Genomic DNA, 57,671 nt, shown 5'->3' with positions numbered 1-57,671 from the left:
ACCGGTCCATTGCCCGCTCCACCACCCATGCCAACGGCACCGTCAGCAACAACATCGCCGCCAACGTCATCACTGCCGCCGGTATCCCGGTCGCGTCCCCCAACCGCCCGAACAACACCGGCGCCAGCGCGCCCGCGCCGATAGTGCCGGTGTAGAACAGTGCAAAGGCCTGTTCGCGCTTGCCGGCTCCGGCCAGCTCAGGCACGGCGCCGTACAGCACCGATGAAGTCCCGTTGAGCGCCAGCCCCAGCAACGGCAGCAGCGCCATCAGGGCGAACTGCGGCAGGAACACCGCGAGCACGATCAGCACCGCGGTAGTGGTCTCGGTGAGCCACACGGTCTTCATCATGCCGATGCGCGCGCCCAGGTAGCCACACAGCAGCTTGCCGAAGGCACCACCGATGAACAACAGCATCAGCGCTAGGCCAATGCCGGCGCTGCCAGCGCCCTTGCCTTGCAGCAGGAACGGCAGGAAGGTCAGGAAACCCATGCGCACGGCGCTGTCGAGGGTACCTGTCGCCAGCAACGCGCGCAGGCCAGTCACCGAACCTTCGCCAGCACCCGCCTTCGCGTTTTTTCCGGCGTGGAGCGCAGCCACGGCTTGCGAGGGAATCAGCCACCACAGCAGCACGGCGGCGCTGATACCCAGCAGGCCGATAAGGGTGGCGCTGGCGCGCCAGCTGATCACCGTCAGCAGCAGCCCTACCAGGCCGGGGATCAGGGTCTTGCCGATATCGCCGGCAAAGTTGTACTGCGACAGCGCCTGCTTCACGCCCCCGCCCGCTTCATGGCTGTCGGTCACCAGCGATGACGCCAGCGGGTGCTGGGCGCTGGCTCCCAGCCCACCGAGCATCAGCGCAACCAGCAACACCGCCAGGCCGCCGGCCTGGCCAACCAGCAGGTACGCCAGCCCGGCCAACGCCGTGCCGCCCACCAGCAACCGCTCCCGGCCCCAACGCCGGGCCGCGCGGCTGGCCAGCAGTTGCAGACCGGCCATGGTGCCCGAGTACGCGCCGCGCAAGAGCCCCACCTGGGCCAGGCTCAAGCCAAATTGCGCCTGCCAGATGGGCAGCAACACATAGATGAGATCGGTGAGACCGTCGTGCACGGCATGAGCGCCGCACGCGGCGAACAGCGAACGCCGGCGCAGGGTTTGATCAGTACCAATGGGGGAAGCGGCGGCAAGGGGATCATTGAGTGCAGTCATTGTTGGTCTTGGCGCTGGAGGATTGGTCGAGGGCTACGCATCTTTATAAGCCAATCCCGAATCTGCGCACAAATACCCATTCCATCTAGCCGACTTTCACTGGAGATCGGTGAAAAAACGTCCCTAGCGCCGCCTGCGGCAACAGCTACACTGCCATCAATGCAAAAAAATAGTCGGCAATGGATCCACCCACACATTAACAGAACGATTACACACGCCGCAGGTCGTACCGATAATGACCCCCAAGCTGCCCTATGGAACAAGGAGCTCGGCATGACGGACCAGCTGCTGCAACCCGTGCTGTTGGACAAGCTGTATGAAAACCAGTTGGCGATTGCCGCCGCAGTAGAGGAACTGGCCCTGTGGGTCGAGGTGCGCTGGGAGGCGGAAGATATCGCCGAGAACGTGCGCAGCGCCCTGGAAACCCTGGACCGCAACGCCGACTACATCAACCGCACCATCGCCACGTTGCGCAAGGACCGCCAGGATTTGTAGGCGCTGCCAGGCGGCGCTGGCCTCTGCAGCTCACTCATTCGCGGAGCGTTCCGTTGGCCAGCCACAGCGGCGACTTCTCGAAACTACAGGAATGACAACTCCGTTCTGCGGGGCGGTGAACTCTGGGGGCAATGTTCTTTTAGGTGCTAGGGTTGTCTGCGCGGGATCGGAAGGGTAATGTCCCCTCCGGCGCTTTATATCGGCGTCACAGGATTGGCGTCCTGGTACTCACAGGCGGACAGACATCCCCGTTTAGACGGCTAAGTCGTTCGCAGCATGGCTATGCTCTTTATGGGCAGGATCGTGCGTGGGTGCCCCTGGGCACGCCGGACTGTGGCCGGTACGCCAACCCGTACGGTTCTGCCCTCCTGATTGGCGTCAGGAAGCAGACATAGACCAACCACAGAGAAACCCTTATGAGCAATCCAGCTTTGTCCCAAGCCCTCCGGAGTATGGGCTATGTTCGTCTCAACGCTGACGAACGCACGCTGATCGAAAACCTGCGTTGGACCCGCCATCCAGGGCGTGAATACGTTTATCGACTAGCAAAAAAACAGCGTATCAAACGTCCTTGGGTATCGATAAAGGACTGATTTTCTGAGCTATACCGTCTGGGGCGCCAGGCCCCAGACTCTGGCTATTCACCTGAGAAAGCCTATCACTGGTAAAACCCCACGGTTTTTTTCAGCTGTTCCGAGTATTCGTAAATATCATCCACGCAAGATATTGGGTGACGGGTTTCAACCTTTGCCTCGTCGAAGATACCGATATATTTCTGGCTACGGTTGAAATGCAATCTGCAGATAGGTTTCCGGTTATTGTCGTCCAGCAGGATCCCGAAATAGCTTTGCGTATCACGCTGGACAATGCGCTTCGCATCCACCACCGACCGGACCAAGGCCCTCACGATGTGGTAACCCTCCAGCTCTTCGAGGGTAGTGATCACCTTATCGTCAGACTCGTCATCAACCGCACTGTTAGCCGCTTCGACAGCCGTCGCTACAGTTGCGAGGGCGGGCTGAACCACTCCACTCATCGCAGATTTCAGCCGGTCGTTGATCTGATCGTTTAGAAACTGAATGAGCGCCTTCCGGGTGAGTTCAGTGAACTGCTCTCTGACCTTTTGGGTGATGACACCGTCGTAGACACGCGTCGTGAACACCTTGACGAAGTCGTCCTCAGGCTTGGTGAATTGCGCAGCTATCAGCTTTTTTATTTGACTGACGTACTTCAGCTCGCCTGCAGCGCTAATAATCGAGTCGACATCAAAGGCACCCTTTGTCAGCTTGGTGAGCTCTGGGACCGAGTACTCATCGATATCGAGCAAATCGAGCTCTAGAAACGGTTTTTCATCCATTTTATTCGGTGCATCAAGGTCAGTGAAAAACTTATAAACCTGACCGTTCGTCAACACAGATATCCGCGCACTGGTGACATGAAAATAGCGAAACAGCTGCGAGGCGTGGTTGATCTGCAACGGTTCACCGATCTTTTTGCACTCGATCAGGATCTGGACTTCTCCGTCCTTCATGATTGCGTAGTCGATTTTCTCCCCTTTCTTGGTGCCCACATCGCAGACAAATTCAGGCGTCACTTCCTGCGGGTCAAACACGTCATAGCCCAGGACAGTGCTGATGAAAGGCATGACAAATGCGTTCTTGGTGGCTTCCTCCGTCTGGATCGCCGGTCCTTGTAGACGCACCTTCGCGGCCAGGCTGGCCAATTTCTCGAAAAACTCCATGTGCCGCCCCTTTTTGTGTTTTTTCAGTCCGTAGATAACGATGCTGGCTAACTGCCCATAAGCAAGCGTAGCCACAAAGCCATGCAAATAAAGCCTCGTTCGAGAGGAGGAAAAAAAGAGGAAATTTCCTACGCCCTTAGGACACCCTTGCTGCATCCCGTGGCTTCCAAAAACCCGTTGGCGCACGGTGCGATCAACATCGGTGGTCATACGTCTGAGGGGACACAGCGCCCGCCCGTAGCAGCGGCCGCAGGCCGCGTCCCGGCGCAACACAGGCCCGCCGCCGGACGCAGCCTTCGGCAGCTGCTACGCGAATGCGGAAACCCCATAGACCACGTCGCCTGCATCGCGGCCAAGGCCGGCTCCTACCACGCACGGCGTAGGAGCCGACTTTAGTCGCGATGCAGACGACGCCATTTCAAGACAGTTGCTGCTGCGTGCGATCGCTGGGTCAGGGTGAGTCAGTAGCCGTTCGCCTGGAGAATCGCCGGCACGCTGCGGCTTGCGGGGCGGTGGTAGAACTTGAGCAACTCGCTGCTGCGGTTGGTGAAGATGCCGTCCACGCCCGCGGCCATGACTTTCTGGTAATCCACCGAGTCATCCACGGTGTACACGTGCACCAGCATGCCCTTGGCGTGGGTGAGCTGGTTCATCCAGGGTTGCACCAGGTCCATGTAGCTCTGGTCGCCGCCCTGGGTCAGGGCCGCCGAGGGGCCGGTGCCGACTGCGCCGTTGGCCTTGGCGAAGTCCAGCCACTGTTCGAAGGCCGCGTGGTCGCGGGGTTGCTGGCGGGCGTAGTAGGCGGCCTTGGTTTCGCCACTGGCGGGGTTGTAGGCCGCTGGCGAGGCGGGGTCGATGCTGCCCTCGCCTACCCACAGCAGCAACACCTTCGGCACCTTGGGCATGAACTGGTTGAGCAGGGTCAGGCTGCCTTTCTCGAAGGTCTGCAGCACTACCCGGTGCCCCGGCGCCACCTCGCCGGCAGCGGTCAGCCAGCCGCGCTGGATCAGTTTGGCGGTGAGTTCCTTTTCGATGCCGGGGAACAGCAGCGGCGCCTTGGTCTCGATGTACAGCCCCGGGCGGTGTGCCGGGTCCTGGTCGGCCAGGTCGATGATCTCATCCAGGGTCAGGATTTTCAGGCCCGCGTAGGCCGGGCGGGCGCGATCGGGATAGGCCTTGTTGTACCAGCTGCCGGCATCCAGGGTTTTCAGCTGCGCCAGGGTGAACTGGTTGACGGGCTGGTCTTTCTGCTCGGGGAATTTCGTCGCGATGTCGGTGGTGCGCCCCAGGTTGGTGTCATGCAGGGCAATCAACTGGCCGTCGCGAGTGCGTTGCAGGTCCATTTCCAGGTAGTCGGCACCCAGCTCGCGAGCCAGCAGGTAGGAGGCGCGAGTGGACTCCGGCGCGTCATAGGAAGCGCCGCGATGGGCGATCACGGCCGGCCAGGGGATACCGGCAGCCTTGGCCAGTGCCTCGCCCGTGGGCACTTGGGCCTGGGCCACGGCAGCGGCGGTCATGAGTAAAGCGGTGGTCAACCAACGTAACGACATGGGTGCTTCCTGCAAGGGCAAAAGAGACCAGCATAGTCGGCGACGAACATGACAAGACGGTTTCCCCGCCCGCACCCCATGGTACAGTCGCGCCCTGTAACCGATCCCGAGCAAGACGCACGCCATGGAACTCGACGCTTTCGACGCCAGCCTGGGCCAATGGCCGCAGCTGCCCTTTCACTGCACCGGCCTGTTGCTGGGCAACGGCGCCAGCCGTGCCCTGTGGCGCAACTTTGCCTACGACTCGCTGTTCGAGCGCGCGCAGAAAGTGCGCAACAAGCCCCTGGGGCAGACCGACCTGGCGCTGTTCAAATCCATGGGCACCGAGAATTTCGAGCAGGTGCTCAGCGCCCTCAACACCACGGTGCGGGTCAACGCCGCGCTGGCCATCAGCGCCTCGGCACCGCTGAACCGCTATTACGCGATCAAGGAAGCGCTGATCCACGCCATGCGCAGCGCCCACATCCCGTTCCGCCTGCTACCGGGCGAACACTTGCAGGCGATGGCCCGCCACCTGCGTGAATACGCTACGGTTTACTCGAGCAACTACGACCTGCTGCTGACCTGGGCGGTGGAACAGGCGCCCGAGGGCTTCGACGAGCTGTTCGACGTGGACCAGGGCTTTGACGTGCGCCGCGTGCGCAGCGACGCCACCCGCGTGCTGCACCTGCACGGCGGCCTGCACCTGATTCGCCAGGTGGACGGCACCACGCGCAAGCGCAACGCGGTGGGCAGCGCCCTGCTGGACGGCTTCGCCATCAACCAGCCTGGCGAGGTGCCGCTGTTCGTCAACGAAGGTCGTCGCGAAGACAAGCTGCGCGCCATTCGCCAGTCCGACTACCTGAGCTGGTGCCACGCGCAACTGGCCCAGCACCAGGGCCCGTTGTGCCTGTTCGGCCACAGCCTGGGCGAGCAGGACCGCTACCTGCTGGAGGCCATCGAACAGGCCGGCGTGCAGCAGCTGGCGGTGTCGATCTTCCCGCTGAGCGATGCCTGGATTCTCAGCCAGAAACACTACTTCACCACCCTGTTCGCCGGCCGCGAGGTGCAGTTCTTCGACGCCACCAGCCACCCGCTGGGCGCGCCGGCGCTGAACGTGCCGGTGCCAAAGCCTGCGGTGAAGCGCAAACGCTAGGCTGGTGTAGCAGCGGCCGCCAGGCCGCGTCACTGGCAACTGGGACGCAGCCTTCGGCAGCTGCTACGGGGGTGGCAGGCCGGCTTGCAGCAGGTCTAGCGCCGGTGGTTCAGGCAGCAGTTGCCAGTCGCTGTCGCGCAGCTGTTCCGGCAGCACATGGCGCAGGCTCAGCACTTGGCCGTGGGGCAAGGTTACCAGGGTGTGCTCGCCACTGCGGCTGAAAGCCGGACGGGTGCCCTCGGCGAAGCCACTGAGCAGCAGGCGATCCTGCCCCGGCTCGAAGTCCAGCAGCGTATCGCCCTCCCCGGCCCGCGCATGAATCACAAAGCGATCGCGCCCCGGGCCGCCACTGAGCGTGTCGTGGCCAGGCCCGCCGTCCAGCCAGTCATCCCCGGCACCACCCCGCAGTTGATCATCGGCATGACCACCCAGCAGCGCATTGGCTGCCCCATTGCCGATCAGCAGGTCGGCGTAATCGCCACCGATCAGGTGCTCCAGCTCGCCAGGGTTCTCCAGGCGCACGGCCTGCCCGGCCAACCGCGCCTCGCCACTGTTCAGGTCAATCATCGAAGCACTGCTGATAGCGGCCGCGTTGAGGGTGTCGATGCCACCGTTCACGTCCCGCAGACTCTTGCGTGCAGGGGCCTGCAACGTGGCGAACTCGTTGGTGTACACGTAGTGATCATTGCCGTTGTCCTGGCGCCCGAACAGGTTCAGGCGCCAACTGTGCAGCACCCCGGTGCTGCCCTGGGCCAGGTCGGTGATGAGCAGCCGCCACTCGCCCGACGCCGGTTCGCCACGCAGGCGTGCCGTGCTGAAGATGAAGTCCAGGCTCTGCTTGCGGTGGAAGCGCAGGTCGCCGGCATGGGCGCCATCGGCGGGCGGCTTGCCAGGCCGGTCCATCAGCAGCGAACGGGTGCCCGACGGTGAGACCAGCACCAGTTGCAGATCCCCGGGCCGCTGGTGCGTCAGCTTGACCTCGACCAGCGCGTGCTCGACGCGCAGGCGCGCGTCCGCCAATGGCATGGCGTAGCTCAGGCCGCCAGGGTCGTTGTCGGGAATGGCGAACTCGCCGCGGCGGCTGGCCAGCGGCTGCTCCAGCAGCGCCTCGTTGGCGAACCGCTGCCGCGCCGGCCAGTCCTGGGCCAGGCGCACGGCGGCCTGGGCGTCGACCTCGCCGTAGCCGTAGTCGTGGCTGACATGCATGCCGCCGCCGTTCCACTGGCGGCTGGCGTTGTACTGCCAGTCGGTAGACGGGTCGCGCACCTGGCGGGCGGTGAGCGTGAGGATGTCCTGCACATCGCGGTAGCCCAGGCGCGGGTTGGCCTGCAGCATCAGCGCTACGATGCCGCTGACAATCGGCGCCGCCAGGCTGGTGCCGGCCTGGGGCACCCCCACCCGGGTAAACACGCCCACCCCCTGTGCGCTGACCAGCAGGTTGGCGCCGGGGCTGGAAAAGCCCGGCGCCGCGCACGGCTGGCTGCGCGGCGGCGGGCAGGTGGCGGCGACCATGATGTTGCCGCGCATATTGCTCAGGCTGGCGTAGTTGGTGTTGCCACCGGCCTGGCGGTCGTTACCGGCGCTCATCACGATCACCGTGCCCAGCCCGTCGCGGCCTTCGCTCAATGCCCGCCGGTACTGCACCGGCACCGCGCCAATGGCCGGCACCTGCAGCACCGGCTCGAAACGCCCGATGGCGCCCCAGCTGAGGTTGGCTACATCGTAGCGTTTCAGCTTGGCCAGGGTTTCCAGCTGCCCGCCCACCCAGTGGCCACCAATGGTTGCCTGGGGCGCCACGCCCACGGTGCCCTGACTGTTGCGCGCGGCCACCATCACCGCGGCCACGCTGCTGGCGTGCTGGGCATGGGGGTCGGGGCTGGCCTTGCTGCCCCACAGCCAGGGCACGCTGTTGGCCTGCCACTGGGGGTCGACGTTGGGCAGCAGGTCTTCATCGTGGTAGGCGAACGCCTTCTTGTGCGCCTTGCCGTGCGCCTCGAACTGGCCGATGCGCACGCCCTGGCCGCTATAGCGCGCCCACACCCCAGGTACATTGCTCTGGTGCAGGTAGGTTTGCAGTGGGTAGTCGGGGTCGCTGGGCGGCTCTTGCGCCCAGGCCTGGCCTGCGCCGCAGCAAAGCGCCGCCAGGAAGTAAATGCCATTGCCCATATGAGCACCTCGCCCGTGGAAAAAAGGCGAGTGTCACGGGGTACGGAGGGGCTGCCTATCCGACATCAAGCCTCGGACGGCAAAAAAGAACCGTCCTACGCTGGCGTCGGAAACGCGGGCTTCAGATCAGGCCGTCGGCCTTGAGCAGGGTTTCCAGGCAATGCTCCTGGATGGCATAGAACGCCTTCAGCGCCTCGATCTTTTCCAGCAGCGCACGCGGGTCCTGGGGTTCGGCGCGCTTCACCGCCAGGATCATCTTGTTCTTGTTGGTGTGCTCCAGCGAGATGAACTCGAACACCTTGGTGTCGTAGCCGCAGGCTTCCAGGTACAGGGCGCGCAGGCTGTCGGTGACCATCTCGGCCTGCTGGCCCAGGTGCAGGCCGTATTGCAGCATGGGCTTGAGCAGGCCAGGGCTCTGGATCTGCAGGCGGATCTGCTTGTGGCAGCACGGCGAGCACATGATGATGGCCGCGCCGGTGCGGATGCCGGTGTGAATGGCATAGTCGGTGGCGATGTCACAGGCGTGCAGGGCGATCATCACGTCGATGGCGCTGGGCACCACGGTGCGCACGTCGCCGTGCTCGAACACCAGGCCGGGGTGGTCCAGGCGCGCCGCGGCGGTGTTGCACAGGGTGACCATGTCTTCGCGCAGCTCCACGCCCGTCACCTGCCCCTCGCGGCCCAGGGTGTTGCGCAGGTAGTCGTGGATGGCGAAGGTCAGGTAGCCCTTGCCCGAGCCGAAGTCAGCCACGCGCACCGGCTGGTTTGCCGCGATCGGCGCGCCGGCGAAGGCGTGGGAGAACACCTCGATGAACTTGTTGATCTGCTTCCACTTGCGCGACATGGCTGGAATCAGCTCATGCTGCTTGTTGGTGACCCCCAGGTCCACCAGGAACGGCCGGCTCAGTTCCAGGTAGCGTTTCTTCTCGCGGTCATGCTCGGCCGAGGCCGCCTGGCGCGGCTGCTGCGCGGCGTTGCGGTGCAGCATGGGCTTGTTCTTCTTGCTGAACTCCAGCTGCACCTCGTCGGTGAGGGTCAGCAGGTGCGCGTTCTTGAAGCTGGCTGGCAGCAGGTCGGCGATCAGCGCCAGGGCTTCGTCCAGCGCCAGGTTCTTGGTGATGTCGCGGGTCTGGTAGCGGTAGACGAACGACAGGCAGGCCTGCTCCTTCACCGTCACCGGCTTGATGATGACCCGCTGCAACTGCGCCTCGGCGCCCACGTGCCGGGCCAGCACCAGCTTGACCAGGGCATTCTGCTCAAGGCTTGCGCCCAGCAGGTCGAGGAAGGTGGCGCGCGGGTCGGTCGCGGTCTTGGGGCTGGCAGCAGGGGCGGACATCGGAAAAGCCTGGGGAGAATGAAGATGTGCGCATTTTACGGGGCTTTGGCCCGCCAGGGCACGGACTTGTTCATATTCCGGACGTCGGCCCTGCTACCACGCCGCCGCAGCCAGGCCGCCCACGCCCATCAGCACGGCGGAATAGAACATCACCACCCTCTGCAGCAGCGCTTCCCTGCCCAATCGTGAACCTGCGCCTATGCGCAATACGCACAATCCCATCACGGCAATGGCCAGCATCAGCTCGCCTATCAATAACACCAGCATTTCAAATAGTCCCGGACTCGATCAGATAAACACCCCCGCAGGCCTGGCCGCGGCCACCACGGGGGCGGACGGCAGCGGCGACAGGGCCAGTTCCATGCGGTTGCGCGCGCGCCCCTTGCGCAGCAGCGCCGACACGTGATCACGCACGGTGTAGGCGCTGATACCCAGCAATTCGGCGATTTCCCGGTTGGTGGAGCCTGCCAGCAGAAGGCTCAGGACTTCCTTCTCCCGTGGGGTCAAATGCATGAAGGTTGCCTGCTCATCGACCAGCACAAGCGCGCACCTTAGTCAGGCGCAGGGAGAAAAACAATGCACGGAAATACGTACTTATAAAATCAGGAAGTGCCGCGCATTGACTTTCAAAAACAACAGAAGAAGGCCACAAAAAGATAAGGAAAAAGTTACACAGTCCTACAACTTCGTCTGTCAGAACACCCGCCGTTTCCTACTCACCGGCCAGCCGCCCGCCGCAGCCTGAATACGACACCGGGCAAAACAACTCTGGATTGCCGCCCCTCGATGGGCTAAAAGAAGCGCGCACATTACAAAAACATTCGTTCCACCTTCTTGGGCTCGCCTGTTTGCCTTCGCAAACCACTGCAAGCCATGACGAGAGCTATTCATGAAGAAGCTGTGCCTGCTGGGCATCCTTACAAGCCTGGCCTTTCCACCGGCCATGGCGGCCACCGCCCCCTCTCCTCTCAAGACCAAGGAAGCGTTCATCGCCGACTTGATGAAGCGCATGACCCTGGACGAGAAAATCGGCCAGCTGCGGCTGATTTCCATCGGCCCGGAAATGACCCATGAACAGATTCGCGACGAGATCGCCGCCGGCCACATCGGCGGCACGTTCAACTCGGTGACCCGCGCCGAGAACCGTCCCATGCAGGACGCGGCCATGCAGCGCAGCCGGCTGAAGATACCGATGTTCTTCGCCTATGACGTGATTCACGGCCAGCGCACCATTTTCCCCATCAGCCTCGCCCTGGCCTCCAGCTGGGACATGAGCGCCATTGGCCTGAGCGCGCGCACCGCCGCCCAGGAAGCGGCCGCCGACGGTATCGACATGACCTACGGGCCCATGGTGGACATCGCCCGCGACCCACGCTGGGGCCGCACCAGCGAAGGCTTCGGCGAGGACACCTACCTGGTGTCGCGCATCGCCAAGGTGATGGTCAAGGGTTACCAGGGCGACAACGTCGCCGCCGCCGACAGCGTCATGGCCGCGGTCAAGCACTTCGCCCTGTACGGCGGCGTGGAGGGCGGGCGCGACTACAACATCGTCGACATGAGCCCCACGCGCATGTACCAGGACTACCTGCCGCCGTACCGCGCGGCCATCGACGCCGGTGCCGGCGGGGTGATGGTGGCGCTGAACTCCATCAACGGGGTGCCCGCCACCGCCAACACCTGGCTGATGCAAGACCTGCTGCGCAAGGACTGGGGCTTCAAGGGCATCACCATCAGCGACCACGGCGCCATTCACGAGCTGATCAAGCACGGCGTGGCCCGCGACGACCGCGAGGCGGCGAAGCTGGCGATCAAGGCCGGCATCGACATGAGCATGAACGACCAGGTGTACGGCAAGGAGCTGCCGGGGCTGGTGAAGTCCGGTGAAGTGAGCCAGGCCGACGTCGACAACGCCGTGCGCGAGGTGCTGGGCGCCAAGTACGACCTGGGCCTGTTCCAGGACCCGTACCGCCGCATCGGCAAGGCCAGCGACGACCCGGCCGACACCTACGCCGACAGCCGCCTGCACCGCCAGGCCGCGCGGGAAGTGGCGCGTACCAGCATGGTCTTGCTGGAGAACCACGACCACACCCTGCCCTTGAAGAAGCAAGGCACCATCGCCCTGGTGGGGCCACTGGCCGATGCGCCGATCGACATGATGGGCAGCTGGTCGGCCGCCGGCAAACCCGACCAGTCGATCACCCTGCTGCATGGCCTGCAGAACGCCGTGGGCGACCGCGCCAAAGTGATCTACGCCAAGGGCGCCAACGTCACCGATAACCAGGACGCCATCGAGTTCCTCAACCGCATTATCTTCGACCGCGAGGAAGTGCACATCGACAAGCGCCCGGCCGAGCAGATGATCGCCGAGGCGGTGAAAGCCGCCGAGCAGGCCGACGTGGTGGTGGCTGCCGTGGGTGAGGCCCGGGGCATGTCCCACGAGTCGGCCAGCCGCACCACCCTGGCCCTGCCCAACACCCAGAAAGCCCTGATCAAGGCGCTGAAGGCCACCGGCAAGCCGCTGGTGCTGGTGTTGATGAATGGCCGGCCGCTGTCGCTGGTCGAGGAGCAGAAGCAGGCCGACGCCATGCTGGAGACCTGGTTCTCGGGCACCGAGGGCGGCAACGCCATCGCCGACGTGCTGTTCGGCGACTACAACCCGTCGGGCAAGCTGCCGATCAGCTTCCCACGTTCGGTGGGGCAGATTCCGGTGTACTACAGCCACCTCACCATCGGCCGGCCGTTCAACCCCGGCCAGCCGGGCAACTACACCTCGCAGTACTTCGACGAGGAAACCGGGCCGCTGTACAGCTTCGGCTATGGCCTGAGCTACACCGACTTCAGCCTGTCGGACGTGAGCCTGTCCAGCGCCACCCTCAAGCGTGGCGGCACCGTCACTGCCAGCGTGACCGTGAAGAACACCGGCAAGGTCGCCGGTGCCACGGTGGTGCAGCTGTACGTGCATGACGTGGTGGCGTCCATGGCCCGGCCGATCAAGGAGCTGAAGAACTTCGAGAAGGTCACCCTGCAGCCCGGCGAGGAAAAAACCGTGCGCTTCACCCTCACCGAGGACGACCTGAAGTTCTACAACCCGCAGCTCAAGTATGCGGCGGAGCCGGGTGAGTTCCAGGTGCAGATCGGCCTGGACTCGCAAAACGTCAAGCAGCAGAGCTTTACCTTGCTGTAGGCGACGCCGCCTGCGGCAGCTGCTACGGGTTCGTCGAAATCCCGTAGCAGCGGCCGGCAGGCCGCGTCCGAAAGCGCCGCGCATTTCCCGGAATATTGGGGAAAGCCAGGCCCCGGCGAAGCATTACCAATGATGTGCGACAAAGTTACACACCCGCCCATCGTGCTATGGTTTTGCCCCCCAACCGATTGGCAATGCCCATGCGCTTCCCATCTCGCGCCCTGCGCCTGCCCCTGATCACCCTGCTGATCATCGCCGGCACCCTGGCTTCGGCCCTGCTGGCCATACGTCACGCCCAACGCCTGGCCATGGCCGAGGAAGCGGGTCGTGCCCATCAGCAACTGGGGCTGTACGCCAACTCCCTGCACACCTTGATCGAGCGCTACCGCAGCCTGCCCGCCGTGCTGGCGCTGGACCCGCAACTGATCGCGGCGCTCAAGAGCCCCGTCGGCGCCGCGGCCCAGGACGCATTGAACCGCAAGCTGGAACAGATCAACCAGGCCGCGCAAAGCTCCACCCTGGAGCTGCTCGACCGTGACGGCCTGGCCGTGGCCGCCAGCAACTGGCAGCTGCCCACCAGCTACGTGGGCCAGAACTACGGTTTTCGCCCCTACTTCCTGCAGACCCGCAGCCAGGGCAGCGGCCGTTTCTACGCCGTGGGCGTGACCAGCGGGGTGCCGGGCTATTTCCTCTCCAGCGCGGTGAAGGACGAGCACGGCGCCTTCCTCGGCGCCATGGTGGTGAAGCTGGAGTTTCCGGAGCTGGAGCGCGAATGGCGCCAGGGCAGCGACACCCTGCTGGTCAGCGACGCCCGCGGCATCGTGTTCATCGCCAACCAGCCGGGCTGGCGCTACCGCCAGCTCAAGGCGTTGAGCGCTGCCGACCAGGCCGAGCTGGCCAGCACTCGCCAGTACGACCGCCAGCCGCTGAGCCCCCTGGCGGTGAAGCCGTTGGCGGCCTTCGACGGCGACAGCCAGTTGGCACGAGTCGACGGCCCGGATGGCAGCGCCGATTACCTGTGGGAGTCGCTACCACTGACCAGCGAAGGCTGGACCCTGCACCTGCTGCGCAAGCCGCAGCTGGCCGCCGAGGACGCCCGCAACGCCGCCCTGGCCGCCGCTGGTGCCTGGCTGACCCTGGTGTTCCTCGGCCTGTTCCTGTACCAGCGCTGGCGCCTGGGCCTGGTGCGCCAGCGCAGCCGGGAAGAGCTGGAAGCGCTGGTGCAGGCGCGCACCCGCGAGCTGCAAACCGCCCAGGACGGCCTGGTGCAGGCCGCCAAGCTGGCGGCCCTGGGGCAGATGTCGGCGGCCCTGGCCCACGAGATCAACCAGCCGCTGACCGCCCAGCGCATGCAGCTGGCCACCCTGCGCCTGCTGCTGGACCACGGCCGCGTCGACGACGCCTACCAGGCGCTGCTGCCGCTGGAGCAGATGCTCACGCGCATGGCCGCGCTCACCGGGCACCTGAAGACCTTCGCGCGCAAGAGCCCGGCGGGCCTGCGCGAGCGCGTGGACCTGGCCGAGGTGGTGGACCAGGCGCTGCAACTGCTGGAGCCGCGCATCCGCCAGGAACGGGTCAGCACCGTGCTGCACCTGACCCGCCCGGCCTGGGTGCGCGGTGACCCGATTCGCCTGGAACAGGTGCTGATCAACCTGCTGCGCAACGCCCTCGACGCCATGAGCCAGAAGCCCCAGCGCCGCCTGGAAGTGCGTATAGACCGCGATGCCGGGCAGTGGCGCGTGTCGGTGGCCGATAGCGGTGGTGGCATCGCCCCGGAACACCTGGCCACGGTGTTCGACCCCTTCTTCACCACCAAACCGGTGGGCGACGGCCTCGGCCTGGGGCTGGCGGTGTCCTACGCCATTGCCCACGAAAGCGGCGGCCACCTGAGCGCTGCCAATCAGGGCAACGGCGCCCTGCTCACCCTGGTCATGCCTGTAGAACCGGAGGCCCCATGAACCCGACTCCGCTACGCGACGTGATGCTGGTGGACGACGAAGCCAGCATCCGCGATGCCGTGACCCAATGGCTGGGCCTGTCCGGGTTTACCGTCACCAGCCATGACCGCGCCGAAGCCTGCCTGGCGGCGCTGGCCGCGGACTTTCCCGGGGTGGTCATCAGCGACGTACGCATGCCGGGCATGGACGGCCTGCAACTGCTGGAACAGCTGCAGGCCCGCGACCCGCAGCTGCCGCTGATCCTGCTCACCGGCCACGGCGACGTGCCCATGGCGGTGCAGGCGCTGCAAGGCGGCGCCTATGACTTCCTGGAAAAACCCTTCAGCCCCGACACGCTGCTGAGCAGCCTGCGCCGCGCCCTCGACAAGCGTGCACTGGTGCTTGAAAACCGCCGCCTGCAAGCCCGCGCCAGCCATCAAGACCGCCTGCAGGCCGACCTGCTGGGGCATTCGCCGGGCATGCAGCAGCTGCGCCGGCAAATCCTCGACCTGGCCAGCCTGCCGGTGAACGTGCTGATTCGCGGCGAGACGGGCAGCGGCAAGGAGCGCGTGGCTCGTTGCCTGCATGAGTGCGGGCCACGGGCGGCGAAACCCTTCGTGGCGCTCAATTGCGCGGCAATCCCCGAGGCGCTGTTCGAGGCCGAGCTGTTCGGCCATGAAAGCGGCGCCTTCACCGGCGCCCAGGGCAAGCGCATCGGCAAGCTGGAGCATGCCCATGGCGGCACACTGTTCCTCGACGAAATCGAAAGCCTGCCGCTGGCCCAGCAGGCCAAGCTGCTGCGGGTGATCCAGGAGCAGACGGTTGAGCGCCTGGGCTCCAACCAGAGCATCGCCATCGACGTGCGCATTGTCGCCGCCACCAAGCCGGACCTGCTGCAGGAGGCGCGCGCCGGGCGCTTCCGCGAAGACCTGGCCTACCGCCTGAACGTGGCCGAACTGCGCCTGGCACCGCTGCGCGACCGGCGCGAGGACATTCCCCTGCTGTTCGAGCATTTCGCCGCCCACAGCGCGGCCCGGGCTGGCCGCGAGCTGCCCCGCCTGAGTGCCCCACGCCTGGCGCAACTGCTCAGCCACGACTGGCCGGGCAACGTGCGCGAACTGGCCAATGCCGCCGAGCGCCATGCCCTGGGCCTTGAAGCGCCTGAAGCGACGCCAGCCGCCAGCCCCGGCACGTCGCTCGCCGCCCAGCAGGAAGCCTTCGAGGCCCAGTGCCTGCGCGCGGCCCTTAGCCGCCATCACGGCGATATCAAGGCGGTGCTGGCCGAACTGCAACTGCCGCGCCGCACCCTCAACGAGAAGATGCAGCGCCACGGCCTGCAACGCGAAGACTTCCTCGCCTGACAAAACCATGCGCCGCCTGCATCGCGACTAAAGTCGGCTCCTACGCTGCCCGTGGTAGGAGCCGACTTTAGTCGCGATGCAGGCGACGCGGTGTTCGGATCAGCGGAAATCCGCTTATAGGCGGGTGGTCAATCGGCGGAATTTTGCTTAAGACGCACGCTCAACCCCTCTAGACCAAGCCTCTGCAACCTGGCACGCCCCCTGCTATGTCCCTTCCCAAGGCACGCTGTTCGCTGCCATACAACAACAACGAGAAGGAACCAGCATGGAAATCTCCCCCAGCCTGCCCGCAGGCGCGCAGGCCGCCCCGAAAACCACCTCCAGCCGGCTGAAGTCGATCTTCAGCGGCTCGGTGGGCAATATGGTCGAGTGGTACGACTGGTACGTGTACGCCGCGTTTTCCCTGTACTTCGCCCAGGTGTTCTTCCCCAAGAACGACCTCACCGCGCAACTGCTCAACACCGCCGCGATCTTCGCCGTGGGCTTCCTGATGCGCCCCATCGGCGGCTGGCTGATGGGCCTGTACGCCGACCGCAAGGGCCGCAAGGCGGCGCTGATGGCCTCGGTGCTGTTGATGTGCTTCGGCTCGCTGATCATTGCCCTCACCCCCGGCTACGAAACCATCGGCGTCGGCGCGCCGATATTGCTGGTGTTCGCACGCCTGTTGCAGGGCCTGTCGGTGGGCGGCGAGTACGGCACCTCCGCCACCTACCTCAGCGAGATGGCCACCAAGGAGCGCCGCGGGTTCTTCTCCAGCTTCCAGTACGTGACCCTGATCTCGGGCCAGCTCATCGCCCTGGCCGTGCTGATCGTGCTGCAACAGACCCTCACCGAGGAGCAACTGCTGGCCTGGGGCTGGCGCGTGCCTTTCGTGATCGGCGCGCTGTGCGCGGTAGTCGCCCTGTGGCTGCGCCGGGGCATGGAAGAAACCGCCTCGTTCAGCCAGAAGAAGGAAGCGCCCAAGGAAAGCCTGATGCGCACGCTGATGCGTCATCCCAAGGAACTGCTGACCGTGGTCGGCCTGACCATGGGCGGCACCCTGGCGTTCTACACCTACACCACGTACATGCAGAAGTACCTGGTGAACACCGTGGGCATGAGCAAGACCGACTCGACGATGATCTCGGCCGCCACGCTGTTCCTGTTCATGTGCCTGCAACCGGTGATCGGCGCGCTGTCGGACAAGATCGGCCGCCGGCCCATCCTGATCGCCTTCGGTGTGCTGGGCACCCTGTGCACCGTGCCGATCCTCACCACCCTGCACGCCATTGAAACCTGGTGGGGCGCGTTCTTCCTGATCATGGCGGCGCTGATCATCGTCAGCGGCTACACCTCGATCAACGCGGTGGTGAAGGCCGAGCTGTTCCCCACCGAAATTCGCGCGCTGGGCGTGGGCCTGCCCTATGCGCTGACGGTCTCGATATTCGGCGGCACCGCCGAGTTCATCGCCCTGTGGTTCAAGAGCATCGGCATGGAAAGCGGCTACTACTGGTATGTGACGGCGTGCATCGCCTGTTCGCTGCTGGTGTACGTGTTCATGAAGGACACCCGCACCCATTCGCGCATCGAAACCGATTGACCTGTAGCCGCTGCCGCCAGGCTGCTCTGGCCCTGTGCCTCGCTGTAGATTCTCAGTGAACCGCAGGGCCAGCGCAGCCTGCGGCAGCGGCTACGGTTGCGTGGCGCGTCCTGTCGGCGGCACACTGACATCTTTGCCCACCAGGATCGTGCAATGCCCGACGATATCCACTACTACGAACCTTCCCAGGGCCACGGCCTGCCCCACGATCCGTTCAACGCCATCGTCGGGCCGCGGCCCATCGGCTGGATCTCGTCCCACGACGAGCAGGGGCGCCTGAACCTGGCGCCCTACAGCTTCTTCAACGCCTTCAACTACATCCCGCCGATCATCGGGTTCTCCAGCGTGGGCCGCAAGGACAGCCTCAACAACATCGAGAAGACCGGCGAGTTCGCCTGGAACCTGGCCACCCGGCCGCTGGCCGAGCAGATGAACCAGAGCTGCGCGGCGGTGGCGCCAGAAGTCGACGAGTTCAGCCTGAGCGGCCTGACGCCAGTGGCGTCGAAGGTGATCGCGGTGCCGCGGGTGCAGGAAAGCCCGGTATCGTTCGAGTGCAAGGTCACGCAGATCATCCAGCTGCAACGGGCCGACAAGCAGGTGGTGCCCAGCTGGCTGATCCTGGGTGAAGTGGTGGCCGTGCACATCGCCAAATGGCTGCTCAAGGACGGTATCTACGACACCGCCGCCGCCCAGCCGATCCTGCGTGGCGGCGGCCCCGCCGACTACTTCCAGCTGGGCCCCGAGGCCCTGTTCAAGATGTACCGGCCGCAGTAGGCCGTTACCAGACCAGCTCGCCGTCGGTGTCCACGTCGGCGAGTTTTTCCAGCTCGTCGCAGGCAGCCTGGTCAGCGGTCATGGCGGTAGCGAAGGTGCTGCCTGGCAAGATCTTGTGGAAGCGCGGCGCGCCACCGGCGCCCAGCGCCTTCACGGCAATGGCTGCGCTATAGCCACCCTCGCCCGGAACCACGGCCGAAACGGCCTCGAAGTGTTGAAACTCTTTGCGTGCCATTCTCAGTGCCCCGGCGTTTTATCGAAGCCGGGCATTCTAGGTCCTGTATGAAATGTATTCCAGCGAAGGCCAGGCAAGGCGAAAACAGGCGAGGAAGCGGAGTTTACGAGTTGTAAATGAGCATTCCGAGCCTGTTTTCAACGCAGCATGGCCGAGCTGGGATGCATTTCATACAGGGCCTGGCGCTTCAGCTGGCGAGTTTGTGCACTGCACAGGTGCTGCGGCTGTCGACGTCGCTGAAGGTATGGAAGTCCAGGCTGGTGACCAGCATGTCGTTCACCAGCGCATCGAACACCTGCATCACCGGCGAATCGAACCAGATGGCCATGGCCTGCTGGCTGGCCCAGAAACCGCTGATCAGCCACAGGTCTTCGTCGCACTGGGAGTGCTGCAGGGCAAAGTGCAGGCAGCCCGGGGTGTGGCGCGAGGGCGCCAGCAAGCGTTCCAGCCGCTGGCCCAGTTCGGCGGAACGCCCGGCGCGGGCCCGAATGAAAGCGCAATGGCTGACGGGGGTGGGTAATGACATGGGACGTTTCTCCGTAGTCGGCTGATACTGGTGGTACGGCAACAGAGATTAAGCGCTGCCGCCAGCCAGCGTTAGTCGATTCCTGCTCCAGCCTTGCCTGATCCTGCCGGGGTGCAACAACACCCAGGCAGCCGCCCGCTGCAACCGGACCAATGGCCGCCAGCAGCCAGGCCCATGGCCGCTGGCCCGTTCGGCAACATCGGCAGGATCAGGCAAGCATGGCGCAGGATTGGACTGGCCCCGGCGCTTGCACAAAACTATCCTCGACGCATTCGCCTACCGAGGCTTCGCCATGACCGATTTCGAGCGTCTCCACGCGCAGCTGGACCCTTTCATGGAAAGCCAGCGCGCCACCCTCGCCGACCTGATCGACCGCCACATCGCCGGCAACGGCAGCTTTGAATCCGCCATACCGGCGCTGTTCCTCAGCCGTTCGGAGCAGTGCAGCCAGTCGTTCCCGCAACTGATGCGCCCGGCCCTGTGCATCCTGGCCAATGGCAGCAAGCGCGTGCGCCTGGGCGATGAGGACTACCTGTATGACCCGCTGAATTACATGGTGGTGTCGGTGGCCATGCCGGTCAGCGGCGCGATCCTGGAAGCGTCGCCACAGAGCCCGTGCCTGTCGTTGCGGCTGGACATCGACCCCGGCGAAATCAACGCGCTGATTGCCGCCGCCGGCCCCACCGGCGTGCCGGCGCGGCCCACCGAGCGCGGCCTGTACGTGGAACAACTGGATGCGCCCCTGCTCGACGCCGTGGTCCGCCTGGTGCGACTGCTGGATACGCCGCGGGACATCGCCATGCTGGCGCCGCTGGTGCGTCGGGAAATTCTTTATCGCCTGCTGCGCAGCCCCCAGGGCCACCGGCTGTACGAGATTGCCGTGAGCAACAGCCAGATGCACCGGGTGACCCAGGCCATCGACTGGCTGAACAGCCATTTCGATCACCCGCTGCGCATGGAAGACCTGGCCCGCGAGGTGAACCTGAGCGTGTCCACCCTGCACCACCGCTTCAAGGCCATGACCTCCATGAGCCCGCTGCAGTACCAGAAACTGCTGCGCCTGCAGGAGGCCCGCCGGCTGATGCTCACCGACGGCCTCGACGCCTGCGCCGCCGGCTACCGCGTGGGCTACGAAAGCGCCTCGCAGTTCAGCCGCGAGTACAGCCGGCTGTTCGGCGCCCCGCCGGCGCGCGACCTGCAGCGCCTGCGCATGACGGTGTGAGCCGGGCCAGCTGGATCACATGGCGCGCACCACGTGCTTGATCTCCTGGAACGCCTGCAAGCCCCACGGCCCCAGCTCGCGGCCCAGGCTGCTCTGCTTGTAGCCGCCCCAGGCGGTCTGCGGGAAGATCACCTGCGGCGCGTTGACCCACACCAACCCGGCCTGCAGGGCGTTGGCCACCTGCTCGGCACGCGCCACGTCAGCGCTGACCACACTGGCCACCAGGCCGAAGTCGCTGTCGTTGGCCAGGGCAATGGCTTCGGCCTCGCTGTCGAACGCCCGCACGCACAGCACCGGGCCGAAGATTTCCTCGGTCCACAGGGCGCTGTCCAGCGGCACGTCGGTGAACACCGTGGGTGCCACGAAAAACCCGGTTGGCAGGTTGCCCGGCCGCGAGCCACCGGTAACCAGCGTGGCCCCCGCTTCGATGCCGGCCTCGATATGACCCAACACCCGCTGGTACTGCACGCGGTTCACCAGCGCGCCCATCTCGGTGCCCGGCTCGAAGGGGTCGCCCTGGACGATGGCTTCGGCGCGGGCCTGCAGGCGCTGCACGAACTCGGCGTACAGAGGCCGCGCTACCAACACGCGGCTGGTGGCCGAGCACATCTGCCCGGCGTTGAAATAGCCGCCACCGCTGGCCAGCTCCACGGCCAGTTGCAGGTCGGCGTCTTCCAGCACCAGCAAGGCTGACTTGCCGCCCAGTTCCAGGCTGACGCCCTTCACGGTCTCGGCGGCGCGTTGCATCACCTGCACGCCCACGGCGTTGCTGCCGGTGAAGGAGATCTTGGCGATACGCCGATGGGCCGCCATGGGCGCACCCACCGCCAGGCCGGTGCCGCACACCAGGTTGAACACCCCCTGGGGCAGGCCGCAAGCGGCGATGATGCGCGCCAGTTCCAGTTCGGCCAGCGGCGTGACCTCCGAGGGTTTCAGCACCACGCAGCAACCGGCGGCCAGGGCCGGCGCCAGCTTCCACGCAGTGGTGACCATGGGGAAGTTCCACGGCACGATCAGCCCGACCACGCCGCACGGCTCGCGGCGCACGCGGGCGCTGAATTCGTCGGTGGGCAGCGGCACGGGGCTGTCCAGCCGCGCGTCGAGGCCGTCGGCCAGTTCGGCGTAGTAGGTGAAGGTGGCGATCACGTCGTCCACGTCGATGCCAGCCTCGAACAGCGGCTTGCCGTTGTTGCAGGCTTGCAATTGCACCAGGCGTTCGCGCTGGGCGGTCACCCCGGCAGCGATGGCGCGCAGGTAGCCGGCGCGCTCGCTGCCCGAGGTCGTGGACCATTGGCGGAAGGCGCGGTGGGCGGCGGCCACCGCCAGGTCGACCGCGCCTTCATCGGCGCCGTCCACCTGGGCCAGTACGGCTTCGGTAGCCGGGTTGATGACGCTCAGGGCCTGGGGCCCGTGGCTCCACTGGCCGTCGATGTACAGGCCGGCCAGGTTCTGCGGGAAAGTCAGCATGGGTGGAATTCGCTCATCCAGGTAGTTTGGTCAATTTCGATCAGGGTCGGCACGTTGCGCTCCACGGCGCCATGCAGCGCCTCGCGCAGGGCCTGCACATTGCTGGCGGCCTGGGCGTGGCAGCCCATGGCGCGGGCGATGGCGATGAAGTCGGGGGTATGGATATCGACGCCCACCGGCTCGATGGCGCGGTTGACCATGTACTTCTTGATCTCCTCATAACCCTGGTTATTCCACAGCAGCACGATCACCGGGATGCGCGCTTCCACGGCGCTGGCCAGCTCCGGCAGGGTGAACTGCACGCCGCCGTCGCCGATCAGGCACACCACCGGCGGCCGCAGCTCGCGCTTGCCCGCGCCGCCCAGCCAGGCGCCCATGGCCGCCGGCAAGGCATAACCCAGGGTGCCGTAGCCGGTGGAGGCGTTGAACCAGCGGCGTGGGTGGTCCATGTCCAGGGTCAGGTTGCCGGTGTACACCGGCTGGGTGGAATCGCCGACCAGCACCGCATCGGGCAACACCTCCAGCAGGGTGTCGAGCATCAACGTCTGGGCGCGGGTAGGCGCGTCCCATTCCGCGGCCAGGGTGGCACGCAGCTGGCTGGCGCGGGCGGCGCCCCACTGCGGCTCGCGCGGTGGCAGGAAGCCAACGTCCAAGGCGGCCAGCAAGGCTTGGGCGGCGCTGCTGGCGTCGGCGACCAGGGCCACCTTGGGCAGGAAGTTGCGCACGGTCTGGTCGGGGTCGATGTCCACCCGCAGCAGGGTGCCGGGAATGCGGAAGGCGCCCTTGAAGGTGATGTCGTAGTCGGTCTCCGCCAGTTCGGTGCCGATGGCCAGCACCACGTCGGCCTCGTCGATCAGCGCACGGGTGGCGGGCAGCGACTGGGTGGAGCCGATCTGCAGCGGGTGCGCGGCGGGCAGCAGGCCCTTGGCGTTGATGGTCAGCGCCACGGGCGCCTGCAGGCGTTCGGCCAGCAATGTCAGCGCTGGCGCGGCATCGATGGCACCACCGCCGGCCAGAATCAATGGCCGCCGGGCCTGGCGCAGCCACTGCGCCATCTGGGCCACGGCTTGGGGCGCGGCACCGGCGCGCTGCACCCGCACCGGCTCGCTGGCCAGCAAGGCGTCGGCGTCTTCCACCAGCACATCCAAGGGGATTTCGATATGCACGGGGCGCGGCCGGGCGCCGTCGAACACGGCGAAGGCGCGCGCCAGCACGGCCGGTAGGTCGGCGGCCGCCATCAGCGTGTGCGAGAACGCGCAGACCCCGGCCACCAACGCGCTCTGGTTCGGCAGTTCGTGCAGCTTGCCGCGGCCGCCACCCAGCTGCCCGCGGGCCTGCACGCTGGAAATCACCAGCATGGGAATGGAGTCGGCATAGGCCTGGCCCATGGCCGTGGTGATATTGGTCATCCCCGGCCCGGTGATGATAAAGCACACGCCCGGCTTGCCGCGGGTGCGGGCGTAGCCGTCGGCCATGAAACCGGCGCCCTGCTCGTGGCGTGGCGTGACGTGCTCGATGGGCGAGCGCGCCAGCCCGCGGTACAGCTCCACGGTATGCACGCCCGGAATACCGAAGACCTGTTCCACGCCATAGCCTTCGAGGAGTTTGACCAACACTTCGCCGCACGTCGCCATTGTTTCACCGCCTGTTGATTGTTCTGCAAACAGGCGGCATTTCAGCGGTTGGCGGCTGGTATGCACAAGGCAAATATAGTCATACTAGCCATGTCCCCAGATCATGGCTGAAGCTGATGAAACGCCTGCCCCCGTTGCCCGCGCTGCACACCTTCCTGGTCACCGCCCAATGCTGCAACTTCACCCGCGCCGCCCAGCAGTTGCACATCACCCAGGGCGCGGTCAGCCGGCAGATTGCCGGGCTGGAAAGCCACCTGGGCTACCCGCTGTTCATGCGCCAGGCGCGCGGGTTAAGCCTGACCCAGCAGGGCCGCGAGCTGTTCCCGCGGATCCAGCAGGTGTTCGGCCTGATCGAGGAAGCTGTGCAGGCTGCCAGCGGCCAGCGCCAGGCCCTGCAACTCAAGGCGCCCACCTGCGTGATGCGCTGGCTGTGGCCACGGCTGATGCGCTGGCAGGCCGAACGCCCGGACATTCCCGTGGAGCTGACCACTACGGTGCAACATGGCGTGGATTTCCGCCACGAGAGCTTCGAGGCGGCCATCATCTACGGCCCGGAACCGGCGGCCGGGCAAAAACCGCGGCACCTGTTCGACGAACAGCTGACGCCCGTGTGCGCCCCCGCGCTGCTGGCCGGCCCGCTGCCGCTCAGCCAGCCCGAGGACCTGGCGCAGCACATGCTGCTGCACCCTACGCGTGACGAAGAAGACTGGGAGACCTGGCTGGCGGGTGCCGGCGTGAGCCTGCCCAACCTCAGCCAGGGCCAGCATTTCGAGACCCTGGACCTGGCGATGTCGGTGGCCACCCAGGGCACCGGCGTGGCCATCGGCGACTGGTCGCTGATTGCCGAGGACCTGGCCCAGCAGCGGCTGGCCATGCCCTTCGAGCTGAAAGTGCGCACCGGCTTGGCCTACTACCTGGTGCAGCCGCCGCGCAGCACCGCCAGCGAAGGCACGCTGGCGTTCATCGACTGGCTGGCGCGCCAGGCAAGCCTGCGCTGAGGCCCCCGCCTCCCCGTACCCCCGCGTTCTTTCAGGCTTACCGCGGCGGCCCCGGACGCCGCCTGCGGCAGCTGCTACGCGAAATCCTGTGCACACCGCACCTGTAGCAGCGGCCGCAGGCCGCGTCCCGGGCAACGCGATCTTTCACGCTTACCGCAGCGGGGCCGGACGCCGCCTGCGGCAGCTGCTACGGGCAAAAAAAAGGGCGAACCCGGTTGGGTTCGCCCTTGGTTGTCACGATGCCGCTTCTGCCCAATCACTGCCCGACGACCGCTCGGGCCAGCCACTGACCATTTCCAACTGTGCATGCACCACCGTCGCCGGTGGGCTGGCGAGGTCGGCCAGGCGCTGCAGCACCGCATCGATCACCACGCGGCTGGCGTCATGGTGGAATTGCCAGACGCCGTAGATGCGCCCGCTGAACGACGGTTCACTGCCCAGCAGCGGGTCGACACCCAGCCCCGAGCCCAGCCCGAACAGGTGCAGCCCGTGCAGCCGCCGCCCACCCTGGTCGCACGGGCAGCCGCTGGGGTCAGAGTCCAGGCCCCCGGTCACCTGGCGCAGCTCGATGGCGGTGCCATCCATGCGCCGCAGCTGTGGCAGCAGCGGTTGGTAACCGGTGCATTGCATCACCACCGCAGCAGTGCGCAGCACTTCACTGGCTGCGCGCATCTGTTCCACGTCACTGCCGTCGGTCTGCAGCAGCCGGGCACGCACCGAAGTGCCACCTACCACGCCGCGCTCCAGCACTTCCCGGCCCACGGCCAGGGCCCGGTAGCGCAGGCCACCGGAACGGTTGACCCGGCCGGAAATCGGGCACACGTCCGCGACCGGATCAAACGCGTAGCCGTTGGCCCGCGCTTGCTCGACGCTCTCGTAGAACAGCCGGATGGACGAGCGATGGATCAGGTTCACCTGCGCAAGGCCCAGCGGTTCCAGTGCCACGGCGATGTTTTCCAGCATCGAGAAGGCGCTGTGGGAGCCACCGATCACGCTGAAACTACCGCCCTGGGCCACCGTCGTGGCAAAGGTGGCGCGCAGCGCCCGGGGCGTCAGCCGCAACAGGCTGTCGGCGCTGTGGATCGCCCTGGCCGGCGGCAACGCCAGGCCTTGGGCCGCAAGGCCGTTGAGCAGATTGTGCGGATCCTGGCGCCCGCCCAGGTTGAGCACCAGCGCGTGGCTGCGGATGCACTGTTTCTGGCCGCGGTGTTCCACCCAGATGTGATACTCATCACGGTCGTGGAACACCTCGGTGATCAGTGTCTCGCTCCACAATTGCACGCTGTAGCGCGCCACGATGTGATCGAGCACCAGCTGCGAGGCTTCCAGCAGCAGTTCACCCACCTGCGACAGCAGCGGTGCCTCCTGGGCCTGGTCGCGGATACGCCAGTACGCCGGCGAGGCCTGCAGCGGCGCGAACACTTCAGCCATCGCCGGGTCGCGCAGGCAGTCCAGGAACACGTCACCCACCGAGTTGGCGGTGATTTGATATTCCCCCAGGCGCCCAATGCCAGGCGTGGCGCTGGCATCGACGATAATCAACCCATATTGCGCCAGTTCAGCAATGGTTCCAGTGCGCACGGCATTGAATAGCAGCCCCATGCCCGCAGGCCCGGCGCCACCCACTACGCAGCCGGTGGAAGTTTCCAGGTATTTTCCATACATGATGTGACCCCTTTGCATGGGACGGCGCCAGGCGCGCGCATGCTTCCGTTGAGGGAGCTTATTGTTGATAAAAAGCGGACGAACGCCGGCCACCCGTCAAAGTGCTGACGGCAAAGGGCGTGTCCAAAGGTATGAGAAGTTGCAGCGATCGAGCCCTGGCGCGCGGGTCAAAGCTACCGCACAGAAACGCTCTGGGATCAGTTGGGACGCGGGTTTCGAGAAACAATGCACTACTGGATGGCTACCAGAGAAGGCCCATAGCCATGAGTCGATAGTTCCAGAGTTGGACCACACGTGTCAATTTAAAGTAACACATTCACAGATGAGTTATTGGATCATATAACTGTTTGTTTTGTGGTCGATTTTAATTTACAAGATTCTTTTTAGAAGTAAAAAGATGGTTCCTGATAGCAAATTAGTCCGTATCAGCCTTTACACGTAAACGTACTTTGTGTAGACGCCGGGCACCGCCTTGAACCTTGATCTAGACTGATTGATGCATACCCCCTCCCTTCATGGCAAAGGTGAGTGCAATGATCATTACAACAAGAAACTACCTGATGACTCTGCTGATCATCCTCGCCGCCGCGCTCTACGCCACGGCAGCCTGGCGAGTGGAAGAGGCGCGCAACGTCCCGCGCATCGAGCTCAGTTGCAGCGACACCATGTGCCTGCCCCACTCGGGCAACTTCAACGCGATGCGCTGAGTTCGGCCGGCAGGCTGCCCGCCAGGCGAAACGCCCTCGGCGACACGCCCGCCAGGCGGCGGAAGAAGCGTGAGAAATACGCCGGGTCGGCGAAGCCCAGGCTGTCCGACACCTGGCTGACCGTCATGCTGGTGTAGATCAGGTTGCGCTTGGCTTCCAGCAACAGCCGCTGGTGAATGATCTGTAGCGCCGATTGCCCGGCCAGTTCCCGGCACACGTTGTTGAGGTGGGCCACTGACAGCCCGGCGGCATGGGCCAGCGCCTCGACGCTGGGCTGCTGGCGAAACCGCGTTTCCACCAGCCGCGTGAAACCGTTGAAATACTCCCGCCCCCGCTCCACCGTCTGCCCGGCGCGGCTGCGCTGGATCATCTGGCGGCTGACCCACACCACAATCATGTTGATCAACGAGTGCAGGGCCAAATCCCGGCCTGGATGGTCCTCGGCGTACTCGCGCTGCACGGCCGACACCAGGGTGTTGAGGTAGTCGCGGTCCGCGCCGGCGGCGAAGGTGGCCGGCGCCATCAGCACCTCGCCCGCGGCGCCCAGCAAGGTTTTCAGCTCACTGACCAGCGGTGCGGCGAGGGTGATGACGTGGCCGTCGATGTCCTCGGAAAAGCGAAAGCCGTGGACGAACAGTGGCGGCACCACCTGCAGGGTCGACTCGGCAATCAGCCGGCGCTGGCCCTCCACCTCGATCTCGGCCTGGCCGGCGTGTACGTACAGCAGCTGGCACAGGTCGGCGTGGCGGTGCGGCTGGATTTCCCAGTGGTACAGGCGGCTGCGCTTGGGGATGGTCTCGCAGTGCAGCAGGTCGGGGGTCAGCCAGTCCTGGCCCTCGCCGTAGAGCTTGAACACCGGAATGGGTGGCGCGGCAGGCCGTGACATCGTGACGCACTCCAGGACGCGAATTTCACTCGATAATCGCACCGATTAGCGAAAAGTACAAAATAACGCGCGGTTTTCACCTTCCTGACCCGGCGTTTGAAGCGAAAAATGCAGGCACTCCAATCATAAAAACACTTCGCAAGCCGCCCTCGGGCCCTGCGAACCTTGCCTGGGATGATAACAATGAAGACTCAAGTCGCCATTATCGGCGCCGGTCCCTCCGGCCTCCTGCTCGGCCAATTGCTGCACAAGGCCGGCATCGACAACGTGATTGTCGAACGCCAATCCCCCGACTACGTGCTCAGCCGCATCCGCGCCGGCGTGCTGGAACAAGGCATGGTCGACCTGCTGCGCAAGGCCGGTGTCAGCGCCCGCATGGACGCCGAAGGCCTGGTGCACACCGGCTTCGAACTGGCGTTCAATGGCCGCCGCGCGCACATCGACCTCAAGACCCTGACCGGCGGCAAGACCGTGATGATCTACGGCCAGACCGAAGTCACCCGCGACCTGATGGCTGCCCGCCAGGCCTGCGGCGCGCAGACCGTCTACGATGCCAGCAACGTACGCCCCCACGACATGAAGGGCGAGGCGCCGTACCTCACTTACGAGAAAGACGGCCAGGTGCACCGCCTGGACTGCGACTACATCGCCGGCTGCGACGGCTTCCACGGCGTGGCGCGGCAAGCCATCCCGGCCGACTCGATCAAGACCTTCGAACGCGTCTACCCGTTCGGCTGGCTGGGCATCCTCGCCGACACGCCGCCAGTCAACGAAGAGCTGGTGTACGCCAACCACGAACGCGGCTTCGCCCTGTGCAGCATGCGCTCGGAAACCCGCACCCGTTACTATGTGCAGGTGAGCGCCGAGGAGAAGGTCGAGGACTGGTCCGACGAGCGCTTCTGGAACGAACTCAAGGCCCGCCTGCCTGCGGACCTCGCCGAGCGCCTGGTGACTGGCCCGTCCATCGAGAAGAGCATCGCGCCGCTGCGCAGCTTCGTGGTGGAGCCCATGCAGTACGGGCGCATGTTCCTGGTCGGCGACGCCGCGCACATCGTCCCGCCCACCGGCGCCAAGGGCCTGAACCTGGCGGCCAGCGACGTCAGCACGCTGTTCGACATCCTGTGCAAGGTCTACGGCGAAGGCCGCACCGACCTGCTGGCCAAGTACTCGGAAGTCTGCCTGCGCCGGGTATGGAAGGCCGAGCGCTTCAGCTGGTGGATGACCTCGGTGCTGCACAAATTCCCCGACACCGACGACTTCAGCCAGCGCATCCAGCAGACCGAACTGGACTACTACGTAGGCTCCGAGGCCGGGCGCAAGACCATCGCCGAGAACTACGTTGGTTTGCCCTATGAAACAATCGAATAGAACACATAGCTAGCTATCTAGTAGACTGGGGGGACTTTCCCCCCGGTGCTGCCGGGGTTTCTCTGCCTTGCAGGCCTGCCCCGTGACCAACCTCAACCACCCCCAACCTGCCCTGCGCAGCATCCTCATCTCGTTGATGCTGGCGATTTTCCTCGGCGCCCTCGACCAGACCATCGTCGCCGTGTCGATGCCGGCCATTTCCGCCCAGTTCCATGACGTAAACCTGCTGGCCTGGGTCATCTCCGGCTACATGGTGGCCATGACCGTGGCCGTGCCTATCTATGGCAAATTCGGCGACCTGTATGGGCGCCGCCGCATGATCCTCATCGGCCTGGGCCTGTTCACCGGCGCCTCGCTGTTCTGCGCCATGGCCCAGAGCATGGAGCAACTGGTGCTGGCGCGGATCATCCAGGGCATCGGCGCCGGCGGCATGGTCTCGGTGAGCCAGGCGATCATCGGCGACTTCGTGCCGCCCCGCGAACGCGGGCGCTACCAGGGCTACTTCAGCAGCATGTACGCGGCCGCCAGCGTCGCCGGCCCGGTGCTGGGCGGGTACATGACCGAGTACCTGTCGTGGCGCTGGATTTTCCTGCTGAACCTGCCCCTGGGCCTGGGTGCGTGGTTGTACGCCCGCCAGGTGCTGCGCGGCCTGGCGGTGAACCGTCGGCAGCCGGTGATCGATTACCTGGGCACGATGCTGATGATCGTCGGCCTCACCTCGCTGCTGCTGGGCATCACCGAACTGGGCCAGGGCCGCGGCCTGGGCGAGGCGCCCGTATGGGGCACGCTGCTGCTGGCAGTGGTGGCCCTGAGCCTGTTCGTGCGCCATGAACGGCGCGCGCCGGAACCGCTGTTGCCCATGCACCTGTTTGCCATTCGCCCGGCGGTGCTGTGCTGGTGCACGGTATTCTTCACCGCGTTCCAGGCCATTTCGCTGTCGGTGCTGATACCGCTGCGCTTCCAGACCGTGACCGGTGCCGGCGCCGACAGCGCGGCACTGGACGTGCTGCCATTGGCCATCGGCCTGCCCATCGGCGCCTTCCTGGGCGGGCGCACCACGGCGCGCACCGGCTACTACAAACCGGTGATCCTCACCGGCGCGGTGCTGATCCCCCTGGGTATCCTGGGCCTGGCCTTCACCCCACCGGACTGGCTGCTGCTCAGTGGCGCGTTCATGCTGCTGACCGGCTTCGGCGCCGGCCTGCAATTCCCCACCTCGCTGGTGGGCGCGCAGAACGCGGTGCAGCAGAAGGACATTGGCGTGGGCACCAGCACCACTAACCTGTTCCGCTCCCTGGGCGGGGCCATGGGCGTGGCGTGCATGTCAGCGCTGCTGCTGGCGTTGCTGCATGGCCTGGACCTGGGCCCCGATGGCGCCTCGGGCGATGCCTTGCTGGCCAGCCTGCACGCCAGCAGCGGTGCGGCCCAGGAGGCCTTGCGCGGCAAGCTGCTGGAGACCTTCCGGGTGTTGTTGCTGGGCAGCGCGGCCATCTCGGTGCTGGGCCTTGGGGCGGCGCTGGCGATGCCCAACGCCATCTTGCGCGGGCGCTGAAAGAGCGACGCGGCCTGCGGCCGCTGCTACAGGTAAATTCGCGTAGCAGCTGCCGCAGGCTGCGTCCCGGCGCTCAACGGCTGTAATAGCCGACGGCAACCATCACCAGCCCCACCTTGCGCACATACACGTGCTTGTCTTCCACGTGGCTGGTCACCGGGTTGCGCCAACGGTAGTCGTACTCGCCGCTGTCCTGTTTGGCCATCAGCGCCAGGATCGGCTCGCCCACCGGCTTGCCGTCGGGGTCGCGCACGGTGGTGAAGTCCACGCCCACCAGCCGCTGGTTGGTGCCGTGGGCCACGTAGCGGTGGCTGTTGAGGTCGACGACGAACACGTACAGGTCATCCTGCAGGAAGCCACCCTTGAGGTTGTTGATGTCCTGCACAGTCTGTTTCTGGTCGCTCTTGATGGCGGCCACGGCCTTGTCCAGCAGGGCCTGGGCCTGTTGCGGCGAGGCGCGCGGCAGGTAGTAGCCCACGGCAAGGATGCGGTTGCCGATGCGCTGGTAGAACACGCGCTTGCGCTCCAAGCGGCCGTCCTGCCAGTTCTGCCATTTGTATTCGGTCTGCTGGATGCCGTTGGCCTCGGGGATGTTCACCGCCTGCTTGAACGCCTGCTGCAGGTCGGGGCCGATGACGTCATTGACGTTGCGCCCGATCAGCGCCGCCGACGGGCCACCGCTGGCAAGCATCACGCCTTGGGTGTCGACCACGAACACGTAGCGGTCGCCGTCGATGAACTGCCCCTGGCGGCTGAACGCGGCGAAGGCCTTGTCGCCGTTGTCGTGGTAATAGGCCAGGGCCTTTTCCAGCAGCGCCTTGGCGGCTGCCGCCTCCCTGGCATCGTCGTTGCCCGCGGCCAGCGCCAGCGGCGACAGCACCGCCAACAGCACCAGCAGCCAGCGCCTGAAATCCTTCATGGGCCACACCTCTTGTTGTTGTAATTCCAACAGAGCGTAGCCGCCGATTCAGCGTTTGCGTTGTGCCCAGGCCACCGCCAGGCCACTCAGGCAAATGACCGCGATGCCGGTCAGCGCCCAACTGTCGGGGGTGTGGTCGAAGATCAGGAAGCCATACATGCCGGCGAACAGGATCTGCCCATAGCTGAACGGCGCCAGCATGGCCGGCGGTGCGTGGCGAAACGCCTGGGTCAGCAACAGGTGGCCGAGCATACCGCAGGTGCCCAGGCCGATCATGAACAGCGCGTGCAGCCAATCGGGGCGCACCCAGAAGAACGGCAATAAAGCTGACATGATCAGCGTGTTGAATATGCCAGCCAGGAAGTTGCTGGTGGTGGGGCTGTCGATATCACTGAGTTTGCGCGTAATCAGCTGATAGAAGCCGAAACACAGCGCTGAACCGAGCGGGTAGAGAATGGCCGGGGTAAACAGGTCTCCCCCCGGCCGCACCACGATCAATACGCCGATAAACCCCGTGAGCACCGCGCACCATTGGCTGCGGGTAACTCGCTCGCCCAATATCACCACGGACAAGGCAGTGACCAGCAAGGGCGCGAGGAAGTTGACCGAAGTGGCCTCGGCCAACGGGATATACCGCAGGCCAGTGGTAAACAGCAGGCTGGTACCAATCAGGCACAAGGCGCGGACCAATTGCAGCCCCGGGCGCTTGGTACGAATAACGCTGGAAAGGCCAGTGCGTGGCACAAATACCACCAGCATCAATAAGGTATGAACCAGATAACGCGCCCATACCACCATGACAATGGGGTAGATACCGGAGAGGAATTTCGACAAGGCGTCGTGGCTGGCAAACAGTAGTGTCGCGAGGCAGATCAGGCCGATGCCCTTGAGGGGCTGGTCATTGCGGTCCAGCAGGTTGGTCTGCGAAGTCATTCACACGCTCGGCGCCAAAACAGAAAATACTTAGCCGGCTAACTATCCAAACCCAGGTTGAACGTGGATAATGGCACACAGCCAATAATTATTAATTCTGCTATCAGCTTATACGTTGATACAACTGGAATCACACTTTCATTTGCGCAGCGCCGGGCTCAGGCGCAGCATATCGAAACATGCGTCAACCCATTTTTCGGCCTGCTGATTCAGGTCAAAACTATCTGGCACCAACAACCACTGCCCCAGCATGCCGTCAATATAGGCATGCAAGACCACCGCGGCGCGAGCGGTATCCAGGTCTTCGGGCAACTGCCCGCGGTTGACCGCGTTGCGCAGGGACAAATCGATACGCACGTTGCAGTCCAGGCTGGCAGCTTGACGCTGGCGCCGAATGTCACACATCTCGTCGGTGAACTCGCATTTATGGAACATGATCTCGTTGATGCGCCGCGTGCTGGGGTCCAGCGCCACTTGCTGGAACAAATGCACCAGCAACTTGTGCATGCAGCCCAACGGGTCGAGTTCCTCTTCACTCTCACTGGCCCGCGCCAGTTCGTCCAACGGTTCATGGAGGGAATCGAGCATCGCCTGCACCAGGTCAGCCTTGTTGCTGAAATGCCAATAGATGGCACCGCGGGTCACGCCCGCCAGCGCCGCGATGTCGGCCAGGGTGGTGCGCGCCACGCCACGCTCGTAGAAAGCGTTCTGGGCAGCTTCCAGAATCTGGTTCCGCGTCTCCTGGGCTTCCTCTTTAGTACGTCGGACCATGGCAGTAAAAACCTCTTTCGGGGGCCCCGCTGTGTTCGGCAGTCGGGGTCGGGACGGTGCGGCGTTTGTGTGCCTGCTACCGCGCTTGCTGAATCGTACCCGTAAGGCGTTTTCAGGGACCTTCGGGTGTTTACAAACAACCATGAATGTAAGTATATTCGTTAGTAAGCTACTAATCTAGTAGCACCTCTTTTTTGCCATTCCACTATTCTTGAGCATTCACAGTGCTCCTGACCCGAGGATCTTCATGCAATTCAAGCCAGCTGTTACCGCTCTGGTTTCCGCCGTCGCCCTGGCCACTTTGCTCAGCGGCTGTAAAAAGGAAGAGGCGGCCCCCGCCCCACAAACTCCTCAGGTCGGCGTCGTAACCCTGCAACCACAAGCCTACACACTGACCTCCGAACTGCCGGGCCGCACCACTGCCTTCCGTGTGGCTGAAGTCCGTCCTCAGGTCAATGGCATCATTCTCAAACGCCTGTTCACCGAAGGCTCGGACGTCAAGGCCGGCCAGCAGCTGTACCAGATCGACCCGTCGGTGTACGAGGCCACCCTGGCTAGCGCCCAGGCCACCCTGCAGGCATCCAAGTCGCTGGCTGATCGCTACAAGCAGCTGATCAACGAGCAGGCGGTGAGCCGCCAGGAATACGACAACGCCCGTTCCACGCAATTGCAGAACGAAGCGGCGCTGATGACTGCGCAGATCAACATGAAATACACCAAGGTCTACGCACCGATCACCGGCCGCATCGGCCGTTCGGGCGTGACCGAAGGCGCCCTGGTCACCAGCGGCCAGACCGACGCCATGGCGACCATCCAGCAGTTGGACCCAATCTACGTTGACGTGACCCAGTCTTCGGCGGAGATTCTGAAGTTGCGCCGCGAACTGGCCAGCGGCGCCCTGCAGAAGGCCGGTGACAACGCCGCCAAGGTCAAGCTGACCCTGGAAGACGGCAGCACCTACGCCCAGGAAGGCAAGCTGGAGTTCTCGGAAGTGTCGGTCGACGAAACCACCGGTTCCGTCACCCTGCGCGCCGTGTTCGCCAACCCAGACCACACCCTGCTGCCGGGCATGTTCGTGCACGCCCAGCTGGAAGCCGGCGTTGCCGCCCAGGCCATCCTGGCGCCGCAACAAGGCGTGACCCGCGACCTGAAAGGCACCCCGACCGCACTGGTGGTGAATGCCGACAACAAGGTCGAGCTGCGTGAGCTGAAAGCCAGCCGCACCGTCGGCACCCAGTGGCTGGTGGAAGATGGCCTGAAGGCCGGTGACCGCGTGATCACCGAAGGCCTGCAGTACGTCAAGCCAGGCATCGAGGTCAAGGCGACCGAAGCGACCAACGTCAAACCTGCGAACCCTGCCCCCGCCACCAATGCGTCCGCAGGCGGCAAAGGGGAGTAAACCATGTCGAAATTCTTTATCGACCGTCCGATTTTCGCCTGGGTAATTGCCCTGGTGATCATGCTGGTCGGTGCTCTATCGATCCTCAGCCTGCCGATCAACCAGTACCCGGCGATCGCGCCACCGGCCATCGCCATCCAGGTAACCTACCCAGGCGCCTCTGCACAGACCGTGCAGGACACCGTGGTGCAGGTAATCGAGCAACAGCTCAACGGTATCGACAACCTGCGGTATGTCGCCTCGGAAAGTAACTCCGACGGCAGCATGACCATTACCGCCACCTTCAACCAGGGCACCAACCCTGACATCGCCCAGGTCCAGGTGCAGAACAAGCTGAACCTGGCGACCCCGCTGCTGCCGCAAGAAGTGCAGCAACAGGGTATCCGCGTGACCAAGGCGGTGAAGAACTTCCTGATGGTGGTGGGCCTGGTGTCCACCGACAACAGCATGACCAAGGACGACCTGAGTAACTACATCGTCTCCAACATGCAGGACCCCATCTCGCGTACCTCGGGCGTGGGTGACTTCCAGGTGTTCGGTGCCCAGTACGCCATGCGTATCTGGCTCGACCCGGCCAAGCTGAACAAGTACCAACTGACCCCGGGCGACGTCTCCACCGCCATCTCGGCGCAGAACGTGCAGGTGTCCTCCGGCCAGCTGGGCGGCCTGCCTGCGGTAGCCGGCCAGGAGCTGAACGCCACCATCATCGGCAAGACCCGCCTGCAGACGGCCGAGCAGTTCCGCAACATCTTCCTGAAGGTCAACACCGACGGTTCCCAAGTGCGCGTAGGCGATGTCGCCGAAGTGGGCCTGGGCGGTGAGAACTACAGTATCGATGCGCAGTTCAACGGTGCTCCGGCCTCCGGCCTGGCCATCAAGCTGGCCACCGGCGCCAACGCCCTGGACACTGCCAAGGCCATCCGCCAGACCATCGCCGACCTGGAACCCTTCTTCCCGCCTGGCGTGAAGGCCGTGTTCCCGTACGACACCACCCCAGTGGTCACCACCTCGATTCATAACGTGGTGGAAACCCTGGTCGAGGCGATCATCCTCGTGTTCCTGGTGATGTACCTGTTTCTGCAGAACTTCCGCGCCACCATCATCACCACGATGACAGTGCCCGTGGTACTGCTGGGTACCTTCGGTATCCTGGCCGCCGCAGGCTTCACCATCAACACCCTGACCATGTTCGGCATGGTGCTGGCGATCGGCCTATTGGTGGACGACGCCATCGTGGTGGTGGAAAACGTGGAGCGGGTGATGGCCGAGGAAGGCCTGTCACCCAAAGAAGCCACGAAGAAATCCATGGGCCAGATCCAGGGCGCCCTGGTGGGTATCGCCATGGTGCTGTCGGCGGTACTGCTGCCGATGGCGTTCTTCGGCGGCTCCACCGGCGTGATCTACCGTCAGTTCTCCATCACCATCGTCTCGGCCATGGCCCTGTCGGTAATGGTCGCGCTGATCTTCACCCCGGCGCTTTGCGCCACCATGCTCGCGCCCATCAAGAAGGGCGAGGATCACCACAAGCACGGTCGTTTCTTCAACTGGTTCAACCGTACCTTCGACAGCGGCGTGCAGAAGTACGAAGCTGGCGTGGGCCACGTGCTGCGCCGCAAAGTGCCGTACCTGCTGGCCTACGTGCTGATCGTGGTGGGCATGGCGTGGCTGTTCACGCGCATCCCTACCTCGTTCCTGCCGGAAGAAGACCAGGGCGTGATCTTTGCCCAGGTGCAGACCCCGCCAGGCTCCACCGCCCAGCGCACGCAGACCGTCATCGACGACATGCGCAAGTACCTGCTGGACGACGAGAAAGGCGCGGTAAGCTCGGTGTTCACCGTGAACGGCTTCAACTTCGCCGGCCGCGGCCAGAGCTCGGGCATGGCCTTCATCATGCTCAAGCCGTGGGATGAGCGTAACGCCGACAACACCGCTGCCGCACTGTCGGCCCGTGCCCAACAGCACTTCTTCAGCCTGCGCGACGCGATGGTGTTCGCCTTCGTACCGCCTGCGGTACTGGAGCTGGGTAACGCCACCGGCTTCGACATTTACCTGCAGGACCGTGCCGGCATCGGCCACGACAAGCTGATGGAAGCGCGCAACCAGTTCCTGGGCATGGCCGCGCAAAGCAAGATCCTCACGCAGACCCGTCCGAACGGCCTGAACGACGAGCCCCAGTTCCAGCTGGAAATCGACGACGAACGCGCCAGCGCCCAGGGCGTGACCATCGCCGACATCAACACCACCCTGTCGGTGGCGTTGGGTGGCAGCTACGTCAACGACTTCATCGACCGCGGTCGGGTGAAGAAGGTGTACGTGCAGGGCCAGCCGAACTCGCGCATGAACCCTGAAGACCTGAACAAGTGGTACGTGCGCAACAGCGCCGGCACCATGGTGCCGTTCTCGGCCTTCGCCAGCGGCAAGTGGATCTACGGCTCGCCGAAACTGGCCCGCTACAACGGCGTGGAAGGTATCGAGATCCTCGGTTCGCCAGCGCCTGGCTACAGTACCGGTGAGGCCATGGCCGAAGTGGAACGCATTGCCGCCAAGCTGCCCAAAGGCGTGGGCCTGTCCTGGACCGGCCTGAGCTACGAGGAACGCCTGTCGGGTTCCCAGGCACCGGCGCTGTACGCCATTTCCATGCTGATGGTGTTCCTCTGCCTGGCAGCCTTGTATGAAAGCTGGTCGATCCCGATCGCGGTCATCCTGGTGGTGCCGCTGGGTATCATCGGTGCGCTGCTGGCCACCAGCCTGCGCGGCCTGTCCAACGACGTGTACTTCCAGGTGGGCCTGTTGACCACGGTGGGCCTGGCGGCGAAGAACGCCATTCTGATCGTCGAGTTCGCCAAGGAACTGCATGAGCAGGGCCGCAGCTACACCGAAGCGGCCATCGAGGCTTGCCGGATGCGTCTGCGCCCGATCATCATGACGTCCCTGGCGTTCATCCTGGGTGTTGTGCCACTGGCCATCTCCCACGGCGCCGGCTCGGGCAGCCAGCACGCCATCGGTACCGGCGTGATCGGCGGCATGATCACGGCCACTACCCTGGCGCTGTTCTGGGTACCGCTGTTCTTCGTGTCGGTGTCAGCGCTGTTCGGTGACAAGCGCAAGAAGGATGAGCACGCGTCGCACGAGTCGATCGAATCGACCCAAACCCCACGTAACGAGGCTGGGCAATGAGCAAGTCCCTAGTGTCCATCGCGGTCGCCGCGGCCATCCTCAGCGGCTGCTCGCTGATTCCGGATTACAAGCAGCCGGCCGCGCCTGTGCCGGCCCAGTACCCGCAAGGGCAGGCGTATTCGCCTGCCCAGGCAGCCAGCATGGCCGCCGCCGAGCAGGGCTGGCAGCAGTTCTTCCACGACCAGGCGTTGCAGCAGTTGATCCAGGAATCGCTGGTCAACAACCGTGACCTGAAAGTGGCGATCCTCAACGTGCAGGCCTACCAAGCGCAGTACCGCATCCAGCGTGCGGACCTGTTCCCGGCGGTCAGCGCCAACGCCACCGGCACCCGTGCCCGCACCCCGGCCGACCTGAGCTCTACCGGCAAGGTCGCGGTGGGTGGCGAGTACACCGCCAACCTGGGTATCAGCTCGTACGAGCTGGACCTCTGGGGCCGCGTGCGCAGCCTCAGCCAGCAGGCGCTGGAAACCTACCTGTCCAGCGAGGAAGCCCGCCGCTCCACGCAGATCAGCCTGGTGGCCAGCGTGGCCAACGCCTACTACAGCTGGCAGGCCGACCAAAACCTGCTGAAGCTGACCGAAGACACCCTCAAGGCCTACGAGGAAAGCTACCGGCTGACCTCGCGCAGCAGCGAAGTGGGCGTGTCCTCGGCGCTGGACCTGGCCCAGGCGCGCACCTCGGTGGAAACCGCCAAGGTCAGCCTGAGCAAGTACCAACGCCAGGTGGCCCAGGACGAAAACGCCCTGGTGCTGCTGCTGGGCGGCCCGCTGCCGGCCAACCTGGCCAAGCCGCAACCGCTCGACGGCGACCTGTTGACCGAAGTGCCGGCCGGCCTGCCGTCCGACCTGCTGCAGCGTCGCCCGGACATCCTTGAAGCCGAGCACGCCCTGAAGGCCGCCAACGCCAACATCGGCGCGGCCCGCGCGGCGTTCTTCCCAAGCATCACCCTGACCGCCTCGGCGGGTAGCGCCAGCTCGCAGCTGGGCAACCTGTTCAAGGGTGGCCAGGGCGCCTGGACCTTCGCGCCTTCGATCAACCTGCCGATCTTCAACGCCGGCAGCCTGAAGGCCAGCCTGGACTACGCGAAGATCCAGAAGGACATCAACGTCGCCAACTACGAAAAATCCATCCAGACCGCCTTCCAGGAAGTCTCCGATGGCCTGGCGGCGCGCAAGACCTTCAAGGAACAACTGCAGGCGCAGAAAGACCTGGTGCAAGCCAACCAGGACTACTACCGCCTGGCAGAGCGCCGCTACCGCATCGGCGTGGACAGCAACCTGACCTTCCTGGACGCCCAGCGCTCGCTGTTCAGCGCCCAGCAGTCGGCCATCAGCGACCGCCTGTCGCAGCTGACCAGCGAGGTCAACCTGTACAAGGCGCTGGGTGGTGGCTGGTACCAGCAGACCGGCGATGCCCAGGCCAAGCAGGACCAGGCTGAAGCACCGAAAAGCTGATAGCTGCCCCGCAACACCAGAAGCCCGCCCTCCCCGGCGGGCTTTTTCATGCCTGGAAGGCGCCGCTCCTCACGTAGCAGCGGCCAACGGCCGCGTCCAGGGCCCGCCAAAGATGTACGATAACTGATGAATTTCTGTCAATTTTGTCAGAATCAATGTTATAAAACACATGCGCTAACAAAAATGAAGGGGGTTGTGCGGAACTAACAAGTTAGTTAGTGTTCGTTTATCGCCCCGTTTCAGGTGCGACAGATTGATTCACCCCTTGCGACCAAGCACCATCCGCTCAACAGGACCGGTGAAGGAATCGCCAGATCCCGAACACAAAAAACACAATAACAACAGGTAAAGCCACCATGCACACCCTCTCTCCGCTTTCCAGCTGACCCACCCGCAACGCCAGAACTGCATGAATCACGACGACTTGAACAACCGTCGCGACGGCCCCCTGTTGCCAATAATTAGAGAGACCAGAACAATAATGAAAGCCATCACTCGCTCGTCCTACGCTCACAGCTTGATCGCCCTGGCCATCGCCGGCTCTTCCCTGCCCGTGATGGCAGACGACACCGGTGGCTTCGTCGAAGACGCCAAGGTCAACCTGACCCTGCGCAACTTCTACTTCGGCCGCAACTTCACCGACGACAAGGCCCCACAAGGCACCCAGGCCGAGTGGACGCAAAACTTCATCCTCGATGCCAAGTCCGGCTTCACCCAGGGCGTGGTCGGCTTCGGCGTCGATGTGTTGGGCCTGTACTCGCAGAAACTCGACGGCGGTGGCGGCACCAGCGGCACCCAGCTGCTGCCCCTGGACAGCAGCGGCAAGGCGGTCGACAACTTCGGGCGCCTGGGCGTGGCAGTGAAGGCCAAGATCTCCAACACCGAACTGAAAGTGGGCGAGTGGATGCCGGTGCTGCCGATCCTGCGCTCGGACGACGGTCGTTCGCTGCCACAGACCTTCCGCGGCGCGCAGATCACCTCCAAGGAAATCACCAACCTGACCCTGTACGGTGGCCAGTTCCGCGACAACAGCCCGCGCAACGACGCGAGCATGCTGCCCATGCAGCTGACCGGCAACACCAGCCACGAGTCCGATCGCTTCAACTTCGCCGGTGCCGAGTACACCTTCAACGACAAGCGCACCCTGGTAGGCGCCTGGTACTCGCAACTGGAAGACATCTACAAGCAGCAATACCTGCAACTGATCCACTCGCAGCCGGTAGGCGCCTGGACCCTGGGGGCCAACCTGGGCTACTTCCACGGCTCCGATGACGGCAGCGCGCTGGACGGCAAGCTGGACAACAACACCTACTCGGCCATGCTCTCGGCCAAGTATGGCGGCAGCACCTTCTACGTCGGCCTGCAAAAACTGACCGGCGACAGCAACTGGATGCGCGTCAACGGCACCAGCGGCGGCACCCTGGCGAACGACAGCTACAACTCCAGCTATGACAACGCCCAGGAACGGTCCTGGCAGCTGCGCCATGACTACAACTTCGCCGCCGTCGGCGTCCCGGGCCTGACCCTGATGAACCGCTACATCCACGGTGACAACATCCACACCGCGACCATCGACGGTGGCAGCGAGTGGGGCCGCGAATCGGAAATTGCCTACACCTTCCAGGAAGGCACCCTGAAAGACCTGAACCTGCGGTGGCGCAACTCGACCATGCGTCGTGACTATGGCACCAGCCAGTTCAACGAGAACCGCGTGATCGTGTCGTACCCGATCAGCATCCTGTAACTCCCGCCGCAACTGCGTCGCCGCTGCCGTCAGGCTGCGGCGACGTTGCGTTTCTGCCCTTCCCCCACATTTCCCCCGCCGCCGACCTGCCGTTGACCTGCCGTTGACCTGCTTTGGCTTTTGCTTTGGCTTTTGATCTGGCTTTTGATCTGGCTCTTGATCTTGATTGTATGCCCCGTAAAGCGCCAGGGCCGACTGGAGGCGTCGATCAACGGGCTGCCCGAAGGGCCGAGGCCGCAGGCCGAAGAGACGGTAACCCGCAGGCTTCTATAGCGGGTGCCGTCTGCCCGTTGATCGGCGCCGGAAGGAGGGGACCCGTAGCGCAGCGGAGGGCCCAAGCAGGGGCAAGCCCTTTTTGGTGACTTTTTGGGGCGACTGCCAAAAAGTTACTCGCCGTAAGGGCGAAACGGTCGGTGGTCTCGCCGCGAAAATGGATATGTTCGAAATCGCCGAAGCGGGATTCGAAGGCCATGAACATATCCATTTTCTCGGGTGATGCCACTTCACCTTTCCGGCCTTACGCCGGGTCACTTTTTGACAAACGCCTCAAAAAGTAACCAAAAAAGGCTTGCCCCTGCTTGGTCCCTACGCTTCGCTACGGGTCCCCTCCCTCCGGCGCCGATCAAGCGGACGACGGCCCTGGCGCTTTACGGGGCACACAATCAAGATCAAAGGCCGCACGGGATCAAGATCAAAAGCCGATAGTGGTGGTGGCTGCCAACAGCTAATAAAAAAGGGCAATAATTGCTCATCGCCCTTTCTGTTAGTCCGCGCCGCGCTTATTCGCGCGACTCAACACCCAACTCATCCCACACCGACTCCGCCAGGTGGAACGTAGCATTAGCCGCCGGAATACCGCAGTAGATCGCGCTCTGCATCAGCACTTCCTTGATCTCCGCGCGGGTCACGCCGTTGTTGGCCGCAGCACGCAGGTGCAGCTTCAATTCTTCATTGCGGTTCATGCCGATCAGCATGGCAATGGTGATCAGGCTGCGAGTGTGGCGCGGCAGGCCCGGACGAGTCCAGATGTCACCCCAGGCGTGGCGGGTGATCATTTCCTGGAACTCACCGTTGAACTCAGTGATGTTGGTCAGGCTGCGGTCCACGTGGGCGTCGCCCAGCACCGCGCGGCGAACTTTCATGCCTTCGTTGTAGCGTTCTTTCTCGTCCACGGATGACTCCTCGACTATCAGTGTTTGGCCAGCAGGAAATCCAGCACGCGCTGGGTGAAGGGTTCGCCAACCTGCACGTTGGACAGGTGCGCCGCATAGAACTCGGCGTATTCGGCGCCCTTGATGTGTTCTTGCAGGAAGCGGCCGTCGGCCGGGGTGGTGACCGCGTCGCCGGTGCCGGCGATGACCAGGGTCGGCACCTTGATGGCGCCCAGCTGCTCGCGGAAGTCGGCGTCACGCACCGCGCCGCAGTTGGCCGCGTAGCCCTGGGGCGAGGTGGCGGCCAGCATGTCGGTGATGCGCTTGGCTTCGGCCGGGTTGGCCTCAGCGTAGTCAGGGGTGAACCAGCGCGCGATGGAGGCGTCGCGCAGGGAGACCATGGCCGCCTGGCCGTCGCGCAGGACCATCTCGATGCGCGGGTTCCACACGTCGGGGTTGCCGATCTTGGCCGCGGTGTTGCAGACGATCAGGCGGTGCAGGCGCTCGCTGGCATTGATGCCGAGCCATTGGCCGATCAGGCCGCCCATGGACAGGCCGCAGAAATGCGCGCGCTCGATGTGCAGGGCGTCCAGCAGGGCAATCACGTCGCCGCCCAGTTGCTCGATGCTGTACGGGCCCTCGGTAACCAGGGAACCGCCGTGGCCGCGAGTGTCATAGCGCAACACGCGGAAATGCTGGGTCAGGCCGGCGATCTGCGTGTCCCACATTTCCAGGGACGTGCCCAGGGAGTTGGACATCACCAGCACCGGCGCGTCAGCCGGGCCATCGAGTTGGTAGTTCAGTTCACCATCAGCGAGTTGAATCTTGCCCACAACGGTTCTCCTCAGGCACTAAAACGGGAATGTTCAGCCACGGCACGCTCGACCCAGGTTTGTGCCTGGCCCAGGTAGTGCGCGGGGTCGAGCAGACGATCAAGCTCGTCCGCGGAAAGTTCGGCGGTCACCTTCGGCTCGTCGCCGAGCACGGCGCGCAGGTGGCGCTTTTCGGCCACGGCGCGCTTGCAGCACTGCTCCAGCAGATGGTGCGCGGCGTCGCGGCCCAGGCGCTGGGCCAGGACGATACTGACCGCTTCGGCCAGCACCAGGCCCTGGGTCAGGTCGAGGTTCTTGAGCATGCGCGCGGCGTCCACTTCCAGGCCGTCGGCGAACAGCTGCGCCTGCTCCAGGGCGCCGGCCACCAGGCAGCAGATCTCCGGCAGGGTGTCCCACTCGGCGTGCCACAGGCCCAGGCTGCGCTCGTGCTCCTGGGGCATGGCGGCGAACATGGTCGAGACCAGGCCCGGCACGCGGGTAGCGGCGCCGATCAGCACGGCGGCGCCCACCGGGTTGCGCTTGTGCGGCATGGTGGACGAGCCACCCTTGCCCGGCGCCGAGGGTTCGAAGACTTCGGCTGCTTCGGTCTGCATCAGCAGGCTGACGTCACGGCCCAGCTTGCCCAGGCTGCCGGCGACCAGGCCCAGCACCGAGGCGAACTCCACCAGGCGGTCGCGCTGGGTGTGCCAGGGCTGATCGGGCAGGGTCAGTTGCAGCTCTTGGGCCAGGGCTTCAGCCACGGGCATGGCGTTGTCGCCCAGTGCCGCCAGGGAGCCGGAAGCGCCGCCGAATTGCAGCACCAGCAGGCGCGGCTTGAGTTCTTGCAGGCGTTGGCGGCTGCGGGTGACCGCACCCAGCCAGCCGGCTATTTTCATGCCCAGGGTCACGGGCGTGGCGTGTTGCAGCCAGGTGCGGCCCGCCAGTGGCGTGGCCTTGTAGCGCTCGGCCTGGCGCGCCAGGGAGTCGCCCAGGGTGGCCAGGCGGGCTTCCAGCAGCTGCAGGGCATCGCGCAGTTGCAGCACCAGGCCGCTGTCCATCACGTCCTGGCTGGTGGCGCCCAGGTGCACGTAGCGCTCGGCTTCCGGCGCCTGGCTGGCGATCTGCTTGCCGAGCATTTTCACCAGCGGAATGGCCGAGTTGCCGGCGCTGCAAATGGCCTGGCCCAGCGCCTGGTAATCGTAGCGAGAGGCCTGGCAGGCCGCCTCGATCGGCGCCACCGCTTCAGCAGGAATCACCCCGGCGCGGGCCTCGGCACGGGCCAGGCCCGCTTCGAAATCCAGCATGCCCTGCACGCGGCCACGGTCGCTGAAAATGTCGCGCATGGCATCGGCGCTGAAGTAGGCGTCGAACAGTTGGTTGCTCGGTCTCTCGCTCATAAACCTTCCTTAAAGGCGCGCGCCCGTGTCAGGCGCGCGCTGGCTGGATCAGTGATCGTGATGCAGGTACGACGGCTGCTTGGGCAGGCGCAGGCTGAACAGGAAGGCAATGGCCATCATGATCGTCACGTACCAATAGAACGCGTTTTCGTTGCCGCCGGTCTTGAAGCTCAGGGCGACGAATTCCGCCGAACCACCAAAGATGGCGTTGGCCACGGCGTAGGCCAGGCCCACGCCCAGGGCGCGCACCTGCGGCGGGAACATCTCGGCTTTTACCAGGCCGCTGATCGAGGTGTAGAAGCTAACGATGGCCAGGGCCAGGGTAATCAGCACGAACGCCAGGAACGGGCTGGTCACGGTCTTCAGCACCAGCAGGATCGGCAGGGTGAACAAGGTGCCCAAGGCACCGAACCACAGCATCGAGGCGCGACGGCCGATCTTGTCGGCCAGCATGCCGAACAGTGGCTGCATGCACATATAGAAGAACAGCGCACCGGTCATCACGAAGCTGGAGGTCTTGGCGGTCATGCCCGCGGTGTTCACCAGGTACTTCTGCATGTAAGTGGTGAAGGTGTAGAAGATCAGCGAGCCGCCGGCGGTGTAGCCCAGCACGGTGATGAAGGCCGGGGTGTGGTTGCGGAACAGCCCGACGATGCTGCCGGCGTCCTTGTCCTTGCGGGTCTCGGCGCTGGTGGTTTCCTTCAGGGTACGACGCAGCAGCAGCGAGATCACCGCGGCAATGGCGCCGACCACGAACGGAATACGCCAGCCCCAGGCACGCAGTTCGTCCTCGCTGAGCACTTGCTGCAAAATCACCACTACCAGCACGGCCAGCAATTGGCCGCCGATCAGGGTCACGTACTGGAAGGAGGCGAAGAAGCCACGCTGGCCACGCAGGGCCACTTCACTCATATAGGTAGCGGTGGTGCCGTATTCGCCGCCCACCGACAGGCCCTGGAACAGGCGCGCCAACAGCAGCAGGGCCGGGGCCCACAGGCCGATGCTTTCATAGCCTGGCAGGCAGGCGATCACCAGCGAACCGGCGCACATCATCAGCACCGAGATCATCATGGAGTTCTTGCGGCCGTGGCGGTCGGCCACGCGGCCAAAGATCCAGCCGCCGATGGGGCGCATCAGGAAGCCGGCCGCGAACACGCCTGCGGTGTTGAGCAACTGCACGGTGGCATCGGCGGACGGGAAGAAATGCGGTGCGAAGTAAATCGCGCAGAAGGCATACACGTAGAAGTCGAACCATTCGACCAGGTTGCCCGAGGAAGCGCCGACGATTGCAAAGATGCGTTTGCTCCGCTCTTCGCCGGTGTAGTGAGTTGTTGTCATGTTCTTATCACTCGTTAAGGTTGGTACTGGTAAGACATATACCGTAACAACCTCCCTCAACAAAACAATTACCCGAAAGCCCAGCGGCCTTGCGTGGAGGCCGATGGGCGTTTCGGGTAACCGGACTGCTCTGTATCAGACGCGTTCGATGGCCAGTGCCAGGCCTTGGCCAACGCCGACGCACATGGTCGCCAGGCCTTTCTTGCCGCCGGTTTTCTCCAGCTGGTGCAAGGCGGTCATGACGATGCGCGCGCCGCTCATGCCCAGCGGGTGGCCCAGGGCAATGGCGCCGCCGTTGGGGTTGACCTGTGGGGCGTCGTCGGCCAGGCCCAGTTCGCGCATCACGGCCAAACCTTGGCTGGCGAAGGCTTCGTTGAGTTCGATGACGTCGAAATCGTTGACCGCCACGCCCAGGCGCTCGATCAGCTTGCGTACCGCTGGCACCGGGCCGATGCCCATGACGCGCGGGGCAACGCCGGCGCTGGCCATGCCCAGCACCCGGGCACGTGGCTTGAGGCCGTGCTTCTTCACGGCTTCGGCCGAGGCCAGGATCAGCGCGGCGGCGCCGTCGTTGACGCCCGAGGCGTTGCCGGCGGTGACGGTCTTGTCCGGGCCGTTGACCGGCTTGAGCTTGGCCAGGGTTTCCAGGGTGGTGTCGGCGCGTGGGTGCTCGTCGGTGTCGACGATGGTCTCGCCCTTCTTATGGGCAACACGCACGGGCACGATTTCCTCGGCGAAGTAGCCGGCGGCCTGGGCGGCAGCGGTGCGCTGCTGGCTGCGCACGGCGAAGGCGTCCTGGTCGGCGCGCGAAACCTTGTAGTCGTCGGCGACGTTGTCGGCGGTCTGTGGCATGGCGTCCACGCCGTACTGGGCCTTCATCAGCGGGTTGATGAAGCGCCAGCCGATGGTGGTGTCTTCCAGCTTCATGTTGCGCGAGAAGGCCGCGTCAGCCTTGCCCATCACGAACGGGGCGCGGGACATGGACTCGACGCCGCCGGCGATGGCCAGCTCCATTTCGCCGCTGGCGATGGCGCGGAAGGCAGTGCCGATGGCGTCCATGCCCGAGGCGCACAGGCGGTTCAGGGTAACGCCAGGGATGGACTCGGGCAGGCCGGCCAGCAGCAGCGCCATGCGCGCCACGTTGCGGTTGTCTTCGCCGGCCTGGTTGGCGCAGCCCAGGAACACTTCGTCCACCGCGGTCCAGTCCACTTGCGGGTTGCGTTCGATCAGGGCCTTGATGGGCGCAGCCGCCAGGTCATCGGCACGCACGGTGGACAGGCCACCGCCAAAACGGCCGATGGGGGTGCGAATCGCGTCGCAGATGAATACTTCACGCATCAATCTTCTCCTGGTAACGGGCCGTGAGCGGTGGCAGCTCAGAATAAAAAAAGGCGCGAGGGGCACGCCGGAATGGGTAGCAGAGTAAGCTGCCGAATTTGTTGAAACAATCCGATAATCGACCTTGTGTGCGATCACCGAACCAATCCTTGCCTTGCTATGCACTTTGTGGGAGCTGGCTTGCCAGCGAGCTTTGGGGCCTCGAAAAGCTCGCTGGCAAGCCAGCTCCCACAAGAATCAACACTCAGGTCGCGTCAGCGTGGCTGACCATGCCTTTGATGACCACGGCCGTGGTGGCCAGCGCCGCCGGGATCACCAACGCGGTCAGCACCTGTTCGAAGTTCCAGCCCAGGCCCAGCAGGGTCGCGCCCATCCAGGCACCCAGGATGGCGCCGAAGCGGCCGATGCCCAGCATCCACGATACGCCGGTGGCGCGGCCCTGGGTGGGGTAGAAACGCGCGGCCAGCGATGGCATCGCCGATTGCGCGCCGTTCACGCACATGCCCGCCACCAGCACCAGGGTCGCCAGCACGGTGATGTGGCCCAGGCTCTGGCCCACGGCGTAGGCAAACACGCCGGCCAGCAGGTAGAAGGTGCCGATGACCTTGTGCGGGTTGAAACGGTCCATGGCCCAGCCCACGCCCACGGCGCTGAGCACGCCGCCGAACTGGAACAGCGCGCCGATGAAGGCGGCCTGTTCCATGCTGGCGCCGCTGTCACGCATCAGCGTCGGCAGCCAACTGGTCAGCAGGTAGACGATCACCAGCCCCATGAAATAGGTCAGCCACAGCAGCAGGGTGCCGGCGCTGTAGGTGCCCGAGAAGATCACCGCCAGCACGTTGCGGCCCTTCACGGTCTTCTGTTCCGGCACGCTGAAGCTGCCCGCCTCGGCCACCACCGCCGGGGCGATGGGCGCCAGGGTCTTGCGGATGCGGTCGGTGCCACGGTTGCGCACCACCAGGAAGCGCGCCGATTCAGGCAGCCACACCAGCAGCACCACGCCCAGCACGATCGGCAGCAGGCCGCCCACCAGCAGCAGGCTGTGCCAGCCGTAGGCCGGGATCAGCTTGGCGGAAATGAAGCCGCCGCCGGCCATGCCCAGGTTGAAGCCGCAGAACATGCTGGTGACCAACAGCGAGCGGAAGCGCTCGGGCGTGTACTCGGACAGCAGCGTGGTGGCGTTGGGCATGCCGGCGCCCAGGCCCAGGCCGGTGAGGAAGCGCAACACCAGCAACTGGTCGACGTTACCGCTGTAGGCCGACGCCAGGCTGAAGGCGCCGAACAGCAGCACCGCGCCGACTAGCACCACCTTGCGGCCGAAGCGGTCGGCCAGCGGGCCGGAGCCCAGGGCGCCGAACACCATGCCGATCAGCGCGGCGCTCATCACCGGGCCGAGGCTGGCGCGGTCGATGCCCCAGTCCTGGGACAGCGCCGGGGCGATGAAGCCCATGGCGGCGGTGTCCAGGCCATCGAGGAAGACAATCAGGAAGCACAGGATGACCACTCGCCATTGGTAGCGAGACAGCGGCTGGGCGTTGATGAAGGACTGCACATCGAGGCAGTTCCCTACAGCGGTTTGGGGACGATTCATTATTTTTATTTCCGCAAGAGACGCGCAAGCGCACGTATGCAGGCACGGGGCCGCATATTCAAAAGAATAGCTGAAAGGGGGGGTCAGGTTCCGCAGGATCGCAGGCGCACGAAGGGGATCGGAGTCATGGGGTCAACCTCTGCACTTTATTATTGGAAGGGTCGAGTCGGGCTCGACCTGTGCGGGCGACATTAATCAGCAGCGCTGCGCGGCGCAATTCGACAAACGTGGATCTGTGCGTTTATCGAACAGCAACCGCTGGGTGGCTCAGGAGAACAATTGCGCGCTGAGGCCGCGGCTGGCGTTGAGCATGATCGGCAGGATGCGCTGTTCAAGGTCGGTGCGGCTGGCACGGCCGGCGTGGGTGCTGACGTTCAGCGCGGCCAGCACCTGGCCCGAGGCGTCGTACACCGGCACGGCGATGGAGCGCAGGCCCTGCTCCAGTTCCTGGTCGACGATGCACCAGCCCTGCTGGCGCACCAGCTGCAGGCATTCGAGCAGCGCTTCGCGCGATGTCAGGGTGCGGCTGGTCTTGGGCTGCAGCTCGACGTGGTCGAGGTAGTCCTTGAGGGTCACGTCGTCCAGTGCCGCCAGCAGGATGCGGCCCATGGACGTGCAGTAGGCCGGCAGCCGCCCGCCCACCGCCAGGTCCACCGAGATCAACCGCTGGGTGGTGGCGGAACGGGCGATATAAAGGATGTCGTCGCCTTCCAGGGTAGCCATGTTGCAGGCCTCGTGCAGTTGCTCGCTCATGCTGTCCAGGTACGGCTGGGCGGTAACCGCCAGCGGCGTGGACGACAGGTAGGCGTGGCCCAGGGTCAGCACCTTGGGCAGCAGCGAATAGGTGCGCCCGTCGGTGGTGGCATAGCCCAGCTTGATCAGCGTGTGCAGGCAGCGGCGCACGGCTGCACGAGGGATCTCGGTGCGGTGGCTGATCTGGGCGATGGTCAGGTGGCGCTTGCGCTCCTGGAACGCCTGCACCACGGCAAGCCCGCGCGCCAGCGAGGTCATGAAGTCCGGATCGCCGGCGAAGGCCTGGATACGCTTGGCCGGCGACGCCACGATGGGCGGGGCCAGTGAAGTGAATGAATTGCGCAGTTGATCGTTCATTCCGGGTCCTTTGCATGGTCAATCAGTACGACGGGCACCGCTGCCTGAGAAAAAAGCGTTCCCGAAGGGCGATTATCGAACGATTGGCCGATAATCGCAATTGACGATTCGACGGGTTGCTTATACCTTTTCACTGCCACCATGTGGCTTCTTGGAGAGACTGGTCAGGTACCCACCAAAGAAGTCCCAGGCACGGCCTTGCCCAGGCAAGGCCGTTTTTCTTTCCTTGCGGCTGCCCTGGTATGCCCGAAGGCATCTTGCAACAGCGTTGTTGTTCAAACCGTTGTTTATCGCCGTAACAAAAAACACACGAAACTTGCAGATACGTCGTTACCGTGCCGATAGTGTTATCTGCACGGGTTGCTATAATATTTTCCGTAAGCCTCGTGATAGTTTAGTTCACGGCGGCAAACACCTTGCCTGGGCCACCCCACCCCGCCCATGCATGTCCGGCACCCCACTGCCGGCCTCGACCAATAACCAGACTGTTGCTACGACAGCCCCCGTTCTGGTGACGTGGCCGCCTGCCCCTCGTGGCAGTGCGCAAACACCGGAATACAACGGACCATTAGGTAACAATGTGACGAAAGATGAACTGCGCGCGGAACTTGAGCGCCAGGAACAACGTTACAAGGAAGTTTACGGTGGCGAAGTCACCACTTACGCCGCCCAGCCCGAGCCGGAACGCAAGCCGTGGCGCAAGCGGGCCACCCTGCTCGACCAGGCGTTCGCCCAGGAAATCCAGAAAATCGAAAAGGATTTGAAAGGCGAGGAACCTTGACGCCTGATCGCACTCTGATGGCGTGCCCGGTGCGGCACGCATCATGACCGAGTGATGACTATCGGGTGACAGGGAAATTTCATACGCCCGTTTGAGGGTGCCTGAACAGGCGCTCGAGGTTGCGTTTTTCCCGCCAAAGCCCGCTGTTTAGCGGCCCCGCCCTGCCTGTAGCCACAGGCGGGAAGCGCTCGGTCGACCTGACCAAATTGTCGAAATTTGTTACCAGTGAGCAGCAGGGGCATCGATTTCCGGGGTTTTCTGGCATAATCGCGCCCCCTTATGACCGGGTCAGAAAACCTTCATGATTGATTTATTCCACGGAGTCGACGCCTGGGTACTGGTGAGCCTTTTCTTCGCTCTCGCCTTTGTCCTGGCTTTCGAGTTCATCAATGGCTTTCATGACACCGCCAACGCGGTCGCTACAGTCATTTATACCAAAGCCATGCCGCCACACCTGGCCGTGTTCTTTTCCGGCGCCTTCAACTTCCTGGGGGTGTTGTTTGGCGGCGTGGGCGTTGCCTACGCAATCGTTCACCTGCTGCCGGTCGAGCTGCTGATCAACGTCAACACCGGCCAGGGCCTGGCCATGGTGTTCTCGCTGCTGGCCGCCGCCATCGCCTGGAACCTGGGCACCTGGTACTTCGGCATTCCGTCGTCCAGCTCGCACACGCTGATCGGTTCTATCCTGGGCGTGGGCCTGGCCAACGCCATGATCAACCACATCCCGCTGGGCAAGGGCGTGAACTGGCAGAAGGCAATCGACATCGGCGCCTCGCTGGTGGTCTCACCCATCGTCGGCTTCTTCCTGGCCGCCCTGGTGCTGATCGCGCTGAAGGCCTGGCGCCCGCTGTCGAACATGCACAAGACTCCTGACGAGCGCAAACGGACCGACTCCAAGAAGCACCCGCCGTTCTGGAACCGCCTGGTACTGGTGGTCTCGGCCATGGCCGTGAGCTTCGTGCACGGTTCCAACGACGGCCAGAAAGGCATCGGCCTGATCATGCTGGTGCTGATCGGCATCGTGCCGGCGCAGTTCGTGCTGGACCTGAGCAGCACCACCTACCAGATCGAACGCACCCGCGACGCCACCGTGCACTTGAGCCAGTTCTACAAGCGCAACGAAGCGACCCTGGGCGAGTACCTGGCCCTGGGCAAGGCCCAGAGCGGCGACCTGCCGGACCAGTTCCGCTGCGAGCCGCAGCAGACCGAGCCGACCATCAATGCGCTGATGACCACCCTCAACGGCGTGTCCGACTACCACACCCTGCCCGCCGAGAAGCGCATCGAAGTACGCCGCTACCTGCTGTGCCTGGATGACACCGCGCGCCAGGTCGGCAAGCTGCCGGCCCTGGATTCGCGTGAGAAGTCGGACCTGGAGAAACTGCGCAAGGACCTGACCACCACCACCGAATACGCGCCCTTCTGGGTCGTGGTTGCAGTGGCCCTGGCCCTGGGCCTGGGCACCATGATCGGCTGGAAGCGCGTGGTGCTGACCATCGGCGAGAAGATCGGCAAGCAGGGCATGACCTACGCCCAGGGCATGTCGGCGCAGATCACCGCGGCGCTGTCGATTGGCCTGGCCAACGTCTTTGCGCTGCCGGTGTCGACCACCCACGTGCTGTCCTCGGGCGTGGCCGGCACCATGGTGGCGAACAAGAGCGGCCTGCAGGGCGGCACCATCAAGACCATCATGCTGGCCTGGGTGCTGACCCTGCCGGCGTCGATGGCGCTGGCGGCCGGGCTGTTCTGGCTGTCGTCGAAAGTCGTGGCGTAAAACCACCGCTGTTGAAAAAGGCGCCCCGGGGCGCCTTTTTCATGCCTGAAGCAAACCCGTAGCAGCTGCCGAAGGCTGCGTCCGGTTTCGCTGCGGCGTGCCGGGGAAAGCGCGGCGCCTTGGACGCGACCTGCGGCCGCTGCTACAGCGAACATCACGCTCACCGGCGCTTCTTGCCGCCCAACAACGACCCCATCAGCCCCCGCACCAACTCGCGCCCCAGCTGGTTCGCCGCCTGGCGCATGGCCGACTTCAACGCCTGCCCCGCTACCCCCCCCAGCAGTTCCCCGGCCTTGTCCGCCAGGCTCGGCTCTGTGGGCGCCGCTTCCTGGGGCGCCGGCGCCTTGCGTGCCAGCAGCATTTCATAGGCCGATTCCCGGTCGATGGGCTGGTCATAACGCCCCGCCAGCGGCGAGGCGGCGATAATGGCCGCGCGCTCCGCTTCGCTCAACGGCCCGATGCGCGACTGCGGCGGCGCCACCAGCACGCGCTGGACCATGGCCGGGGTGCCCTTGTCCTGCAGGGTGCCCACCAGCGCTTCGCCGATGCCCAGTTCGGTCAGCACCGCCAGGCTGTCGAACGCCGGGTTGGGACGAAAACCATCGGCCACCGCCTTCAGCGCCTTCTGCTCCTTGGCGGTGAACGCCCGCAGGCCGTGCTGCACGCGCAGGCCCAGCTGCGCCAGGACGTTGTCCGGCAGGTCGGCCGGCGACTGGGTAACGAAGTACACGCCCACGCCCTTGGAGCGGATCAACCGCACCACCTGTTCCAGGCGGTCCTGCAGCGCCTTGGGGGTGCCGGCAAACAACAGGTGCGCTTCGTCGAAGAACAGCGCCAGCAGCGGCTTGTCGGCGTCGCCGCGCTCGGGAAGTTGCTCGAACAACTCGGCCAGCAGCCACAGCAGGAAGGTCGCGTAGACCTTTGGCGCCTCGTGCACCAGGCGGCTGGCGTCCAGCAGGTGGATGCGCCCGCGGCCATCGGCGGCCGGTGCCAGCAGGTCCTGCAGTTGCAGCGCCGGCTCGCCGAACAGCGCTTCGGCACCTTGCTGTTCCAGGGTGGCCAGGCGCCGCAACAGGGCCTGGCTGGAGCCGGTGGTCATCAGCGCGCTGTCGTCGCCCAGCACCTGGGAGTTGTCACGCAGGTAACCCAGCAGCGCTTTCAAATCCTTGAGGTCCAGCAACAGCAGGCCATCGCGGTCGGCCACCTTGAACGCCGCGTACAGCGCCGCCTGCTGGCTGTCGTTGAGTTCCAGCAGGCTGCCCAGCAACAACGGCCCCATCTCGCTCAAGGTGGTGCGCAGCGGGTGGCCGCTGTGGCCGTGCACATCCCACAGGGTCACCGGGTAGGCCTGGGGCCGATGCTGCAGCCACGGCATGCCGGCGATGCGCTCGGCGATCTTGCCGCTGGGCGCACCCGCCGCGCCCAGGCCGCACAGGTCGCCCTTGATGTCGGCAGCGAACACCGCCACCCCGGCGTCGCTGAAACCTTCGGCCAGGCGCTGCAAGGTGACGGTCTTGCCGGTGCCGGTGGCGCCGGCGATCAGGCCGTGACGGTTGGCCAGGCGCAGGTCCTGGCCCAGGGGCTGGCCGGCCTGGTCGGCCCCGATGAGCAATTGCGCAACGTCAGGCATTTCGTCACCTCGCTTAAGTTTTCTCGCGCCGCAGTCGATATAGCGGGTGGAAGACCCAAACTTTAAAAAACGTTCGCCCCGCCTTTTAGGGATGAAGGCACTGCTTAATCCACCTGCCCCGAATTAAGACCTTAGCGGATCGTATCCCCCATGAATAAAAACCTGAGATTCAGCCACAAGATTCTCATCGCGGCCTCGCTTATCGTGCTGGCCGCCTTTGCGTTGTTCACCTTGTATAACGATTACCTGCAACGCAATGCGATCCGCAAGGACCTGGAAAGCTACCTGCATGAAATGGGCGACGTCACTTCGACCAACATCAGCAACTGGCTGGGCGGCCGTATCCTGCTGGTGCAGAACGTGGTGGAAAACATCCGCCTGAACCCGGAGCCGGCCAACGTCAACCGCGTGCTGGAACAACCGACGCTCAACAACAACTTCCTCAATATTTACCTGGGCGATCCCCAGGGCAACTTCTATAACAAGCCAGAAGCCACCATGCCCGCTGGCTATGACCCGCGCGTACGGCCCTGGTACAAAAGCGGCCTGGCGACCAGTGGCCCACTGCTGACCGAACCCTACATCGACATGAGCACCGGCAAGCTGGTGATCTCCATCGTGCAGGCGGCCAACCAGGGCAACGCCAACCTGGGCGTGGTGGGCGGCGACCTGAGCCTGGACACCATGGACAAGATCATCCGCTCGCTGGACTTCGGCGGCATGGGCCATGCGTTCCTGGTGAGTGCCGACGGCAAGATCCTGGTACACCCCAACCGCGACCTGGTGATGAAGACCCTCAACGACATGGCACCGGGCAGCGACCTGAAGCTCGACAGCGCCCTGCATGAAGTGGAGATTGGCGGCAAGACGCGCATCGTCACCTTCGCCCCGGTCAAGGGCCTGCCCTCGGTGAACTGGTACATCGGCCTGTCCGTGGACAAGGACAAGGCTTTTGCCATGCTGTCGCAATTCCGCACCTCGGCCATGATCGCCACCGTGGTGGCCGTGGTCATCATCATCGCCCTGCTGGGCATGCTGATCCGCGTGCTGATGGGCCCGCTGCACACCATGATCCGTGCCATGGAAAACATCGCCGAAGGCGAAGGCGACCTGACCCGCCGCCTGCAGATCAACGGCAACGACGAGTTCGGCATGCTGGGCCGCGCCTTCAACCGCTTCGTCGAACGTATCCACGGCTCGATCCGCGAGGTGTCGTCGGCCACCGAGCAGGTCAACGAAGTGGCGCTGCGCGTGGTCGCGGCCTCGAACTCGTCGATGCTCAACTCCGACGAGCAATCCAACCGCACCAACAGCGTGGCCGCGGCGATCAACCAGCTTGGCGCCGCCGCCCAGGAAATTGCCCACAACGCCGCGCAAGCCTCGCAACAGGCCACCAGCGCCCGGCGCCTGGCCGAGGAAGGCCAGCAAGTGGTGGAAAACAGCATCCAGGCCATGAACCGCCTGTCGGACCTGATCAGCACCTCCAGCGGCCACATCGAGACGCTGAACAGCAAGACCGTGAACATCGGCCAGATCCTGGAGGTGATCACCAGCATCTCCCAGCAGACCAACCTGCTGGCGCTCAACGCCGCCATCGAGGCCGCGCGTGCCGGTGAAGCCGGCCGCGGCTTCGCGGTGGTGGCCGATGAAGTGCGCAACCTGGCCCACCGCACGCAGGAATCGGCGCAGCAGGTGCAGGCCATGATTGAGGAGCTGCAAGTGGGCGCTCGCGCCTCGGTGAGCACCATGGGCGAAAGCCAGCGCCACAGCCAGGACAGCGTGTCCATCGCCAACCAGGCCGGCGAGCGCCTGGGCAGCGTGACCGTGCGCATCGGCGAGATCGACGGCATGAACCAGTCGGTGGCCACCGCCACCGAGGAACAGACCGCCGTGGTCGACTCCATCAACATGGACATCAACGAGATCAACACCCTCAACCAGGAAGGCATCGAGAACCTGCACTCCACCCTGCGCGCCTGCTCGGACCTGGAACAACAGGCCACCCGCCTCAAGCAACTGGTGGGCAGCTTCCGCATCTGAGCCTGAAACCTGTGGGAGCTGGCTTGCCAGCGAGCTGTTCGGGCACAAAAGCTCGCTGGCAAGCCAGCTCCCACATGCGGATGAAACAACTGTCCCTGCCAGCGGTCAACCTAAGGGAATGACACTGCGCAGGGATACCGATCGTGCATATCGCTGACATCACCATGTTCTACGCCCCCGCCAGCGGTGGCGTGAGAACCTATCTTGATGCCAAACACCGTCGCCTGATGGTCACGCCCGGGGTTCGCCACAGCCTGCTGATACCCGGCCCGGCCTTGAATGAAGACAACGGCATCTACCAGGTGCCGGCCCCCGCCCTGCCCTTTGGCAATGGCTACCGCTTCCCCCTGCGCCTGGCGCCCTGGCGCAACGTGCTCAAGGACCTGCAACCGGACCTGATCGAGGTGGGTGATCCCTACCTCACCGCCTGGGCCGCCCTCGACGCGCGACGCCAGCTGGACGTGCCCGTCATCGGCTTCTACCACTCCGATCTGCCGCTGCTGGTGAGCAACCGCATGGGCAACTGGTTCACCCCCAACGTCGAGGCCTACGTCAGCAAGCTGTACGGCAACTTCGACCGGGTGCTGGCGCCCAGCCAGGTGATGGCCGACAAGCTGCGCGGCCTGGGCGTGGGCAATGTGCATGTGCAGCGCCTGGGCGTGGACCTCGCCACCTTCAACCCCCAGCGCCGCGACCCCGGCCTGCGCGCCGAACTGGGCCTGGGCGACGACGTGCGCCTGCTGATATTCGCCGGCCGCGGCTCCAAGGAAAAGAACCTGCCGGTGCTGCTGCAGTGCATGAAGCGCCTGGGTCCCAAGTACCACCTGCTGCTGGTGGGCTCGCACATGCCGGCCAGCGTGCCGCGCAACGTCACGGTGATGGACAACTTCCGCCCTGCCCACGAGCTGGCAAGGCTGCTGGCCAGCGCCGACGCGCTGCTGCATGCCGGCGACCAGGAGACCTTCGGCCTGGTGATTCTCGAAGCCATGGCCAGTGGCATCCCGGTGGTGGCGGTCGCGGCCGGCGCGTTCACCGAAATCGTGCAACCGGACTGCGGCCTGTTGTGCCGCGCCAACGACCCCCACGCCATGGCCGATGCGGTGCGCGACTTGTTCGCCCAGGGTGGCGACCTGGGCCGTCGCGCGCGCCTGCACGCCGAGCAGCATTACGCCTGGGACACCGTGGTGGCCGGGCTCCTGGAACATTACCGCGCGGTGCTTGGCACCAGCGCCCGCAAGGTGGTTCGCCATGGCTGATGTGTTACTGGTGCTGCACGACGTGTCCCCGCAAAGCTGGGAAGACTACAAGCCCTTCGTTGACGCGGTCGATGCCCTGGGCGACATACCCATGACCCTGCTGGTGGTGCCGGACTTCCATCACCACAACCACTTGCACAACTTCCCCGCCTTCCGGCGCATGATGGACCTGCGCCTGGCCCGCGGCGACGAACTGGCGTTGCACGGCTTCTACCACGCCGACGACGGCCCCATGCCGCACACCCCGCGCGAGTATTTCATGCGCCGGGTGTACACCTGGGAAGGCGAGTTCTACCAGCTGTCGGAGGCCGACGCGCTGATGCGCCTGGAA

At 64.6% G+C, this 57,671-nt stretch carries 45 protein-coding genes (2 of these 45 running past the window's edge); 21 read left to right on the top strand and 24 right to left on the bottom strand.

Features of this window, described 5'->3' with window-relative positions:
• On the bottom strand, positions 1 to 1,207 hold the 5' portion of the coding sequence (locus tag ACWKWX_RS02120) for an MFS transporter (protein WP_483826898.1). Its footprint begins 2 nt before the window's first position; only the first 1,207 of its 1,209 coding nucleotides appear in the window; the start codon lies at positions 1,205 to 1,207; its stop codon straddles the left edge of the window (only 1 of its three bases is visible, at position 1).
• A 273-nt stretch (positions 1,208 to 1,480) separates the two neighbouring features.
• On the opposite strand from ACWKWX_RS02120, the gene ACWKWX_RS02115 reads away from it, so the two are divergent.
• Complete coding sequence (locus tag ACWKWX_RS02115; protein WP_416426657.1) at positions 1,481 to 1,702, top strand: hypothetical protein; 222 nt, start codon at positions 1,481 to 1,483, stop codon at positions 1,700 to 1,702.
• 658 nt (positions 1,703 to 2,360) lie between these two features.
• Here the strand turns inward: ACWKWX_RS02115 and ACWKWX_RS02110 are convergent.
• The gene (locus ACWKWX_RS02110) at positions 2,361 to 3,443 is read right to left on the bottom strand and encodes a type I restriction endonuclease (protein WP_483826957.1); all 1,083 of its coding nucleotides are present in this window, start codon (positions 3,441 to 3,443) and stop codon (positions 2,361 to 2,363) included.
• A gap of 461 nt (positions 3,444 to 3,904) precedes the next feature.
• Positions 3,905 to 4,993: a glycerophosphodiester phosphodiesterase gene (locus ACWKWX_RS02105; protein ID WP_483826897.1), complete on the bottom strand. Its 1,089-nt coding sequence runs from the start codon at positions 4,991 to 4,993 to the stop codon at positions 3,905 to 3,907.
• A 124-nt stretch (positions 4,994 to 5,117) separates the two neighbouring features.
• Between ACWKWX_RS02105 and ACWKWX_RS02100 the strand changes: the two genes are divergently transcribed.
• Complete coding sequence (locus tag ACWKWX_RS02100) at positions 5,118 to 6,128, top strand: DUF4917 family protein (protein WP_476299917.1); 1,011 nt, start codon at positions 5,118 to 5,120, stop codon at positions 6,126 to 6,128.
• A gap of 63 nt (positions 6,129 to 6,191) precedes the next feature.
• Here ACWKWX_RS02100 and ACWKWX_RS02095 read toward each other — a convergent pair whose 3' ends face one another.
• The 4 genes from ACWKWX_RS02095 to ACWKWX_RS02080 form a co-directional block, all read right to left on the bottom strand.
• Entirely contained in the window at positions 6,192 to 8,294 is a 2,103-nt protein-coding gene (locus tag ACWKWX_RS02095) for a S8 family serine peptidase (RefSeq protein ID WP_483826896.1), read from the bottom strand.
• 121 nt (positions 8,295 to 8,415) lie between these two features.
• Complete coding sequence (locus tag ACWKWX_RS02090; protein ID WP_473004365.1) at positions 8,416 to 9,630, bottom strand: class I SAM-dependent methyltransferase; 1,215 nt, start codon at positions 9,628 to 9,630, stop codon at positions 8,416 to 8,418.
• Between the two features lie 93 nt (positions 9,631 to 9,723).
• Positions 9,724 to 9,897: a hypothetical protein gene (locus tag ACWKWX_RS02085; RefSeq protein WP_483826895.1), complete on the bottom strand. Its 174-nt coding sequence runs from the start codon at positions 9,895 to 9,897 to the stop codon at positions 9,724 to 9,726.
• A 21-nt stretch (positions 9,898 to 9,918) separates the two neighbouring features.
• Complete coding sequence (locus ACWKWX_RS02080; RefSeq protein ID WP_473004367.1) at positions 9,919 to 10,143, bottom strand: response regulator transcription factor; 225 nt, start codon at positions 10,141 to 10,143, stop codon at positions 9,919 to 9,921.
• Between the two features lie 376 nt (positions 10,144 to 10,519).
• Here ACWKWX_RS02080 and bglX point away from each other — a divergent pair, with 376 nt between their 5' ends.
• From bglX to ACWKWX_RS02055, 5 genes are all read left to right on the top strand, one after another.
• Positions 10,520 to 12,814, top strand: a complete 2,295-nt coding sequence (gene bglX, locus ACWKWX_RS02075) for a beta-glucosidase BglX (RefSeq protein ID WP_416426670.1) — start codon at positions 10,520 to 10,522, stop codon at positions 12,812 to 12,814.
• Positions 12,815 to 13,008: 194 nt separating this feature from the next.
• Positions 13,009 to 14,772: an ATP-binding protein gene (locus tag ACWKWX_RS02070; RefSeq protein WP_483826894.1), complete on the top strand. Its 1,764-nt coding sequence runs from the start codon at positions 13,009 to 13,011 to the stop codon at positions 14,770 to 14,772.
• Positions 14,769 to 16,112, top strand: a complete 1,344-nt coding sequence (locus ACWKWX_RS02065) for a sigma-54-dependent transcriptional regulator (RefSeq protein WP_483826893.1) — start codon at positions 14,769 to 14,771, stop codon at positions 16,110 to 16,112. Before ACWKWX_RS02070 ends, ACWKWX_RS02065 begins: the two co-directional genes overlap by 4 nt.
• A 265-nt stretch (positions 16,113 to 16,377) precedes the next feature.
• On the top strand, positions 16,378 to 17,691 hold the full coding sequence (locus ACWKWX_RS02060) for an MFS transporter (RefSeq protein ID WP_483826892.1): 1,314 nt from the start codon (positions 16,378 to 16,380) through the stop codon (positions 17,689 to 17,691).
• Positions 17,692 to 17,844: 153 nt separating this feature from the next.
• Positions 17,845 to 18,465 carry a flavin reductase family protein gene (locus tag ACWKWX_RS02055; RefSeq protein ID WP_416426677.1) on the top strand — a complete coding sequence of 207 codons (621 nt, stop codon included), beginning with the start codon at positions 17,845 to 17,847 and terminating at the stop codon, positions 18,463 to 18,465.
• Positions 18,466 to 18,469: 4 nt separating this feature from the next.
• Here ACWKWX_RS02055 and ACWKWX_RS02050 read toward each other — a convergent pair whose 3' ends face one another.
• Together ACWKWX_RS02050 and ACWKWX_RS02045 are read right to left on the bottom strand one after the other, a co-directional pair.
• Positions 18,470 to 18,700, bottom strand: coding sequence for a hypothetical protein (locus ACWKWX_RS02050; protein WP_416426679.1), 231 nt, complete (start codon positions 18,698 to 18,700; stop codon positions 18,470 to 18,472).
• Between the two features lie 187 nt (positions 18,701 to 18,887).
• Positions 18,888 to 19,226: an antibiotic biosynthesis monooxygenase family protein gene (locus ACWKWX_RS02045; protein WP_416426680.1), complete on the bottom strand. Its 339-nt coding sequence runs from the start codon at positions 19,224 to 19,226 to the stop codon at positions 18,888 to 18,890.
• A 292-nt stretch (positions 19,227 to 19,518) separates the two neighbouring features.
• Between ACWKWX_RS02045 and ACWKWX_RS02040 the strand changes: the two genes are divergently transcribed.
• A complete protein-coding gene (locus ACWKWX_RS02040; protein WP_416426682.1) occupies positions 19,519 to 20,448 on the top strand; it encodes an AraC family transcriptional regulator in 930 nt (309 codons plus the stop codon).
• 15 nt (positions 20,449 to 20,463) lie between these two features.
• Here ACWKWX_RS02040 and ACWKWX_RS02035 read toward each other — a convergent pair whose 3' ends face one another.
• Entirely contained in the window at positions 20,464 to 21,915 is a 1,452-nt protein-coding gene (locus ACWKWX_RS02035) for an aldehyde dehydrogenase family protein (RefSeq protein WP_483826891.1), read from the bottom strand.
• A complete protein-coding gene (locus tag ACWKWX_RS02030) occupies positions 21,909 to 23,549 on the bottom strand; it encodes a 5-guanidino-2-oxopentanoate decarboxylase (protein WP_473004375.1) in 1,641 nt (546 codons plus the stop codon). Before ACWKWX_RS02030 ends, ACWKWX_RS02035 begins: the two co-directional genes overlap by 7 nt.
• 116 nt (positions 23,550 to 23,665) lie before the next feature.
• Between ACWKWX_RS02030 and ACWKWX_RS02025 the strand changes: the two genes are divergently transcribed.
• Positions 23,666 to 24,547 (top strand): LysR substrate-binding domain-containing protein, encoded by an 882-nt coding sequence (locus ACWKWX_RS02025; RefSeq protein ID WP_473004376.1) that lies wholly within the window; start codon positions 23,666 to 23,668, stop codon positions 24,545 to 24,547.
• Between the two features lie 234 nt (positions 24,548 to 24,781).
• Here the strand turns inward: ACWKWX_RS02025 and ACWKWX_RS02020 are convergent, their stop codons facing one another.
• Positions 24,782 to 26,212 carry a pyridine nucleotide-disulfide oxidoreductase gene (locus ACWKWX_RS02020; RefSeq protein ID WP_483826890.1) on the bottom strand — a complete coding sequence of 477 codons (1,431 nt, stop codon included), beginning with the start codon at positions 26,210 to 26,212 and terminating at the stop codon, positions 24,782 to 24,784.
• Positions 26,213 to 26,745: 533 nt separating this feature from the next.
• Here ACWKWX_RS02020 and ACWKWX_RS02015 point away from each other — a divergent pair.
• Positions 26,746 to 26,919, top strand: coding sequence for a hypothetical protein (locus ACWKWX_RS02015; protein WP_473004378.1), 174 nt, complete (start codon positions 26,746 to 26,748; stop codon positions 26,917 to 26,919).
• Here ACWKWX_RS02015 and ACWKWX_RS02010 read toward each other — a convergent pair.
• The gene (locus ACWKWX_RS02010; RefSeq protein WP_416426693.1) at positions 26,903 to 27,805 is read right to left on the bottom strand and encodes a helix-turn-helix domain-containing protein; all 903 of its coding nucleotides are present in this window, start codon (positions 27,803 to 27,805) and stop codon (positions 26,903 to 26,905) included. The genes ACWKWX_RS02015 and ACWKWX_RS02010 overlap by 17 nt on opposite strands.
• 183 nt (positions 27,806 to 27,988) lie before the next feature.
• On the opposite strand from ACWKWX_RS02010, the gene pobA reads away from it, so the two are divergent.
• Positions 27,989 to 29,173, top strand: coding sequence for a 4-hydroxybenzoate 3-monooxygenase (pobA, locus tag ACWKWX_RS02005; RefSeq protein ID WP_483826889.1), 1,185 nt, complete (start codon positions 27,989 to 27,991; stop codon positions 29,171 to 29,173).
• A gap of 82 nt (positions 29,174 to 29,255) precedes the next feature.
• Positions 29,256 to 30,725: an MDR family MFS transporter gene (locus ACWKWX_RS02000; RefSeq protein ID WP_416426696.1), complete on the top strand. Its 1,470-nt coding sequence runs from the start codon at positions 29,256 to 29,258 to the stop codon at positions 30,723 to 30,725.
• Between the two features lie 73 nt (positions 30,726 to 30,798).
• On the opposite strand, the gene ACWKWX_RS01995 is transcribed toward ACWKWX_RS02000, so the two are convergent.
• From ACWKWX_RS01995 to ACWKWX_RS01985, 3 genes are all read right to left on the bottom strand, one after another.
• Positions 30,799 to 31,644: a cache domain-containing protein gene (locus ACWKWX_RS01995; RefSeq protein WP_483826888.1), complete on the bottom strand. Its 846-nt coding sequence runs from the start codon at positions 31,642 to 31,644 to the stop codon at positions 30,799 to 30,801.
• A gap of 48 nt (positions 31,645 to 31,692) precedes the next feature.
• Positions 31,693 to 32,577 carry a DMT family transporter gene (locus ACWKWX_RS01990; RefSeq protein WP_483826887.1) on the bottom strand — a complete coding sequence of 295 codons (885 nt, stop codon included), beginning with the start codon at positions 32,575 to 32,577 and terminating at the stop codon, positions 31,693 to 31,695.
• Positions 32,578 to 32,715: 138 nt separating this feature from the next.
• Entirely contained in the window at positions 32,716 to 33,348 is a 633-nt protein-coding gene (locus tag ACWKWX_RS01985; RefSeq protein ID WP_416426702.1) for a TetR family transcriptional regulator, read from the bottom strand.
• A 247-nt stretch (positions 33,349 to 33,595) separates the two neighbouring features.
• Here ACWKWX_RS01985 and ACWKWX_RS01980 point away from each other — a divergent pair, with 247 nt between their 5' ends.
• The 4 genes from ACWKWX_RS01980 (at position 33,596) to ACWKWX_RS01965 (ending at position 41,122) form a co-directional block, all read left to right on the top strand.
• Positions 33,596 to 34,747: an efflux RND transporter periplasmic adaptor subunit gene (locus ACWKWX_RS01980; protein WP_416426704.1), complete on the top strand. Its 1,152-nt coding sequence runs from the start codon at positions 33,596 to 33,598 to the stop codon at positions 34,745 to 34,747.
• A gap of 3 nt (positions 34,748 to 34,750) precedes the next feature.
• A complete protein-coding gene (locus ACWKWX_RS01975) occupies positions 34,751 to 37,924 on the top strand; it encodes an efflux RND transporter permease subunit (protein WP_416426705.1) in 3,174 nt (1,057 codons plus the stop codon).
• Positions 37,921 to 39,378 (top strand): AdeC/AdeK/OprM family multidrug efflux complex outer membrane factor, encoded by a 1,458-nt coding sequence (gene adeC / locus ACWKWX_RS01970; RefSeq protein WP_473004384.1) that lies wholly within the window; start codon positions 37,921 to 37,923, stop codon positions 39,376 to 39,378. The genes ACWKWX_RS01975 and adeC overlap by 4 nt, the downstream gene beginning before the upstream one ends.
• A 481-nt stretch (positions 39,379 to 39,859) precedes the next feature.
• Positions 39,860 to 41,122: an OprD family porin gene (locus ACWKWX_RS01965; RefSeq protein ID WP_416426707.1), complete on the top strand. Its 1,263-nt coding sequence runs from the start codon at positions 39,860 to 39,862 to the stop codon at positions 41,120 to 41,122.
• Between the two features lie 779 nt (positions 41,123 to 41,901).
• Here ACWKWX_RS01965 and pcaC read toward each other — a convergent pair.
• The 7 genes from pcaC to pcaR form a co-directional block, all read right to left on the bottom strand.
• A complete protein-coding gene (gene pcaC, locus ACWKWX_RS01960) occupies positions 41,902 to 42,294 on the bottom strand; it encodes a 4-carboxymuconolactone decarboxylase (RefSeq protein WP_027976947.1) in 393 nt (130 codons plus the stop codon).
• A gap of 17 nt (positions 42,295 to 42,311) precedes the next feature.
• Positions 42,312 to 43,106 (bottom strand): 3-oxoadipate enol-lactonase, encoded by a 795-nt coding sequence (gene pcaD, locus ACWKWX_RS01955; RefSeq protein ID WP_416426709.1) that lies wholly within the window; start codon positions 43,104 to 43,106, stop codon positions 42,312 to 42,314.
• 11 nt (positions 43,107 to 43,117) lie between these two features.
• Complete coding sequence (locus tag ACWKWX_RS01950; protein WP_483826886.1) at positions 43,118 to 44,482, bottom strand: 3-carboxy-cis,cis-muconate cycloisomerase; 1,365 nt, start codon at positions 44,480 to 44,482, stop codon at positions 43,118 to 43,120.
• A gap of 48 nt (positions 44,483 to 44,530) precedes the next feature.
• Complete coding sequence (locus ACWKWX_RS01945; RefSeq protein ID WP_483826885.1) at positions 44,531 to 45,820, bottom strand: MFS family transporter; 1,290 nt, start codon at positions 45,818 to 45,820, stop codon at positions 44,531 to 44,533.
• A gap of 135 nt (positions 45,821 to 45,955) precedes the next feature.
• Complete coding sequence (gene pcaF, locus ACWKWX_RS01940; RefSeq protein ID WP_483826884.1) at positions 45,956 to 47,161, bottom strand: 3-oxoadipyl-CoA thiolase; 1,206 nt, start codon at positions 47,159 to 47,161, stop codon at positions 45,956 to 45,958.
• Positions 47,162 to 47,402: 241 nt separating this feature from the next.
• Complete coding sequence (gene pcaK / locus ACWKWX_RS01935; protein WP_416426714.1) at positions 47,403 to 48,749, bottom strand: 4-hydroxybenzoate transporter PcaK; 1,347 nt, start codon at positions 48,747 to 48,749, stop codon at positions 47,403 to 47,405.
• Positions 48,750 to 49,016: 267 nt separating this feature from the next.
• On the bottom strand, positions 49,017 to 49,859 hold the full coding sequence (gene pcaR / locus ACWKWX_RS01930; protein ID WP_416426716.1) for a pca regulon transcriptional regulator PcaR: 843 nt from the start codon (positions 49,857 to 49,859) through the stop codon (positions 49,017 to 49,019).
• A 580-nt stretch (positions 49,860 to 50,439) separates the two neighbouring features.
• On the opposite strand from pcaR, the gene ACWKWX_RS01925 reads away from it, so the two are divergent.
• Entirely contained in the window at positions 50,440 to 50,640 is a 201-nt protein-coding gene (locus ACWKWX_RS01925; RefSeq protein ID WP_416427463.1) for a hypothetical protein, read from the top strand.
• A gap of 301 nt (positions 50,641 to 50,941) precedes the next feature.
• Positions 50,942 to 52,414: an inorganic phosphate transporter gene (locus tag ACWKWX_RS01920; protein ID WP_416426717.1), complete on the top strand. Its 1,473-nt coding sequence runs from the start codon at positions 50,942 to 50,944 to the stop codon at positions 52,412 to 52,414.
• 160 nt (positions 52,415 to 52,574) lie between these two features.
• On the opposite strand, the gene ACWKWX_RS01915 is transcribed toward ACWKWX_RS01920, so the two are convergent.
• On the bottom strand, positions 52,575 to 54,044 hold the full coding sequence (locus ACWKWX_RS01915) for a helicase HerA-like domain-containing protein (RefSeq protein ID WP_483826883.1): 1,470 nt from the start codon (positions 54,042 to 54,044) through the stop codon (positions 52,575 to 52,577).
• Between the two features lie 150 nt (positions 54,045 to 54,194).
• On the opposite strand from ACWKWX_RS01915, the gene ACWKWX_RS01910 reads away from it, so the two are divergent.
• From ACWKWX_RS01910 to gpgD, 3 genes are all read left to right on the top strand, one after another.
• A complete protein-coding gene (locus ACWKWX_RS01910) occupies positions 54,195 to 56,084 on the top strand; it encodes a methyl-accepting chemotaxis protein (protein ID WP_473004392.1) in 1,890 nt (629 codons plus the stop codon).
• 134 nt (positions 56,085 to 56,218) lie between these two features.
• Positions 56,219 to 57,340, top strand: a complete 1,122-nt coding sequence (gene gpgS / locus ACWKWX_RS01905) for an N-acetylglucosaminyl phosphatidylglycerol synthase (protein ID WP_483826956.1) — start codon at positions 56,219 to 56,221, stop codon at positions 57,338 to 57,340.
• A protein-coding gene (gene gpgD, locus ACWKWX_RS01900; RefSeq protein WP_416426719.1) for an N-acetylglucosaminyl phosphatidylglycerol deacetylase crosses the window boundary here: on the top strand, positions 57,333 to 57,671 show its 5' portion. It continues 417 nt past the right edge of the window; 339 of the gene's 756 nt are visible here — the first part of the coding sequence; its start codon is at positions 57,333 to 57,335; its stop codon lies beyond the right edge, outside the window. Before gpgS ends, gpgD begins: the two co-directional genes overlap by 8 nt.

Source organism: Pseudomonas imperatae, assembly GCF_057128625.1.
This window is presented reverse-complemented; position numbering and strand designations above follow the sequence as displayed.

Coding starts and splice junctions, on each gene's coding strand:
- ACWKWX_RS02115 (WP_416426657.1), top strand. CDS start 1,481: ATGACGGACCAGCTGCTGCAACCCGTGCTGTTGGACAAGCTGTATGAA.
- ACWKWX_RS02110 (WP_483826957.1), bottom strand. CDS start 3,443: ATGGAGTTTTTCGAGAAATTGGCCAGCCTGGCCGCGAAGGTGCGTCTA.
- ACWKWX_RS02105 (WP_483826897.1), bottom strand. CDS start 4,993: ATGTCGTTACGTTGGTTGACCACCGCTTTACTCATGACCGCCGCTGCC.
- ACWKWX_RS02100 (WP_476299917.1), top strand. CDS start 5,118: ATGGAACTCGACGCTTTCGACGCCAGCCTGGGCCAATGGCCGCAGCTG.
- ACWKWX_RS02095 (WP_483826896.1), bottom strand. CDS start 8,294: ATGGGCAATGGCATTTACTTCCTGGCGGCGCTTTGCTGCGGCGCAGGC.
- ACWKWX_RS02090 (WP_473004365.1), bottom strand. CDS start 9,630: ATGTCCGCCCCTGCTGCCAGCCCCAAGACCGCGACCGACCCGCGCGCC.
- ACWKWX_RS02085 (WP_483826895.1), bottom strand. CDS start 9,897: ATGCTGGTGTTATTGATAGGCGAGCTGATGCTGGCCATTGCCGTGATG.
- ACWKWX_RS02080 (WP_473004367.1), bottom strand. CDS start 10,143: ATGCATTTGACCCCACGGGAGAAGGAAGTCCTGAGCCTTCTGCTGGCA.
- bglX (WP_416426670.1), top strand. CDS start 10,520: ATGAAGAAGCTGTGCCTGCTGGGCATCCTTACAAGCCTGGCCTTTCCA.
- ACWKWX_RS02070 (WP_483826894.1), top strand. CDS start 13,009: ATGCCCATGCGCTTCCCATCTCGCGCCCTGCGCCTGCCCCTGATCACC.
- ACWKWX_RS02065 (WP_483826893.1), top strand. CDS start 14,769: ATGAACCCGACTCCGCTACGCGACGTGATGCTGGTGGACGACGAAGCC.
- ACWKWX_RS02060 (WP_483826892.1), top strand. CDS start 16,378: ATGGAAATCTCCCCCAGCCTGCCCGCAGGCGCGCAGGCCGCCCCGAAA.
- ACWKWX_RS02055 (WP_416426677.1), top strand. CDS start 17,845: ATGCCCGACGATATCCACTACTACGAACCTTCCCAGGGCCACGGCCTG.
- ACWKWX_RS02050 (WP_416426679.1), bottom strand. CDS start 18,700: ATGGCACGCAAAGAGTTTCAACACTTCGAGGCCGTTTCGGCCGTGGTT.
- ACWKWX_RS02045 (WP_416426680.1), bottom strand. CDS start 19,226: ATGTCATTACCCACCCCCGTCAGCCATTGCGCTTTCATTCGGGCCCGC.
- ACWKWX_RS02040 (WP_416426682.1), top strand. CDS start 19,519: ATGACCGATTTCGAGCGTCTCCACGCGCAGCTGGACCCTTTCATGGAA.
- ACWKWX_RS02035 (WP_483826891.1), bottom strand. CDS start 21,915: ATGCTGACTTTCCCGCAGAACCTGGCCGGCCTGTACATCGACGGCCAG.
- ACWKWX_RS02030 (WP_473004375.1), bottom strand. CDS start 23,549: ATGGCGACGTGCGGCGAAGTGTTGGTCAAACTCCTCGAAGGCTATGGC.
- ACWKWX_RS02025 (WP_473004376.1), top strand. CDS start 23,666: ATGAAACGCCTGCCCCCGTTGCCCGCGCTGCACACCTTCCTGGTCACC.
- ACWKWX_RS02020 (WP_483826890.1), bottom strand. CDS start 26,212: ATGTATGGAAAATACCTGGAAACTTCCACCGGCTGCGTAGTGGGTGGC.
- ACWKWX_RS02015 (WP_473004378.1), top strand. CDS start 26,746: ATGATCATTACAACAAGAAACTACCTGATGACTCTGCTGATCATCCTC.
- ACWKWX_RS02010 (WP_416426693.1), bottom strand. CDS start 27,805: ATGTCACGGCCTGCCGCGCCACCCATTCCGGTGTTCAAGCTCTACGGC.
- pobA (WP_483826889.1), top strand. CDS start 27,989: ATGAAGACTCAAGTCGCCATTATCGGCGCCGGTCCCTCCGGCCTCCTG.
- ACWKWX_RS01995 (WP_483826888.1), bottom strand. CDS start 31,644: ATGAAGGATTTCAGGCGCTGGCTGCTGGTGCTGTTGGCGGTGCTGTCG.
- ACWKWX_RS01990 (WP_483826887.1), bottom strand. CDS start 32,577: ATGACTTCGCAGACCAACCTGCTGGACCGCAATGACCAGCCCCTCAAG.
- ACWKWX_RS01985 (WP_416426702.1), bottom strand. CDS start 33,348: ATGGTCCGACGTACTAAAGAGGAAGCCCAGGAGACGCGGAACCAGATT.
- ACWKWX_RS01980 (WP_416426704.1), top strand. CDS start 33,596: ATGCAATTCAAGCCAGCTGTTACCGCTCTGGTTTCCGCCGTCGCCCTG.
- ACWKWX_RS01975 (WP_416426705.1), top strand. CDS start 34,751: ATGTCGAAATTCTTTATCGACCGTCCGATTTTCGCCTGGGTAATTGCC.
- adeC (WP_473004384.1), top strand. CDS start 37,921: ATGAGCAAGTCCCTAGTGTCCATCGCGGTCGCCGCGGCCATCCTCAGC.
- ACWKWX_RS01965 (WP_416426707.1), top strand. CDS start 39,860: ATGAAAGCCATCACTCGCTCGTCCTACGCTCACAGCTTGATCGCCCTG.
- ACWKWX_RS01950 (WP_483826886.1), bottom strand. CDS start 44,482: ATGAGCGAGAGACCGAGCAACCAACTGTTCGACGCCTACTTCAGCGCC.
- ACWKWX_RS01945 (WP_483826885.1), bottom strand. CDS start 45,820: ATGACAACAACTCACTACACCGGCGAAGAGCGGAGCAAACGCATCTTT.
- pcaK (WP_416426714.1), bottom strand. CDS start 48,749: ATGAATCGTCCCCAAACCGCTGTAGGGAACTGCCTCGATGTGCAGTCC.
- pcaR (WP_416426716.1), bottom strand. CDS start 49,859: ATGAACGATCAACTGCGCAATTCATTCACTTCACTGGCCCCGCCCATC.
- ACWKWX_RS01920 (WP_416426717.1), top strand. CDS start 50,942: ATGATTGATTTATTCCACGGAGTCGACGCCTGGGTACTGGTGAGCCTT.
- ACWKWX_RS01915 (WP_483826883.1), bottom strand. CDS start 54,044: ATGCCTGACGTTGCGCAATTGCTCATCGGGGCCGACCAGGCCGGCCAG.
- ACWKWX_RS01910 (WP_473004392.1), top strand. CDS start 54,195: ATGAATAAAAACCTGAGATTCAGCCACAAGATTCTCATCGCGGCCTCG.